Annotated in this window: 60 protein-coding genes and 1 pseudogene (1 of these 61 running past the window's edge); 50 read left to right on the top strand and 11 right to left on the bottom strand. The window is 74.8% G+C overall.

The features are described 5' to 3' along the window. Positions 1-485, top strand: partial view of a proline--tRNA ligase gene (locus O2W14_RS11465; protein ID WP_269176226.1) — the 3' portion only. Its footprint begins 1252 nt before the window's first position; the window shows 485 of its 1737 coding nt (coding positions 1253-1737); its start codon lies beyond the left edge, outside the window; its stop codon occupies positions 483-485. Then, positions 478-837: a ribonuclease E inhibitor RraB gene (locus tag O2W14_RS11460; RefSeq protein WP_269176225.1), complete on the top strand. Its 360-nt coding sequence runs from the start codon at positions 478-480 to the stop codon at positions 835-837. The genes O2W14_RS11465 and O2W14_RS11460 overlap by 8 nt, the downstream gene beginning before the upstream one ends. On the opposite strand, the gene O2W14_RS11455 is transcribed toward O2W14_RS11460, so the two are convergent. Beyond that, positions 780-1268, bottom strand: coding sequence for a VOC family protein (locus tag O2W14_RS11455; protein WP_269176224.1), 489 nt, complete (start codon positions 1266-1268; stop codon positions 780-782). The genes O2W14_RS11460 and O2W14_RS11455 overlap by 58 nt on opposite strands. 139 nt (positions 1269-1407) lie before the next feature. Between O2W14_RS11455 and rpsP the strand changes: the two genes are divergently transcribed. The 13 genes from rpsP (at position 1408) to dprA (ending at position 10967) form a co-directional block, all read left to right on the top strand. Then, complete coding sequence (rpsP, locus tag O2W14_RS11450) at positions 1408-1908, top strand: 30S ribosomal protein S16 (protein WP_269176223.1); 501 nt, start codon at positions 1408-1410, stop codon at positions 1906-1908. Positions 1909-1911: 3 nt separating this feature from the next. After that, entirely contained in the window at positions 1912-2148 is a 237-nt protein-coding gene (locus tag O2W14_RS11445) for an RNA-binding protein (protein ID WP_163612139.1), read from the top strand. Positions 2149-2192: 44 nt separating this feature from the next. Next, positions 2193-2708 carry a ribosome maturation factor RimM gene (gene rimM, locus O2W14_RS11440; protein ID WP_269176222.1) on the top strand — a complete coding sequence of 172 codons (516 nt, stop codon included), beginning with the start codon at positions 2193-2195 and terminating at the stop codon, positions 2706-2708. Then, positions 2705-3475: a tRNA (guanosine(37)-N1)-methyltransferase TrmD gene (trmD, locus tag O2W14_RS11435; protein ID WP_269176221.1), complete on the top strand. Its 771-nt coding sequence runs from the start codon at positions 2705-2707 to the stop codon at positions 3473-3475. Before rimM ends, trmD begins: the two co-directional genes overlap by 4 nt. Further along, entirely contained in the window at positions 3472-3969 is a 498-nt protein-coding gene (locus O2W14_RS11430) for an NUDIX hydrolase (RefSeq protein WP_269176220.1), read from the top strand. Before trmD ends, O2W14_RS11430 begins: the two co-directional genes overlap by 4 nt. A 159-nt stretch (positions 3970-4128) precedes the next feature. After that, a complete protein-coding gene (gene rplS / locus O2W14_RS11425) occupies positions 4129-4485 on the top strand; it encodes a 50S ribosomal protein L19 (RefSeq protein ID WP_269176219.1) in 357 nt (118 codons plus the stop codon). A 132-nt stretch (positions 4486-4617) separates the two neighbouring features. After that, positions 4618-5655, top strand: coding sequence for a signal peptidase I (gene lepB, locus O2W14_RS11420; protein ID WP_269176218.1), 1038 nt, complete (start codon positions 4618-4620; stop codon positions 5653-5655). 100 nt (positions 5656-5755) lie between these two features. Beyond that, positions 5756-6460 (top strand): LuxR C-terminal-related transcriptional regulator, encoded by a 705-nt coding sequence (locus O2W14_RS11415; protein ID WP_269176217.1) that lies wholly within the window; start codon positions 5756-5758, stop codon positions 6458-6460. Positions 6461-6621: 161 nt separating this feature from the next. Then, positions 6622-7416 carry a ribonuclease HII gene (locus O2W14_RS11410; protein WP_269176216.1) on the top strand — a complete coding sequence of 265 codons (795 nt, stop codon included), beginning with the start codon at positions 6622-6624 and terminating at the stop codon, positions 7414-7416. Further along, entirely contained in the window at positions 7413-7733 is a 321-nt protein-coding gene (locus O2W14_RS11405; protein WP_163612132.1) for a DUF2469 domain-containing protein, read from the top strand. Before O2W14_RS11410 ends, O2W14_RS11405 begins: the two co-directional genes overlap by 4 nt. Positions 7734-7864: 131 nt before the next feature. Further along, positions 7865-8248 (top strand): YraN family protein, encoded by a 384-nt coding sequence (locus O2W14_RS11400; protein ID WP_269176215.1) that lies wholly within the window; start codon positions 7865-7867, stop codon positions 8246-8248. Beyond that, complete coding sequence (locus O2W14_RS11395) at positions 8248-9768, top strand: YifB family Mg chelatase-like AAA ATPase (RefSeq protein ID WP_269176214.1); 1521 nt, start codon at positions 8248-8250, stop codon at positions 9766-9768. Before O2W14_RS11400 ends, O2W14_RS11395 begins: the two co-directional genes overlap by 1 nt. Further along, positions 9765-10967 carry a DNA-processing protein DprA gene (gene dprA, locus O2W14_RS11390; protein WP_269176213.1) on the top strand — a complete coding sequence of 401 codons (1203 nt, stop codon included), beginning with the start codon at positions 9765-9767 and terminating at the stop codon, positions 10965-10967. The genes O2W14_RS11395 and dprA overlap by 4 nt, the downstream gene beginning before the upstream one ends. A gap of 12 nt (positions 10968-10979) precedes the next feature. Here the strand turns inward: dprA and O2W14_RS11385 are convergent, their stop codons facing one another. Continuing rightward, the gene (locus O2W14_RS11385) at positions 10980-11387 is read right to left on the bottom strand and encodes a RidA family protein (protein WP_269176212.1); all 408 of its coding nucleotides are present in this window, start codon (positions 11385-11387) and stop codon (positions 10980-10982) included. Positions 11388-11631: 244 nt separating this feature from the next. Here O2W14_RS11385 and O2W14_RS11380 point away from each other — a divergent pair, with 244 nt between their 5' ends. Both O2W14_RS11380 and whiG read left to right on the top strand, forming a co-directional pair. Continuing rightward, the gene (locus O2W14_RS11380; protein ID WP_269176211.1) at positions 11632-12591 is read left to right on the top strand and encodes a tyrosine recombinase XerC; all 960 of its coding nucleotides are present in this window, start codon (positions 11632-11634) and stop codon (positions 12589-12591) included. Positions 12592-12639: 48 nt separating this feature from the next. Beyond that, positions 12640-13437, top strand: a complete 798-nt coding sequence (gene whiG / locus O2W14_RS11375; RefSeq protein WP_269176210.1) for an RNA polymerase sigma factor WhiG — start codon at positions 12640-12642, stop codon at positions 13435-13437. Between the two features lie 36 nt (positions 13438-13473). Here whiG and O2W14_RS11370 read toward each other — a convergent pair whose 3' ends face one another. Together O2W14_RS11370 and O2W14_RS11365 are read right to left on the bottom strand one after the other, a co-directional pair. After that, a complete protein-coding gene (locus O2W14_RS11370) occupies positions 13474-14031 on the bottom strand; it encodes a DUF4262 domain-containing protein (protein WP_269176209.1) in 558 nt (185 codons plus the stop codon). Positions 14032-14079: 48 nt separating this feature from the next. Beyond that, positions 14080-14577 carry a M23 family metallopeptidase gene (locus O2W14_RS11365; protein ID WP_269176208.1) on the bottom strand — a complete coding sequence of 166 codons (498 nt, stop codon included), beginning with the start codon at positions 14575-14577 and terminating at the stop codon, positions 14080-14082. A 321-nt stretch (positions 14578-14898) separates the two neighbouring features. Between O2W14_RS11365 and rpsB the strand changes: the two genes are divergently transcribed. From rpsB to O2W14_RS11340, 5 genes are all read left to right on the top strand, one after another. Beyond that, positions 14899-15840 carry a 30S ribosomal protein S2 gene (rpsB, locus tag O2W14_RS11360; RefSeq protein ID WP_269176207.1) on the top strand — a complete coding sequence of 314 codons (942 nt, stop codon included), beginning with the start codon at positions 14899-14901 and terminating at the stop codon, positions 15838-15840. 141 nt (positions 15841-15981) lie between these two features. Further along, positions 15982-16797 (top strand): translation elongation factor Ts, encoded by an 816-nt coding sequence (gene tsf / locus O2W14_RS11355; RefSeq protein ID WP_269176206.1) that lies wholly within the window; start codon positions 15982-15984, stop codon positions 16795-16797. Positions 16798-16984: 187 nt separating this feature from the next. After that, positions 16985-17773, top strand: a complete 789-nt coding sequence (gene pyrH / locus O2W14_RS11350) for a UMP kinase (RefSeq protein ID WP_269176205.1) — start codon at positions 16985-16987, stop codon at positions 17771-17773. Between the two features lie 121 nt (positions 17774-17894). Next, positions 17895-18452: a ribosome recycling factor gene (frr, locus tag O2W14_RS11345; protein WP_269176204.1), complete on the top strand. Its 558-nt coding sequence runs from the start codon at positions 17895-17897 to the stop codon at positions 18450-18452. 20 nt (positions 18453-18472) lie between these two features. Next, a complete protein-coding gene (locus tag O2W14_RS11340) occupies positions 18473-19705 on the top strand; it encodes a phosphatidate cytidylyltransferase (protein ID WP_269176203.1) in 1233 nt (410 codons plus the stop codon). 143 nt (positions 19706-19848) lie between these two features. Here the strand turns inward: O2W14_RS11340 and O2W14_RS11335 are convergent, their stop codons facing one another. Continuing rightward, positions 19849-20964: a GNAT family N-acetyltransferase gene (locus O2W14_RS11335; RefSeq protein WP_269176202.1), complete on the bottom strand. Its 1116-nt coding sequence runs from the start codon at positions 20962-20964 to the stop codon at positions 19849-19851. A gap of 41 nt (positions 20965-21005) precedes the next feature. Between O2W14_RS11335 and O2W14_RS11330 the strand changes: the two genes are divergently transcribed. The 4 genes from O2W14_RS11330 to O2W14_RS11315 all read left to right on the top strand — a co-directional run bounded on the left by O2W14_RS11330 (position 21006) and on the right by O2W14_RS11315 (position 25675). Then, positions 21006-21668, top strand: a complete 663-nt coding sequence (locus O2W14_RS11330) for a TrmH family RNA methyltransferase (protein ID WP_269176201.1) — start codon at positions 21006-21008, stop codon at positions 21666-21668. Positions 21669-21824: 156 nt separating this feature from the next. Further along, positions 21825-23684, top strand: a complete 1860-nt coding sequence (locus O2W14_RS11325; protein WP_269176200.1) for a hypothetical protein — start codon at positions 21825-21827, stop codon at positions 23682-23684. 90 nt (positions 23685-23774) lie between these two features. Continuing rightward, positions 23775-24950: a 23S rRNA (adenine(2503)-C(2))-methyltransferase RlmN gene (rlmN, locus tag O2W14_RS11320; RefSeq protein ID WP_269176199.1), complete on the top strand. Its 1176-nt coding sequence runs from the start codon at positions 23775-23777 to the stop codon at positions 24948-24950. After that, the gene (locus O2W14_RS11315) at positions 24947-25675 is read left to right on the top strand and encodes a VIT1/CCC1 transporter family protein (RefSeq protein ID WP_269176198.1); all 729 of its coding nucleotides are present in this window, start codon (positions 24947-24949) and stop codon (positions 25673-25675) included. The genes rlmN and O2W14_RS11315 overlap by 4 nt, the downstream gene beginning before the upstream one ends. Positions 25676-25679: 4 nt before the next feature. Here the strand turns inward: O2W14_RS11315 and O2W14_RS11310 are convergent, their stop codons facing one another. The 4 genes from O2W14_RS11310 to O2W14_RS11295 form a co-directional block, all read right to left on the bottom strand. Then, positions 25680-26663, bottom strand: coding sequence for an LCP family protein (locus tag O2W14_RS11310; protein ID WP_269176197.1), 984 nt, complete (start codon positions 26661-26663; stop codon positions 25680-25682). A gap of 2 nt (positions 26664-26665) precedes the next feature. Next, positions 26666-27652, bottom strand: a complete 987-nt coding sequence (locus tag O2W14_RS11305; RefSeq protein WP_269176196.1) for a hypothetical protein — start codon at positions 27650-27652, stop codon at positions 26666-26668. A gap of 505 nt (positions 27653-28157) precedes the next feature. Continuing rightward, positions 28158-29042 (bottom strand): hypothetical protein, encoded by an 885-nt coding sequence (locus tag O2W14_RS11300; protein WP_269176195.1) that lies wholly within the window; start codon positions 29040-29042, stop codon positions 28158-28160. A 194-nt stretch (positions 29043-29236) separates the two neighbouring features. After that, positions 29237-29557, bottom strand: coding sequence for a DUF2631 domain-containing protein (locus O2W14_RS11295; protein WP_269176194.1), 321 nt, complete (start codon positions 29555-29557; stop codon positions 29237-29239). A 201-nt stretch (positions 29558-29758) separates the two neighbouring features. Between O2W14_RS11295 and dxr the strand changes: the two genes are divergently transcribed. The 5 genes from dxr (at position 29759) to O2W14_RS11270 (ending at position 36590) form a co-directional block, all read left to right on the top strand. Further along, positions 29759-30958: a 1-deoxy-D-xylulose-5-phosphate reductoisomerase gene (gene dxr / locus O2W14_RS11290; RefSeq protein WP_269176193.1), complete on the top strand. Its 1200-nt coding sequence runs from the start codon at positions 29759-29761 to the stop codon at positions 30956-30958. Positions 30959-30971: 13 nt separating this feature from the next. After that, positions 30972-32297: a M50 family metallopeptidase gene (locus O2W14_RS11285; protein WP_269176606.1), complete on the top strand. Its 1326-nt coding sequence runs from the start codon at positions 30972-30974 to the stop codon at positions 32295-32297. 183 nt (positions 32298-32480) lie between these two features. Further along, entirely contained in the window at positions 32481-33647 is a 1167-nt protein-coding gene (gene ispG / locus O2W14_RS11280) for a flavodoxin-dependent (E)-4-hydroxy-3-methylbut-2-enyl-diphosphate synthase (RefSeq protein WP_442928836.1), read from the top strand. A 37-nt stretch (positions 33648-33684) separates the two neighbouring features. Beyond that, positions 33685-34536, top strand: a complete 852-nt coding sequence (locus O2W14_RS11275) for a GNAT family N-acetyltransferase (protein WP_269176192.1) — start codon at positions 33685-33687, stop codon at positions 34534-34536. A gap of 125 nt (positions 34537-34661) precedes the next feature. Next, a complete protein-coding gene (locus O2W14_RS11270) occupies positions 34662-36590 on the top strand; it encodes a penicillin-binding transpeptidase domain-containing protein (protein WP_269176191.1) in 1929 nt (642 codons plus the stop codon). Positions 36591-36644: 54 nt separating this feature from the next. Here O2W14_RS11270 and O2W14_RS11265 read toward each other — a convergent pair whose 3' ends face one another. Continuing rightward, positions 36645-37112 (bottom strand): ferritin-like domain-containing protein, encoded by a 468-nt coding sequence (locus tag O2W14_RS11265; protein WP_269176190.1) that lies wholly within the window; start codon positions 37110-37112, stop codon positions 36645-36647. A gap of 33 nt (positions 37113-37145) precedes the next feature. Then, a complete protein-coding gene (locus tag O2W14_RS11260; protein WP_269176189.1) occupies positions 37146-37670 on the bottom strand; it encodes a hypothetical protein in 525 nt (174 codons plus the stop codon). A 199-nt stretch (positions 37671-37869) separates the two neighbouring features. On the opposite strand from O2W14_RS11260, the gene rimP reads away from it, so the two are divergent. The 19 genes and pseudogenes from rimP (at position 37870) to dapB (ending at position 55947) form a co-directional block, all read left to right on the top strand. Then, positions 37870-38667 (top strand): ribosome maturation factor RimP, encoded by a 798-nt coding sequence (gene rimP / locus O2W14_RS11255; RefSeq protein ID WP_269176188.1) that lies wholly within the window; start codon positions 37870-37872, stop codon positions 38665-38667. Further along, a complete protein-coding gene (gene nusA, locus O2W14_RS11250; RefSeq protein ID WP_269176187.1) occupies positions 38664-39797 on the top strand; it encodes a transcription termination factor NusA in 1134 nt (377 codons plus the stop codon). Before rimP ends, nusA begins: the two co-directional genes overlap by 4 nt. Positions 39798-39805: 8 nt before the next feature. Then, positions 39806-40072: a YlxR family protein gene (locus tag O2W14_RS11245; RefSeq protein WP_269176186.1), complete on the top strand. Its 267-nt coding sequence runs from the start codon at positions 39806-39808 to the stop codon at positions 40070-40072. 186 nt (positions 40073-40258) lie between these two features. Beyond that, positions 40259-40399: pseudogene (locus tag O2W14_RS11240) on the top strand (translation initiation factor IF-2 N-terminal domain-containing protein); the annotation flags it as partial. 1080 nt (positions 40400-41479) lie between these two features. Then, positions 41480-43318 carry a translation initiation factor IF-2 gene (infB, locus tag O2W14_RS11235; RefSeq protein WP_269176604.1) on the top strand — a complete coding sequence of 613 codons (1839 nt, stop codon included), beginning with the start codon at positions 41480-41482 and terminating at the stop codon, positions 43316-43318. 131 nt (positions 43319-43449) lie between these two features. Continuing rightward, positions 43450-43746, top strand: coding sequence for a DUF503 domain-containing protein (locus tag O2W14_RS11230; RefSeq protein WP_269176185.1), 297 nt, complete (start codon positions 43450-43452; stop codon positions 43744-43746). A 44-nt stretch (positions 43747-43790) separates the two neighbouring features. After that, positions 43791-44339, top strand: a complete 549-nt coding sequence (gene rbfA / locus O2W14_RS11225) for a 30S ribosome-binding factor RbfA (RefSeq protein ID WP_269176184.1) — start codon at positions 43791-43793, stop codon at positions 44337-44339. Next, a complete protein-coding gene (locus O2W14_RS11220; protein WP_269176183.1) occupies positions 44336-44575 on the top strand; it encodes a hypothetical protein in 240 nt (79 codons plus the stop codon). The genes rbfA and O2W14_RS11220 overlap by 4 nt, the downstream gene beginning before the upstream one ends. Continuing rightward, positions 44572-45558, top strand: a complete 987-nt coding sequence (locus O2W14_RS11215; RefSeq protein ID WP_269176182.1) for a DHH family phosphoesterase — start codon at positions 44572-44574, stop codon at positions 45556-45558. The genes O2W14_RS11220 and O2W14_RS11215 overlap by 4 nt, the downstream gene beginning before the upstream one ends. Continuing rightward, a complete protein-coding gene (locus tag O2W14_RS11210; protein WP_269176603.1) occupies positions 45555-46856 on the top strand; it encodes an MATE family efflux transporter in 1302 nt (433 codons plus the stop codon). Before O2W14_RS11215 ends, O2W14_RS11210 begins: the two co-directional genes overlap by 4 nt. Beyond that, a complete protein-coding gene (gene truB / locus O2W14_RS11205; protein WP_269176181.1) occupies positions 46853-47773 on the top strand; it encodes a tRNA pseudouridine(55) synthase TruB in 921 nt (306 codons plus the stop codon). The genes O2W14_RS11210 and truB overlap by 4 nt, the downstream gene beginning before the upstream one ends. Positions 47774-47816: 43 nt before the next feature. Continuing rightward, positions 47817-48149: an antibiotic biosynthesis monooxygenase family protein gene (locus O2W14_RS11200; RefSeq protein WP_269176180.1), complete on the top strand. Its 333-nt coding sequence runs from the start codon at positions 47817-47819 to the stop codon at positions 48147-48149. Positions 48150-48249: 100 nt separating this feature from the next. Beyond that, a complete protein-coding gene (locus O2W14_RS11195) occupies positions 48250-49398 on the top strand; it encodes a branched-chain amino acid aminotransferase (protein WP_269176179.1) in 1149 nt (382 codons plus the stop codon). Between the two features lie 24 nt (positions 49399-49422). After that, complete coding sequence (locus O2W14_RS11190) at positions 49423-50394, top strand: bifunctional riboflavin kinase/FAD synthetase (protein WP_269176178.1); 972 nt, start codon at positions 49423-49425, stop codon at positions 50392-50394. A 163-nt stretch (positions 50395-50557) separates the two neighbouring features. Beyond that, positions 50558-50827: a 30S ribosomal protein S15 gene (gene rpsO / locus O2W14_RS11185; RefSeq protein WP_056287976.1), complete on the top strand. Its 270-nt coding sequence runs from the start codon at positions 50558-50560 to the stop codon at positions 50825-50827. 251 nt (positions 50828-51078) lie between these two features. Continuing rightward, positions 51079-53340, top strand: coding sequence for a polyribonucleotide nucleotidyltransferase (locus tag O2W14_RS11180; protein ID WP_269176177.1), 2262 nt, complete (start codon positions 51079-51081; stop codon positions 53338-53340). Beyond that, positions 53337-54713 (top strand): M16 family metallopeptidase, encoded by a 1377-nt coding sequence (locus O2W14_RS11175; protein ID WP_269176176.1) that lies wholly within the window; start codon positions 53337-53339, stop codon positions 54711-54713. Before O2W14_RS11180 ends, O2W14_RS11175 begins: the two co-directional genes overlap by 4 nt. A 4-nt stretch (positions 54714-54717) precedes the next feature. Then, the gene (locus O2W14_RS11170; RefSeq protein WP_269176175.1) at positions 54718-55080 is read left to right on the top strand and encodes a VanZ family protein; all 363 of its coding nucleotides are present in this window, start codon (positions 54718-54720) and stop codon (positions 55078-55080) included. Between the two features lie 54 nt (positions 55081-55134). Beyond that, entirely contained in the window at positions 55135-55947 is an 813-nt protein-coding gene (gene dapB, locus O2W14_RS11165; protein ID WP_269176174.1) for a 4-hydroxy-tetrahydrodipicolinate reductase, read from the top strand. The last annotated feature ends 380 nt before the right edge of the window (positions 55948-56327 follow it).

Raw genomic sequence — 56327 nt, 5'->3', positions numbered from 1 at the left:
AGATGGGCCACATCTTCCAGCTCGGCCGCAAGTACGCCGAGGCGCTGGACCTGAAGGTCCTCGACGAGAACGGCAAGCTGGTCACCGTCACCATGGGCTCCTACGGCGTCGGCGTCTCCCGGGCCGTGGCCGCCATCGCCGAGTCGATGCACGACGAGCTGGGCCTGGTCTGGCCGCGGTCGATCGCCCCAGCCGACGTGCACCTGGTCGCCACCGGCAAGGACGCCGCCGTCCTCGAGTTCGCCGAGACCCTGGCCGCCGACCTGGTCGCCGCCGGGCTGACCGTGCTCCTCGACGACCGGCCCAAGGTCAGCCCCGGGGTGAAGTTCAAGGACGCCGAGCTGCTGGGCATGCCGACGATCGTCACGGTGGGCCGCGGCCTGGCCGAGGGCGTCATCGAGGTCCGCGACCGGGCCACCGGTGAGCGGTCGGAGGTGCCGGTCGCCGAGGCCGCCACCGCCGTCCTCGCCGCCGTCCGTGGCTGACCGGTCGCTCGCCGGGCAGCTGCGGCGGACCGCCGAGACGGTCGAGGCGAACCTGGGCCACGGTGACCACGTGGCCGCGCCCCGCCCGATCGACCACACCGCCGCCTTCCGCACCCGGAGGGCGGCGGTGGCCGCGGGCGAGGAGCTCACCGCCGCCGGGTACCGCGTCGACGGGCTGTACCGCCGGCTGGCCACCGTGTGGCTGGAGTTCAGCGCGATGACCGCGGTCGACCACGCCACGGCCGCTGCGTTCACCCGCGAGGTCGTCGCGATCATCGGCCGGCACGGTGGCCGCTACGACGGCTGGGGTGGGTTCCTGGTCGCGCCCGAGGACACCAGCTCCACCTCGTAGCCGTCGGCGTCCTCGAGGTACGCGGCCCGGTGGTCGGGCCCGCCGGCGAACGGGTGCCGGTCGGGGAAGAGCAGGCTCCATCCGAACGCAGGAGCGTCGGCGACCAGGCCGTCGAGGTCGCCGTCGCACCAGAACGCCAGGTGGTTCAGCCCGGGGGAGCGGCGGTCGTGCCGCCCGCCGGTCAGCGCCGGGGACTGCTCGAGGACGACATAGGTGCCGCCACTGCGCCAGGAGCGGCCGTGCTCCCAGGACTGGAACGGCTCGGCGCCCAGCCGGGTGAGCAGCCAGCCCCAGGAGCGCTCCGCGCGGGCCAGGTCCGGGACCCACAGCTCGACGTGGTGCAGGAACCCGCCGCGTCCCGACGCCCGCCAGCCCGCGCCGGGCACCTCCAGGGGGTCCGCTCCGGCATCGGGTGTCGGCGAGGTCGTCACGTCTGGCATCATGGTCGGTCGAACACGGTGGTGGCGGCCCTCTCACCGTTCCCGCCCGTGTCCATCGCCCTGCCCCGGACGTATCCCCACGCGTCCGTAGGGCGGGCAACCACACACGCTCGAAAGGCACACCACACTCGTGGCCACCAAGATCAAGCTCATGCGCCTGGGCAAGATGCGCGCGCCGTACTACCGCATCGTCGTCGCCGACGCCCGCACCAAGCGTGACGGTCGTTCGATCGAGACGATCGGCAAGTACCACCCGAAGGAGGACCCGTCCTTCATCGAGGTCGACGGCGAGCGCGCCGCCTACTGGCTGGGTGTCGGCGCCCAGCCGACCGAGGCCGTGCGGGCCATCCTCCGGGTGACCGGCGACTGGCAGAAGTTCAAGGGCGAGCCGGCTCCGGCCCCCATGCGCGTCGCGGCCCCCAAGGCCGACAAGAAGGCCATCTACGAGGAGGCCGCCCGCGCCGCCATGGGTGAGCCGGCCGCCGACGCCACCACCCCGAAGAAGAAGGCCGCTCCCAAGGCCGACGCCGCCCCGGCTGCTGACGCCGCCCCGGCCGCCGAGGCCCCGGCTGCTGCCGCTGAGCCGGCTGCGGCCGAGCCGGCTGCCGCCGCCGAGACGCCCGCCGAGTAAGACGTGCTGGAAGAGGCGCTCGAGCACCTGGTCAAGGGCATCGTCGACAACCCCGACGACGTCGTGGTCGACCTGGTCAACGGCCGGCGCGGCAAGACCCTCGAGGTCCGGGTCCACCCCGAGGACCTCGGCAAGGTCATCGGCCGCGGCGGGCGCACCGCCAAGGCGCTGCGCCAGGTCATGACCGGTGTCGGTGGACGCGGCCTGCGGGTCGACGTCGTCGACACCGACGGGCGCTGAGCACTCCCGGCGCCCCTGGCGCCACCCCGCAGAACACCGACACCGTGGTGGTCGGCCGCATCGGCCGGCCCCACGGTGTCCGTGGTCAGGTGACCGTCGAGGTGCGCACCGACGACCCCGACCTGCGCTTCGCCCCCGGGACGGCGCTGCTCACCGACCCCGTCGCGCGCGGTCCGCTCACCGTCGAGGCCGCCCGCTGGCACAGCGGCACGCTGCTGCTGACGCTGGCCCTGCCCGACGGCACGGTCGTGTCCGACCGCGAGGCCGCCGACGCGCTGCGCAACACCCAGCTGCTGGTCCCCGTCGCGGAGCTGCCGCCGCTGGAGGACCCGGACTCCTTCTACGACCACCAGCTCGTGGGGCTGGCCGCCGTGCTGCCCGACGGCTCGCCGATCGGCGAGGTCACCGGTGTGCGCCACGAGGGCACCGAGCTGCTGGTGCTGGCCCGCACCGGCGGCGGCGAGCTGCTGGTGCCCTTCGTCAGCGCCATCGTCCCCACCGTGGACCTGGCGGCGGGGCGGTTGGTCGTCGACCCGCCCGAGGGGCTCCTGGACCTGTGAGTGCCGGACCCGCGGCGCCCTTCCGCGTCGACGTCCTGACGATCTTCCCCGAGTACCTCGCCCCGCTGGGCCAGTCGCTGCTGGGCAAGGCCGCCCAGCGCGGGCTGGTCGCCGTCGGTGTGCACGACCTGCGGCAGTGGACCGACGACGTGCACCGCTCCGTCGACGACTCCCCGTACGGCGGCGGTCCCGGGATGGTCATGCGCCCCGAGCCGTGGGGCCGGGCGCTGGAGGCGGTGCGCCCACCCGGCACCCGCCTCGTCGTCCCCACCCCGGCCGGCCGGCCGTTCACCCAGGCCGTGGCGGCGCAGTGGGCGACCGAGCCCGGGCTGGTCTTCGCCTGCGGCCGCTACGAGGGGATCGACCAGCGGGTCGCGGACTGGGCCGCTGGCTCCGGCCCGGTCTCGGAGGTCTCGATCGGTGACTACGTGCTGGCCGGTGGCGAGTCCGCGGTGCTGGTGATGGTCGAGGCGGTCACCCGGCTGATCCCCGGCGTCGTCGGCAACGCCGACTCCGTGGAGTTCGACTCGCACGCCGACGGCCTGCTCGAGGGCCCGTCCTACACGCGCCCCGCCACCTGGCAGGGACTGGAGGTCCCGCCGGTGCTGCTGTCCGGCGACCACGCCGCGATCGCCCGGTGGCGGCGCGGGCAGTCGCTGCGCCGTACCGCCGACCGCCGTCCCGACCTGCTGGCCGCGCTGCCCGAGGGCGCACTGGGCGCCGCCGACCGCGCCGCCCTCGACGCCGACCCGCCGGGCCGGGCGTGACCGCTGCGCCCTGGGTCCGCCCGGCCAGCCGCGTGCTGGTGATCGACCCGCAGCAGCGGGTGCTGCTGCTGGGCTCCCGCGGACCCGCCGCGCAGCCCGGTCAGCCGGTCCGGTTCTGGTACACCCCCGGTGGCGGCGTCGAGGACGGCGAGGACCTGCGCACCGCCGCCGTCCGCGAGCTGGCCGAGGAGCTGGGCCTGGTCGTCGACCCGGCCGCGCTCGAGGGCCCGGTCTGGCTGCGCCGGCACGTGTGGCCGTGGGGCGGGACCGTGGTCGACTCCCGGGAGACCTACTTCGCGCTGCGGGACGTCGTCCACACCGTCGACCCGAGCGGGCGCACCGCCGAGGAGCTGGCCGACGACCAGCCGCACCGCTGGTGGTCGGTCGCCGAGCTCGCCGCCAGCACGGAGTCCTTCGCGCCGCGGACCCTGGCCGGGTCGCTGGGCGAGGTGCTCGAGGGCCCGTGGGCAGGGCCGCCACGCATCGTCGACTGAAGATGTGGCACAGTAGAGAGCTGCTGCAGGCCGCCGGTTCGCCCCGGTGGTGGCTCCGCCCCCGTAGCGGGCGGTGGAGCGCAGCCACCCGGTACTGAGGCACCGGGACACCGCTGCCCGTACCACGACGACTTTCCGCTAGAACTGAGGACTGCTGCGATGAACACCCTGGACGCCCTCGACTCCGTGTCGCTGCGCGACGACATCCCCACCTTCCGGCCCGGCGACACCGTGAAGGTGCACGTGCGTGTCATCGAGGGCACCCGCTCCCGTGTGCAGGTCTTCCAGGGCGTGATCATCCGGCGTCAGGGTGGCGGCATCCGCGAGACCTTCACCGTCCGCAAGGTCAGCTTCGGTGTCGGCGTGGAGCGCACCTTCCCGGTGCACACCCCGGTGCTGGAGAAGATCGAGGTCCTGACCCGCGGTGACGTCCGCCGGGCCAAGCTGTACTACCTCCGCGAGCTGCGCGGCAAGAAGGCCAAGATCAAGGAGAAGCGCGAGATCGTCTCCCGCTGACCCACTGCACGTCCCGACCGGCCCGGCTGCGCTCCGCAGCCGGGCCGGTCGTGCGTCCGGGGCCCGGCGGGGGGCCGACCGGGTGGGCGGGTCGCCGGTGGCCCGGGTCGGCGGACCGTACGCTGGGCGGTGATGAGCACGCACGGGCCTGACGAGCCGGCCGACCCCCGTCCCGGCGAGCCCACCGACCCCGCCACGGGTCCGGCGGCGCGCGCGAGCGGCCGCGGTGGGCACGCGGCGGTGAAGAAGGGCTCGCTGCTGCGCGAGCTCCCCGTGCTGCTGGTCATCGCCTTCGTCCTGGCGCTGGTGGTCAAGACCTTCCTGGTGCAGGCGTTCTTCATCCCCTCGGGGTCGATGGAGCAGACGCTGCACGGCTGCACCGGCTGTACCGGTGACCGGGTGCTGGTCAACAAGGTGCCCTACTGGTTCGGCGAGCCCGAACCCGGCGACATCGTGGTCTTCCGCGGTCCCGACACCTGGTCCCCGGAGATCACCGTCGCCGAGCCGGCCAACTGGGTCTCCGGTGCGCTGCTGACCCTGGGCCGGGCGATCGGCGTCGCGCCGCCGAGCGAGGACGACTACGTCAAGCGCGTCATCGCCACCGCCGGGCAGACCGTCGAGTGCTGCGACCCGCAGGGCCGGGTGCTGGTCGACGGCCAGCCGCTGGACGAGCCCTACATCTACCAGGACTCCCCGCTGGGCACCGGCGGGCAGAGCGGGCGGGAGTTCAGCCCGGTCGTCGTCCCCGAGGGCCGCCTCTGGGTCATGGGCGACCACCGGTCGGCGTCCGCTGACTCCAAGGCCCACATGAGCGACCAGTACGCCGGCACGATCGGCGTGGACGACGTCATCGGCAAGGCCGCGCTGATCGTCTGGCCGCTGGACCGGTTCGGGGTGCTGCACGCCCCCGAGATCCAGCCGCAGCAGGCCCAGGGGCAGGCCGTCCCGGGCGTGCACGACGTCCAGCAGCCGGTGCAGGGCGCGGCAGCGCTCGCCGTGCCCTACGTGCTCGGGCTGGCCGGGGCGGTGCCCCTCACGGCCGCGCGCCGTCGGCTGCGGTCCCGGCGCGCGATGCTGACCGGGCCCTCCCGGCGTCCGCCGCGCACCGGGTGGCGGCGCGTCCGCCGGCCGGCCCAGACCCGGCCCGGCCGGGACACCGACCCCCGCTGACCCACACGTACGGGGCGGTCCACGGGGCAGTCGCTCAAGGACGGCGCACGGCCGTCCGATGCACGGGGTGAGTGTCCCGACCCCGAGCGGAGAGCCAGCTGTGTCCACCCCTGTGCCGAGCGCGCCCCGCGGCGTGACCCGCGTGCTGCTGCTCGCCGACGCGCCGGTCCTGCGCCGTGGCCTCACCGGCATGGTCGACGAGACCGCCGGCCTGCAGGTCGTGGGCGCGCCGGGAGAGCTGCGCCGCGCGGTCCCGCTGGCCGACGCGGCCCGGCCGGACGCCGTCGTGATCGAACTGGGCGCCGGGCGGGCGGCCACGCTCAGCGCCGTCCGTGACCTCCGGCGTCGCCACCCGCAGGTGGCGGTGGTGGCGCTGGCCACCTCCGACGAGCCCGGGGTGGTCAACGAGGCGCTGGCCGCCGGCGTCCGCGGCTACCTGCTGATGAACACCTCCCCGACGATGCTGGGCTGGGCCGTGCTGGCCGCCCGCGCCGGGCGCACCGTCGTCGACCCGCAGATCCGCCGTGGGGAGGCAGATGCCGGGCCGGTGTCCCGCGAGCTCGTCCTCGAGGCGCCGCTGACCCGCCGTGAGTCCGACGTCCTCGACGAGCTCGTCCAGGGGCAGACCAACCGGGTGATCGGCAAGAACCTGTTCATCTCCGAGGACACCGTGAAGTCCCACGTCAAGGCCATCCTGCGCAAGCTCGGTGCCCGCGACCGGGCGCACGCGGTCTCCCTGGTCCTGTCCGCCCGCGCCCCGGGCTGCACCTGCGGCGCCCACTCCCTGGACCCCGCGGGCGGCTGAGCCGTTGCCGCGGGCCCGGGTTTCCCGGGCGCGCCCCGGTCGGCGGGGACCCCCGTCACCGTCTCCCGGTCGGCGCCGAGCCGGCCGGTGTCCATCGTCCCGCTCCGGGTGTCCGACCGGACACTGACGGGCCGGGTGCGCCGACGTACTGTCGGCAGGCGATGGCCGCTCGACCTCTCCCCGCCGCAGCCCGTCCGCGCAGGACCGTCGCGGACGGCACCCGTGACGACCTCTGGGCGATGGAACGCTCGCTGCGCCGGCGTGGCTTCGCCGCCATCGCCGGGAGCGACGAGGCCGGTCGGGGCGCGTGCGCCGGGCCGCTGGTCGCGGCCGCGTGCGTGCTGCCCGCCGGGCGGCGCGGCAAGGTGCCCGGGCTGGCGGACTCCAAGCTGCTCAACCCCGTCACCCGCGAGGAGGTCTACGCCGAGGTGGTCGACCGGGCGCTCGCGTGGTCGGTGGTGTCGATCCCGGTGGGGGAGCTGGACGCCCGGGGGATGCACGTGACGAACATCGAGGCGCTGCGCCGCGCCGTCCGTGCGCTGGAGCCCGGCCCCGACTACGTGCTCAGCGACGGCTTCCCGGTCAGCGGTCTGTCCCAGCCCTCGCTGGCGGTCTGGAAGGGCGACCGGGTCGCCGCCTGCGTGGCCGCGGCCTCCGTGCTGGCCAAGGTGACCCGGGACCGGGTGATGGTCGACCTCGACAGCCGCTTCCCCGAGTACGGCTTCGCCGAGCACAAGGGCTACATCACCGACGTGCACAGCGCTGCCCTCGACCGCCACGGCCCCTGTGTGGAGCACCGGATGCGGTACGTCAACGTGGCCCGGGCCCGGGACGCGCACGCGGCACGCACGGGGGCGGTGTCGGCACCGGCCGCCATGCACGATGATGGGGGCGTGCCGCCCGGGTCCCCGGTCGCGGCACTGACGTCCCCGGCACCGATGGAGCACGCGCGATGAGCACCGAGGACCTCGAGAAGTACGAGACCGAGATGGAGCTGCAGCTCTATCGCGAGTACAAGGACATCGTCCGCCAGTTCTCCTACGTCGTGGAGACCGAGCGGCGCTTCTACCTGGCCAACAGCGTCGACCTCCAGGTCCGCGACGCCGGGGGAGAGGTGTTCTTCGAGCTGAAGCTCTCCGACGCCTGGGTGTGGGACATGTACCGCCCCGCCCGGTTCGTGAAGAACGTGCGGGTCGTGACGTTCAAGGACGTCAACGTCGAGGAGCTGGACAAGCCCGACCTCGAGCTGCCCGACAACCCGCGCCTGCCCTGACGTCTGCTCCACCGGGGCAGGCTGCCCGGTCCTGACCGGCACCGGCCGGTCGCCGTCCACAACGGCGGTCGCCGTCCACAGCTCGGGCCGGGCCCTGGCGGGACCCCCGGCGGACCGGCGACCGTCCTGGGGTGCCCACTCCCCAGAACCCCTCACCGCCCGGCTCCCGCGCCGCGCTCGGTGCCTACGGCGAGCGGGTGGCCGTCCGCGTGCTCACCGACGCCGGGCTGACGGTCCTCGACCGGAACTGGCGCTGCCGCGACGGTGAGCTGGACCTGGTCGCCCGGGACGGCGACGCGCTGGTCTTCTGCGAGGTCAAGACCAGGCGCGGCGGCGGGTTCGGCTCCCCGGCCGAGGCCGTCACCCGCGCGAAACGCCGCCGGCTGCGGGTGCTGGCCAGCGCCTGGCTGGCCGCCCACGACCACCACGCCCCCGACCTGCGCTTCGACGTGGTCGGGGTGCTCGTGCCCGCCACCGGCCTGCCGCGGGTGACGCACCTGCGGAACGCGTTCTGATGAGCCTCGCGCGGACGTGGTCGGTGGGCCTGGTCGGTGTGCAGGGGGCCGTGGTCGAGGTGGAGGTCGACCTGGCCGCCGGGGTGCCCACCGTGGTCCTGGTGGGGTTGCCCGACGCCGTGGTGCGCCAGTCGGTGGACCGGGTGCGTGCCGCCGTGGTCAACAGCGGCCACGAGTTCCCGCTGCGCCGGGTGACCATCGGGCTCTCCCCGGCGGCGATGCCCAAGCAGGGCAGTGGCTTCGACCTGGCTCTGGCCGTCGCCGTGCTCGCCGCGGCGCGCGTGCTGCCCGCGGCGCGCGTCGGGGACCTCGTGCTCCTGGGCGAACTCGGCCTGGACGGGTCGCTGCGCGCCGTCCGGGGGGTGCTGCCGGCTGTGCTCGCCGCCGCGGCGGCCGGGCACCGCCAGGTGGTGGTCCCGCTGGACAACGCCGACGAGGCCGCCCTGGTCCAGGGCGTCGACGTGCTCGCCGCCGGCAGCCTGGGTGAGGTCGTCGCCCACCTGGCCGGCCGCACGCCGCTGAGCCCGCACGAGCGGGGCGCGACCGACCCCGCGCCGCCGGGCCCCGACCTCGCCGACGTGGTCGGTCAGGCTGCCGGCCGGCGGGCGGTGGAGATCGCCGCGGCCGGCGGGCACCACCTCCTGCTCTCCGGTCCACCCGGCGCGGGCAAGACGATGCTGGCCGAGCGGCTGCCCGGTCTGCTGCCGCCGCTGGACGAGCGCGCGGCGCTGGAGGTGACCGCCATCGCCTCGATCGCCGGCACGCTGCCCCCGGGAGCGCCGCTGGTGACCCGACCGCCGTTCGAGGCACCGCACCACTCGGCGACGATGGCCGCGCTGGTCGGGGGTGGTTCCGGGCAGATCCGGCCCGGTGCGCTGTCCCGCGCCCACCTGGGCGTGCTGTTCATGGACGAGGCACCCGAGTTCGCGCGCACGGTGCTGGACACGATGCGGCAGCCGCTGGAGCGCGGGCAGGTGACCATCCACCGGGCCAACGGCTCGGCCACCTTCCCCTGTCGCACGCAGCTGGTGCTCGCGGCCAACCCCTGCCCGTGTGCGAGCGCGGCCGGGGACACCGCGTGCACCTGCAGCCCGCTGGAGCGGCGGCGCTACCAGTCCCGGTTGTCCGGGCCGCTGCTGGACCGGATCGACCTGCGGGTGACCCTCCCGCCGGTGACCCGCGCCGCCTGGCTGGACGGGACAGGCAGCCCCGAGAGCACCGCAGCGGTGGCCGAGCGGGTGCTCCGCGCCCGGGCGGCCGCCGCTGAGCGGATGGCCGGCACCGGGCTGTCGCTGAACAGCGAGGTGCCGGGCCGGCTGCTCCGTGAGCGGTGGGAACCCGCCCGTGGCTCGCTGGCACTGGCCGAGCGGGCACTGGAGCGGGGCTCGCTGTCGGTGCGCGGCTTCGACCGCGTGCTCCGGGTCGCCTGGACCCTCGCCGACCTGGCCGGGCTGGTCGTCCCGGGCCCCGACCAGGTCGCCGAGGCCCTGGGCATGCGGCTGCAGCGGGTGGCGGCATGACCGCCGACGGGGGAGGGGCCACGGCCGACGTCCGGCTGGCGCGGGCCTGGCTGTCCCGTGCGGTCGAGCCGGGCTCGGTCGCCATGTGGCAGTTCGTCACCGAGGCCGGGCCGGTCGTCGCGGCGGAGGCCCTGCGCGCCGGGCGTGCGCCGGCCGCGGTCCAGGCGCTGGTCGGTGCCCGCGCCCAGGAGGACGTGAGCCTGGACGACCTCGCCCGCGTGCAGCGCAGCGGTGGCCGGTTGGTCGTCCCCGAGGACGATGAGTGGCCGGCCGCGGCCCTGCACTGCCTCACGCTGGCCGCGCTCCGGCAGCAGACCGACGACGGGAGCCGGCCGCGGGACCGCACCACGTCGCTGGTGCCGCCACTGGCGCTGTGGGTGCGGGGCGACCGTCCGCTGGACGACCTGGTAGACCGTTCGGTGGCGCTGGTGGGCTCGCGGGCCTCGACCGCCTACGGCGAGCACGTCGCCGGCGAGCTGGCCCACGGGCTGGGCGAGCGGGGGTGGACCACGGTCTCCGGCGGGGCGTTCGGCATCGACGCGGCCGCGCACCGGGGCTCGCTGGCCGCGGGGGCGCCGACCGTCGTCGTCCTGGCCTGTGGAGTCGACCGGGCCTACCCCAGCGGGCACTCGGCGTTGTTCGCCCGGGTGCTGGAGGACGGGGCGCTGGTCAGCGAGTGGCCACCGGGCTGCGCGCCGCTGCGCCACCGCTTCCTGGTCCGCAACCGGCTCATCGCCGCGCTCACCCGGGGCACCGTGGTGGTCGAGGCGGCCGCGCGCTCCGGCGCGCAGGCCACCGCCCACCGGGCGCGGGACCTGGGCAGGTCGGTGATGGCCGTGCCCGGGCCGGTGACCAGTGCGAGGAGCGTCGGGTGCCACGAGCTGCTGCGGGACACCGAGCGGGGCGCCACGCTGGTCACCACGGCCGCCGACGTCGTGGAGACGGTGGGCCGGGTAGGGGAGGACCTCGCGGCACCGGCGGAGCGGCCGGCGTCCGCGCGTGACTCGCTGTCCGACGTCGCCCGCCGGGTGCTGGACGCCTGCCCGGTGCGGGCGGGGGTGTCCCCGGAGCGGCTGGCGACGGTCGCCGGGTGCGAGGTGCTCGACGTCCTGCGGGTCCTGCCGGCGCTGGAGCTGCACGGCCTGGTCGAGTGGACCGGCACGGGATGGCGGGTCACCCCTCCGTCCCGGCGGCAGTGACCTCCCCGGGCCTCAGGGCAGCACGGCGGTCGCGTCCACCTCCACCAGCAGGTCGGGCTCGCCGAGACCGGCCACGCTGATCAGGGTCACCGGCTTGGTGGGGTCGACCCCCAGCCGGGCCGCAGCCCGGCCGACCCCCTCGCCGAGGGCAGCCAGCTTGTCCGGCGTCCAGTCCACGACGTAGAGCGTCAGCTTCGCGACGTCGTCGAAGCTGCCGCCGACGGCCGCGAGGGCGGTCGCGACGTTGAGGTACGCCTGCTCCACCTGCGCGGCCAGGTCGCCGGCGCCGACCGGCTGCCCGGCGGCGTCCCGGGCCACCTGCCCGGACAGGTGGACGGTCCGGGTCCCGGTGGCCACGGACACCTGGGCGTAGAACTCCGGCACCGGCAGTCCGGCGGGGTTGACCAGCTCGACGGGCATGACGTCTCCTCGGCACGGGCCGGCCGACGACCGGCGCTGCGGCCAGTGCAGCGCACGGGTGCCCCCGCCCGCCAGCCCCTGCGCGCGCGGTACGACCCCGTCGGCCGGGCACTGCTGGTGCCCGGTCGGGTCGAGTGGACCGCCCGGACGGCGGGTCACCCCGGCGTCCTGTGATCGGTGGCGCACGACCGGTCCACCGGCGCGCCACGTTGACCCGCCGTGCCCACCGACGGACGCTCCCACCATGGCCACCGGATCCGCGCAGCTGCGGGCAGCACTGCCGCCCGCGCTGGCGGAGTCGCTGGACGGCTGGCAGGAGCACCTGAGCCTGCAGCGCGACCTCTCCCAGCACACCGTGCGGGGTTACGTCGGTGACGTCGTCTCGCTGCTGGACCACCTGGTCCGGCGCGGTGGGGCGACGGTCGCCGACCTCGACCTGGCGGCCCTGCGCAGCTGGCTGGCGCTCGGGCGCACGCGCGGGGACAGCCGTTCCACCACCGCACGCCGCGCCGCCTCGGCCCGCTCGTTCACCGCCCACCTGCGGCGCAGCGGGCAGACCGCCGAGGACGTCGGCCTGCGGCTGTCGAGCCCCAAGGCCCATCGCACGCTGCCCGGGGTGCTCGCCGCCGACCAGGCGCGGGCGGTGCTGGAGGAGGCCGCCCGCCCCCCGGCCGAGGACGAGGACGCCGCCGACACGGCGCTGCGGCTGCGCAACGTGCTGGTGGTCGAGCTGCTCTACGCCAGCGGCATCCGGGTCGGGGAGCTCGTGGGCCTGGACGTCGACGACGTCGACCGGGGGCGCCGGCTGCTGCGCGTGCTGGGCAAGGGCCGCAAGGAGCGCAGCGTGCCCTTCGGCGTCCCGGCCGCCGAGGCCCTGGAGGCGTGGCTGACCCGCGGGCGCCCGGCGCTGGCCACCGCGGTCAGCGGACCGGCGCTGCTGCTGGGTGTGCGCGGTGGCCGGCTGGACCCGCGTGAGGCGCGCCGGCTGGTGCACGCCGCCATCGCAGCGGCCCCGGGCACGCCGGACGTCGGTCCGCACGGGCTCCGGCACTCGGCGGCCACGCACGTCCTGGAGGGCGGCGCCGACCTCCGCAGCGTCCAGGAACTGCTGGGCCACGCTAGCCTCGCGACCACGCAGGTCTACACGCACGTGACGGTCGAGCGGCTCCGGGCGGTCCACGCCCGCGCCCATCCCCGAGCGTGAGGAACACAGCGGTGCACACAGCAGCAACGGTCGAGCGGGGGAGTACGGGTGTCTGAGGCAACGGTGCAGCAGGTCGAGCGGAGCGAGGACCCCGACGCCGGCATCGCGGAGCTCTGGGCGCGCTACGTCGTCGACCGGGAGACCGGGCTGCGGGACCGGCTGATCCTGCACTACGCCCCGCTGGTGAAGTACGTCGCCGGCCGGGTCGGCAGCGGTCTGCCCGCGCACGTGGAGCAAGCCGACCTGGTCTCCTACGGCACCTTCGGGCTCATCGACGCCATCACCCGGTTCGAGCCCTCCCGGGAGATCAAGTTCGAGAGCTACGCGATGGCGCGCATCCGCGGCGCGATCATCGACGAGCTCCGGTCGACGGACTGGATCCCGCGCTCGGTGCGGATGAAGGCCCGCCAGTTCGAGCGGACGGTGGCGGCGCTGGAGGCGAAGTTCCAGCGGAACCCCACCGAGGAGGAGATCGCCGAGGAGATGGAGATGGACGTCGAGGACGTCCGCAAGTTCCTCGGCCAGCTCTCCCTGGTCAACGTCGTGGCCCTCGACGAGCTGCTCGTGGACGACGACGGCTCGGCCCCGCGGCTGGTCGACACGCTCAAGGACACCAGCGCGCTGGACCCGCAGGCGATGGCCGAGCACGGGGAGGCCCGGCAGCTGCTGGCCCGCGCCGTGGAGCAGCTCCCCGAGCGGGAGAAGGTCGTCGTCAGCCTCTACTACTTCGAGGGGCTCACGCTGGCCGACATCGGCCGGGTCCTCGGGGTGACCGAGAGCCGGATCTGCCAGCTGCACACCAAGGCCGTCCTGCACCTGCGCACCAAGCTCGCCGACATCGCCTGACCCGGCGCCGCCCGCCCCGGTCCCGTCCGCGGGCGGTCAGTCCGCGGACGGCGGGTCGCCGGCGCCGGGCAGGCCGGTGGGCAGCGCACCGAGCAGCGGCTGGGACCCCGGTGGGTTGCGGTGGCCCTCCTCCCACGGCAGCTTGCCGGTGGAGTCCGGCCAGACCAGCTGCAGCACCTCGATCGAGCCGTGGAACTGCTCGGCCACCGAGGTCCGCGGGTCGTCGTCCACCTGCAGGAACACCACGGGGGACGTCTCGTCGGTCAGGGCGGTGGTCGTGACGCCGGGGGTGAACCGGGCACCGCCCCGCACGGCCTCGCCCACCAGGTTGAGGTACTTCTCGCCGGCCTCGAACGGCAGGCCGAGCACGATCACCTCGGGGTGGCCGAACGCGGTCAGGCCCACGGTGGTGGAGTACCGCGGGTCGCCGGGGTTGCCCCCACCGTGCAGCACCGCCCAGCCGAACCGGTCGATGACCCGCTGCAGGTCACGCCGCACCTGCTCGGCCACCTGGTCCTGCGCCTCGTCGGTCCCGGCATCGTCCGCGAGGGCGCTGGCCGCGGGGTCCGGCTTGGGCTTGCGTCGGAATCGCACCCCTGGACCGTAACGGGGCACCGGGTCGCCGTCGCCGGTCCCGGCGGATCAGTCCCACGGCAGCAGCCGGACGCGCGGCGGGCGGAGCAGCGACAGCGGGTCCAGGTAGGTCCCGCCCCGGCGCAGCCCCCAGTGCAGGCAGGCCCCGGCCGGGCAGCCGGCGTGTCCGGCGGTCAGCTCGCCCAGCGGTGTCCCGAGCGCGACGGCCTGGCCGGCGGCGACCGAGGGGGTCACCGGCTCGTACGTCGTCCGCAGCCCGCCGGGGTGGTCGACGCTGACCACCGGGCGTCCGGCCACCGTGCCGGCGAACGCGACCACGCCGGCACCGGCGGCGAGGACGGGCTGCCCGGGGACGGTGGCGAGGTCCACGCCCCGGTGCCCGGCGGCGTACGGGGACGGCGGCGGGACGAACGGCCGGGTCACCGGCGGGTTACCGGTGACCGGCCAGCCCCACAGCGCGGGGACGGGTGCGGCGGAGGCGGGCGACACCCCACCGAGCAGCACGAGGAGCGCGGCGACGAGCACCAGGACACGGGCGGGCGGCACGTCGGTCAGCCTCGCCGCAGGGGACCGGCCGGAGCGGGTCCGGGGCCGGGGTGTGGACGAGCGGGCGGGCTGGGGACGACCCGGTCGGGGGACCGCTGAGCACGGCGTATGCTCACCGGTGCGGTCCGCCCCCGGCGGATCGACTTCGCGTGTCCGCCTCCCGCTGCTCCAGCGGGCCGGTCGCCACCTCGGTCCCGTTCCCGGAACGGGTTCGGTGGCGCGGTGCGGGCACCAGGGCGGCGCACCACCACGGTGCCCGCGACAACCGAGCAGCGCGGACCGGCCCCGGTCGGCCGCGCACGAGAAGGAAGGCGGCGCCACGTGGCAGTCGTCAGCATGAAGAACCTGCTCGACAGCGGGGTCCACTTCGGGCACCAGACCCGTCGCTGGAACCCGAAGATGAAGCGCTTCATCTTCACCGAGCGCAACGGCATCTACATCATCGACATCCAGCAGACGCTGGGCTACATCGACCAGGCCTACGAGTTCGTGAAGCAGACCGTCGCCCACGGCGGTTCGATCATGTTCATCGGGACCAAGCGTCAGGCGCAGGAGGTCATCGCCGAGCAGGCGACCCGCGTCGGCATGCCCTACGTGAACCAGCGCTGGTTGGGCGGCATGCTCACCAACTTCCAGACCGTCTACAAGCGGCTGGAGCGCATGAAGGAGCTCGAGGAGCTCGAGCAGACCGGCGCGCTGGTCAGCCTGTCGAAGAAGGAGCAGCTGGTCCTCTCCCGTGAGCGGATCAAGCTCGAGCGCTCCCTCGGTGGCATCCGCGACATGAAGAAGGTGCCCAGCGCCGTCTGGATCGTGGACACCAAGAAGGAGCACATCGCCGTCGGCGAGGCGCGCAAGCTCAACATCCCCGTCGTCGCGATCCTGGACACCAACTGCGACCCCGACGAGGTCGACTACAAGATCCCGGGCAACGACGACGCCATCCGCAGCACCGCGCTGCTGACCCGCGTGATCGCCGACGCGGTCGCCGAGGGCCTGCAGGCCCGCTCGGCCGCGCAGGCCAACGCCGGTCGTGGCGAGGACGCCGCCGTCGTCCCGGCCGCCGAGCCGCTGGCCGACTGGGAGCGTGAGCTGCTGACCGGTGGCGACGCCGCGGCTGCCCCGGCCGCCGACGCCACCGCCACCCCGCTGCCCGAGACCCCGGCCGAGCCGGCCACCGTCACGGCCAGCGAGGTCGCCCCGGTCGAGGGTGTGCCGGCCACCGGCAGCACCGAGACCGGGACCCAGGGCGCCCAGAACGGCTGACCCATCGGCGCCGCTCCTCCCGCTCCGGCGGTGAGGGGCGGCGCCGCTGCATGCCCGGCCCGGCCGGGCGCCGCACCGCCGAGCCAGCACCTCCCAGGGGCGCCGAGCCCCGCACTCCACCACGAGATCAGAGGAAGTGACATGCCTGCCTTCACCGCAGCCGACGTGAAGCGTCTCCGTGACGCCACCGGCGCCGGCATGATGGACTCCAAGAAGGCCCTGACCGAGGCCGATGGCGACTACGACAAGGCCATCGAGTTCCTCCGCGTCAAGGGCGCCAAGGACGTCGGCAAGCGCCTGGAGCGCTCGACCACCAACGGCGTCGTCGTCAGCCGCGACGGCGCGCTGCTCGAGCTCGACTGCGAGACCGACTTCGTCGCCAAGAACGCCGACTTCGTTGCCCTGGCCGAGCGGCTGCTGGGCATCGCGCTGGAGACCAAGCCGGCCGACGCCGCGGCCCTGCTGGCCACCGAGGTGGACGGCCAGACCGTCGAGAAGCTCGTCGAGGGCGAGTCGGCCCGCATCGGCGAGAAGCTCGTGCTGTCCAAGGTCGCCCTGTTCGACGGCACCACCGCCGTCTACCTGCACAAGCGCGCCACCGACCTGCCCCCGGCCATCGGTGTCGCGGTGCAGTACTCCGGTGGCTCCGAGGACGCCGCCCGCTCGCTGGCGATGCACATCGCCGCCGCCCGGCCGCGTTACCTCAACCGCGAGGAGGTCCCGGCCGACGCCGTCGAGACCGAGCGCCGCGTCGCCGAGCAGACGGCGAAGGAGGAGGGCAAGCCCGAGCAGGCGATCGCCCGCATCGTCGAGGGCCGGGTCAACGCCTACTACAAGGACTTCGTCCTCCTCGAGCAGCCTTCGATCACCGAGCCGAAGCGCACCGTGCAGCAGGTCGTCGCCGACGCCGGCCTGACCGTCGACCGGTTCGTCCGGTTCGAGGTCGGCCAGGCCTGACGTAAGGACTTCTTCGAGGGCCCCACGCCACGCTCCGCGCGGCGCAGGGCCCTCGAAGGGGCCGCACCGGCCCCGTCCCTCCCCAGGGGCGGGGCCGGTGGCCTGTCCAGGTGAGTGCCCGGGACAGCCGGCGCGCTCATGCGGCACGATCGACCGACACCCCCACCGAACGACGACAAGGACCCACGTGACCGACTCGCGACCTGCCGGCAACCCCGAAGGGCTGCTCTTCGCGCCCGCCTCCTCCGCCCCCACCGACGGGCGCGGCTACCGGCGCGTGCTCCTCAAGCTCTCGGGTGAGGCCTTCGGCGGCGGCAGCGTCGGCGTCGACGGCGGCATCGTGCGCAACATCGCCGAGCAGCTCGCCGAGGTCGTGCACAGCGGCACCCAGGTGGCCGTCGTCGTCGGCGGTGGCAACTTCTTCCGCGGCGCGGAGCTGCAGAACACCGGCATCGACCGCCGGCACGCCGACTACATGGGCATGCTCGGCACGGTCATGAACGCCCTGGCCCTGCAGGGCTTCTGCGAGCAGGTGGGTCTGGAGACCCGGGTGCAGACCGCGATCACCATGGGCCAGGTCGCCGAGCCCTACATCCCGCGCAAGGCCGTGCGGCACATGGAGAAGGGCCGACTGGTCATCTTCGGTGCCGGCGCCGGCATGCCCTACTTCTCCACCGACACCGTGGCCGCTCAGCGCGCCCTGGAGATCGGCTGCCAGGTGCTGCTGATGGCCAAGAACGGCGTCGACGGCGTCTACGACGACGACCCGCGCACCAACCCGGCGGCCACCATGTACGAGGACCTGGACTACGCCACGGTGCTGGCCAAGCAGCTGAAGGTCGCCGACGCCACCGCCATCAGCCTGTCCATGGACAACAAGATGCCGATCGTCGTGTTCAACCTGCTGGAGGACGGCAACATCGCGCGTGCCTCGGCAGGTGAGAGGATCGGGACGCTGATCAGCGACCAGTCCTGACCGGTCGCTGCACGAGCGGGGCGGTGCACGCCGGACGCCGTCCCGCTCGGACACTGCACACCCGGACGAAGCACATCCCACGGCCAGCACGGCGGCTACGGCCGCAGGAGGAGAGAACCCCGTGATCGACGACACCCTGCTCGATGCCGAGGAGCGGATGGACAAGGCCCTGTCGGTCGCCCGCGAGGACCTCGGCTCCGTCCGCACCGGGCGCGCCGCCCCGTCGATGTTCAACAAGATCGTCGTGGAGTACTACGGCGCCATGACCCCGGTGCCCCAGATGGCCTCGATCACCGTGCCCGAGGCGCGGATGGCGGTCATCAAGCCCTACGACGCCTCCCAGCTCAACGCGATCGAGAAGTCGATCCGCAACTCCGACCTGGGCGTCAACCCCAGCAACGACGGCCAGCTGATCCGGGTCAACTTCCCGCAGCTGACCGAGGAGCGCCGCCGTGACCTGGTGAAGCAGGCCCGGGCCAAGGGCGAGGACGCCAAGATCGCCATCCGCAACGTGCGACGTCGCGCCAAGGAGGAGCTCGACCGCATCGCCAAGGACGGCGAGGCCGGCGAGGACGACGTGCGCCGCGCGGAGAAGGAGCTCGACGACCTCACCGCCGCCCACGTCGCCAGCATCGACGAGGCGATGAAGAACAAGGAGACCGAGCTCCTCGACGTCTGACCGGGTCCAGGAGTCCTCGCATGACCGCGCAGCCGCACCGCCGCGAGCAGCAGCCCGCCGAGCCCCCGGGCCCGGAGCGGGAGCCTGCCCGTCGGCGGGCGGGTCTGGCCGGCGGCCCGGCGACCACCGGCATCGGTCCGCTCCCGCTGCTCGGTGACGCCGCCGGGCCGACGGTGCGGACCGGTCAGCCCCCGAGGCCGCCGCTGCCCCCGCTCCCGCCGCGGCCGGTCGCGCGACCGGGGCAGGTCACCGGCCCCAACACGGTCGGGCTCCGCCTGGACGCCGAGGACGACGCCCCTGCCGTGCGGCCGGCCGGAACCACCGACGGGCACCGGGACGACGACCCGGACGGCGAGCCGCCGCTGACCGCCGTCCCCGACGCCCCGGGTCACGAGGTCACCGGGGAGGCGCCCGTCGACACCCCCAGCGGCGCTCCCCGGGTGACCGGGCGGGCCGGACGCGACATGGCCGCGGCCATCGGGGTCGGTCTGGCCCTGGGCGGCACGGTCATCGCCACCCTGCTGGTCTGGCGCCCGGCCTTCCTGCTGGTGCTCACCGTGGCCGTCGTCATCAGCATCATGGAGCTCACCGGGGCCCTGCGGAACGGTGGCCACCAGCCGCCGCGGACGCCGGTGGTCGTGGGTGCACTCGCGATGGTGGCGCTGGCCTGGACCCGCGGCCCCTCCGGGCTGGTCGTGGCCTTCTTGCTCACCGTCTTCGCCGTCCTGCTGTGGCGGCTGGGCGACGGCCCGCTGGGTTACCTGCGCGACGCCTCCGCCGGGGTGTTCGTCGCCCTGTACGTGCCGCTGCTGGCCGGGTTCGCCGTCCTGCTGCTCGTCCCCGACGACGGGGTCGCCCGGGTGCTGGCGTTCATCGCGACCGTGGTGTGCAGCGACGTCGGCGGGTTCGCCGCCGGGGTGCTGTTCGGCAGGCACCCCCTGGCCAAGTCGATCAGTCCGAAGAAGTCGTGGGAGGGGCTGGCCGGGTCGGTCACCGCCTGCGTGGTGATCGGCGTCGCGCTCGCCACGCTCACCTTCCACGTGCCCTGGTGGGGCGGGGCGTTGTTCGGGGTGTCCATCGCGCTCACCGCGACCCTCGGTGACCTGGGGGAGTCGCTGATCAAGCGCGACCTCGGCATCAAGGACATGGGCGACCTGCTGCCCGGCCACGGTGGCCTCATGGACCGGATGGACTCGCTGCTGCCCTCGGCCGCGGTCGCCTGGCTCGTCCTCTCCGCGGTCGCCCCGGTCTGAGGAAGGCGGGAGGACCCCGTCCTCCTCACGACTGGCACGCTCGCCGCGAGCCTCGGGACGGGGCCTGCCCCACCACTCGCAGGCTCGCGGTGGGCCCCTGAGAGGGGGCCAGGACCCAGGGCGGTCCCGTCGACGGGGTGGGCTCAGGGGCGGACGGCGTCCCAGGTGCGGCCGGCCTCGGTGAAGCCGTGGCGGGCGTACCAGTGGCGGGGCCAGTCGTCGGCCGCCGCGTCCAGGACCACGAGGTCGCAGCCGGCCGCCCCCGCGGTGGCCAGCGCCAGGTCCAGCACCGCGGTGCCCAGGCCGCGCCGCCGCACCGCCGGGTCGCTGCCCACCGACTCCAGCGAGGCCGTGGCGCCGTCGACCCGCAGCTGCGCGGCGGCGACCACCCCACCGCCCTCGCGGACGGCCACGTCGACCACCCTCACCACCCGGTCGTTGCGGTGCTCCCGGCCCACCAGCTGCCGCACGACCTCCTCGAGGTCCGGCGTGCCCGGCCCGAGTTCCGCCCGCCACGAGCGGTCCCACAGCGCATGGACCTCCGACTGCGGCACCACCTCGGCCGGCCCGTCGGCCGCGGCGGGGAAGGGCGCCCAGCGGGCCATCAACAGCGTCGTCGCGACGTCCCAGCCCCGCCTGCCCAGCTCGGCGGCCACCGGCCCCGCGTCGGGGTGCAGCAGCGTCACCGCCGGGGCGGTCCAGCCCAGCGCGGCCGCGCACTCCACGGCCTGCGCCTCGACCTCGTCGGCGGTCAGGGAGCCGGTGACCAGCAGCCGGTTGTCGTCGCGGGAGTGCGGGAACGCCGGGTCGGCGACGGCGTGCCCGCCGTGGACGTCGACCACCCGGGCCGCCCGGCGGGTGCGCAGGGCGACGTCCATCGCCCGGGCCCGGCCCAGCGCGTCGCTGGGGTCGGGCGGTACCGGGACCTCCCCCGGCCGCCAGGGGAGCACGGCGATCACCGCCGAGGTGGGCAGCGGGCCGTACAGGTGCGGGAAGCGCATGCTCGCCGGGTCACCGGGCACGCCCGGCTCCAGGCGCACCGGGTCGGTCAGCCGCGCCGGGTCGACCACCAGCAGGACGACGTCCCGGCGCCCGGCGAACAGCCGTTCCGCCGGCAGGTGCACCTGCTCCGGCGACGACAGGTGCACGAAGCCCACCTCGGCCAGCGACGGCGGGGTGACCGCGCCGGTCGCCAGAGCCGCCCGCCACTCGGGCGGTGTGGTCAGGTGCAGGAGGGGTCCCTCGGTCCCGGCGGTCACCCCGGGGACCTGCCCGCCCGACCGTGACACCATGCCCGGCGATGACGAGCCCGACCGCGCCGGACGACGAGGCAGCCGGACCGACCGAGTGGGGCGGCTCGGTCGGGGTCGGCCCGTGGCCCGGTCCCTGGCCCACCGACGCGCGCTACGACCGCGCGCTGCTCGCCGAGGGCGACCGGCGCAACGTGGCCGACCGCTACCGCTACTGGACCCTCGAGGCGATCGTCGCCGACCTCGACACCCGGCGGCACCCGTTCCACGTCGCGATCGAGAACTTCGCGCACGACCTGAACATCGGCACGGTGGTGCGCACCGCCAACGCCTTCCTCGCCGCCGAGGTGCACGTCGTCGGCCGCCGTCGCTGGAACCGGCGCGGGGCGATGGTCACCGACCGCTACCAGCACCTGCGGCACCACGCCGACGTCGGCGGGCTGCTGGACTCCGCCGCCGCCGAGGGGCTCGTCGTGGTCGCCGTCGACACCGGCCCCGGGGCGGTGCCGCTGGAGACCGCCGACCTGCCTCGGGCGGCGCTGCTGCTGTTCGGCCAGGAGGGCCCGGGCCTCACCCCCGAGGCCCGGGCCGGTGCGGCGCTCACCGTCTCCATCGCCCAGTTCGGTTCCACCCGCTCGCTCAACGCAGGTGTCGCCGCCGGGATCGCGATGCACGCGTGGATCCGGCAGCACGCCGGCCCGCCACCCCGCTGATCAACCGGCGGGCCCCAGCGGAGTGTGACCGACCAGTGACGCCGCGCCTACCGGATGGCGGCCGTCGTCTCCGGCACCATGGCCGGGCGGGTCCGTGTCCTGGGCCTGGCCGCACCGGTGGCCGGGAGGACGACGGGCCGGGGAGGAGCGGCCGTCGTGTCGGGAACGCAGCACGTCGGCCCGGCCCCGGACGAGGACCTCCCCGCAGCCGACGCCGCACCGCCGTCCGACCCGCAGGCCCCGGACGCCCAGCACACCCCGCAGGCCTCGGGGGAGCTGTGGGACGAGGCGTGGCTGCCGCGGTGGGCGCACCCGGCAGCGGAGGACGTCGCACCGCTCGAGGCCGTGGCAGCTGCATCCGACGTCCCGGCGCAGCGCCCGGAGGCGGCGCTGCTCTCGGCGTGGGAGGTCGAGGCCGCGGCCATCGCCGCCCTCATCGCCGAGCTCGACAGCGAGGCCGAGGCGCCCCTGGCCGTGACGCCGCCCTACATGACCCCGCCGTCCGTGACCGCGCCATCCGTGACTGCGCCGTCCCTGCCCCTGCCGTCCATCACCGCATCTCGAGCCACCCCGCCGCCCGTCGTGCGGACGCCGCCGGCCGCGGTGGTCCTGCCCGAGGCGCCGGCCGTCGAGGCCGTCGTCCACACGCCCGTGGTCCGTGCGCCCGAGCCCGGCTGGCCGCTGCTCGCCGCGCCGGTCGAGCCGCCTGCCGGGGGACCCGCCCCGCTGCCCGCCGCTCCGCCTGCGCCGCCGCTCGTCGCCGAGGCCGCCTCGGTCTCGGCCGACAGTGCCGACCCGCAAGAGTCAGCCGCCGCGCCACTGCCCGTCGTCTCGGTCTCGCCGACCTGGTCCGCGGTGTCCGGTCCGGTGGACCCGGTCGCCCCCGCGCTGCTGCCCGGCGCCGGCGTCGCGTCCTCCGGGTCCGCGGGCCGCGACCCGGACGAGCTCTCCGACCCGCGCCCGCCGCTCCGCGCAGACGACGCCGCGGAGGCCTGGTCCGACGACACCGACCCGGAGGAGCTCGCCGCTGCCCAACTGGCCGCCTGGAGTGCCGCGGAGGCCGACGCCCGCAGCACGGCCGACCGCGGGGACGCTCCCGCACCGGCCGACGAGCCGCGCAGCCGCCGGGCCCGCGTGCTCCTCCCGCTGGCGGTGCTCGCCGTCGCGGCGGTCATCGCGGGCTTCGTCGTCCCCGGTCAGTCCGGGAGTGAGCGGCCCGCCGAGGCCGCCGCGCAGCGCAGCCCCGCCGCATCGGCGGCCCCCAGCTCCCCGGCCCGCACCCCGGGGCCGGTGCCGACCAGGCCGGTCCCCGCGCCGTCCGCCACCCAGGAGCCACCGGCCCAGTCGGCGGCGGCGGCGACGGTCCTGCCGGCGGCCAGCCCGGTGGTGGCCCGACCGCCCGCCGTCGCACCCGTGCCGGCGCCCGTCCTCCCGTCGGCGGTCCCCAACCCGGACCCCGACCCGGTGTCGGCCGGCGCGCCCTCCGGTGCCCCGGACGGGACCCCGGTCACCGGACCCGCCCCGGACGGCGGCCCGGTGCCCGCCGACGGCTCCGCACCGGTCCCGGCGCCGCCCCCGGTCGGCTCCCCGGCTCCCGGCACCCCGTCCCCGGGCGAGACCCCCGTCCCCGGGGACACCCCGGTTCCGGGTGACAGCCCGGCTCCAGGTGACACCCCCGCGCCCGGTGACACCCCGGCCCCGGGTGACATCCCCGCTCCTGGCGACACCCCGCCGCCCGACGACGGCGTCCCGGGCACCTGCGATCCCGTCGTCGAGGACCCCGCCGCCGCGGCCGGCGACCCTGCCGGCCCCTGCCCGCCCGAGGTCGACCCGCCGGTGGTCGAGGAGCCGGGGCCGGTGACGCCCGCCCCGACGGACCCGACCCCGCCGGCGGAGCCGACCGGGCCCCCGACGGCGGGCCCGGAGCCCGCCCCGCCCGGCCCCGAGGGCACCCCCGCCCCGACCGTCGTCCCGGCCCCGACCGGGGTCCCGGAGCCGACCGCACTCCCCGGCTGACCCGGCCCGGACGACGTCGGGCCGGCCGGGAGGCATCTCACGCCCGGACCGGCTCCCCGGTGGCCCAGAGGGTGGGACCATGGAGTTGCCATGACTGTCCTGCCCCTGGTCTTCGACGCCCCCCGCCGCACCAAGCCGCCCCGGCACCTCGCCGACCTGACCCGCGAGGAGGCCCGCGCCGCGGTCACCGAGCTCGGTCAGCCCGCGTTCCGCGCCGACCAGCTGGCCCGGCACTTCTACGCGGGGGTGACCGACCCGGCGCTGATGACCGACCTGCCGGCTGCCGCCCGCGACGACCTCACCGCGGCACTGCTGCCCGGGCTGCTGACGCCGGTGCGGCACCAGTCCGCCGACGGCGGCCGCACCCGCAAGACGCTGTGGCGGCTGCACGACGGCGCCCTGGTGGAGAGCGTGCTCATGCGCTACCCCGAGCGCGCGACCGTGTGCATCTCCAGCCAGGCCGGCTGCGGCATGGCCTGCCCGTTCTGCGCGACCGGCCAGAGCGGCCTGACCCGCAACCTCTCCGCCGCCGAGATCATCGGCCAGGCGGTCGCCGCGGCCGCCGCCATGGCCAACGGTGAGATCCCCGGTGGGCCGGGCCGGCTGTCCAACGTCGTCTTCATGGGCATGGGCGAGCCGCTGGCCAACTACGCCCGGGTCCGCAAGACCCTCGACGCGCTGCTCACCCCCGCACCGCACGGGCTGGGTCTGGCGCAGCGCTCGGTGACCGTGTCGACGGTCGGCGTGGTCCCGGCGATCCGCAAGCTCACCGAGGAGGGTCTCAACGTCACCCTCGCGGTGAGCCTGCACGCCCCCGACGACGAGCTGCGCGACACCCTGGTGCCGATCAACACCCGGTGGAACGTCGAGGAGGTGCTCGGCGCCGCCGACGACTTCGCCCGTCGCACCGGGCGCCGGTACTCCATCGAGTACGCGCTGATCCGCGACATCAACGACCAGCCGTTCCGCGCCGACCTGCTCGGCCGCCTGCTGTCCAAGCGGCTGGCGCACGTCAACCTCATCCCGCTCAACCCCACCCCGGGCAGCAAGTGGGACGCCAGCCCGCTGCCGGCGCAGCAGGAGTTCGTGGCCCGCCTGCGCGCGGCCGGTGTGCCGACGACGGTGCGCGACACCCGCGGCTCGGACATCGACGGCGCCTGCGGCCAGCTCGCCGCCGCCGACCAGGTCGAGGGCATCCCGAGCATCGCCGTACCGGTGCCCGGCATCGAGGAAGGCGTCCCGCTCGGCGGCGAGTCCGACCAGTGACCACCGCGCCCGGGCCGGGGCTCCCGTCGGCCGAGGTCGAGCCGCACACCCACGCCGATGTGTCGGGCGGGTGGCTGCGCGCCGCGGTGTTCGGCGGTATGGACGGGCTGGTCACCAACACGGCGCTGGTCGCCGGTGTGGGTGGCGGTGGCGTCGGTGCGCACGCCGTCGTCCTGTCCGGGGTGGCCGGGCTCGCCGCCGGGGCGATCTCGATGGCGCTGGGTGAGTACACCTCGGTGAGCACGCAGAACGAGCAGCTGGACCTCGAGGTCGCCAAGGAGCGTCGCGAGCTGGCGACCAACCCGGTGGGGGAGCAGGCCGAGCTGGCCCAGCTGTGGGAGGAGCGCGGACTGGACCCCGAGCTGGCCGAGGCGGTCGCCGCGCAGCTCTCGCGCGACCCGGAGCAGGCGCTGCGGGTGCACACCCTCAACGAGCTGGGCCTGGACCCGGAGGACAAGCCCTCACCGATGACGGCGGCGGTGTCGTCGTTCCTCTGTTTCGCGGTGGGCGCGTTGATCCCGCTGCTGCCCTACCTGCTGGGTGCGCCGGTGCTCTGGTTGGCGCTGCTGTGCGGTGGCGTCGGGCTGGTCGCCGCCGGGGCGCTGTCGGCGCGGTTCACGCCGCGGCCGTGGTGGTCGGCGGGGCTGCGACAGCTGGTGTTCGGTGCGGTGGCCGCAGCGGCGACCTACCTGATCGGCTCGGCCATCGGGGTCGGCGCGGCCTGACCGGTCAGCCGGCGCAGGACAGGCCGGCGGCGCGGAGCGCCGTGTGAGTTTCCGGGATCGGCAGTCGGGCGATCGAGGCCCCCAGGGGAGGGCCGACCGGTAGCACCTGTACGGCTCCCAGGTCGGTCCTGGCGAGCGAGGCCAGCTCTGCCGTCGAGGTGCCGGGGTCGACCTGCACGGCGCCCGCCGCGGCCCAGGCGACCGACTGCAGGCGCCACGGCCGCAGCAGTGACCCGCGCACTTGGTCGAGCAGCTCGGTGAGGATGACGCCGGCCTCGGTGGCTCGGCCGTCCGGGTCGGCCGCAACGGGGGTCCACTGCCCGTCCACGAGGTGCTCGGGATGGCGAGAGCGGACCATCGCCAGAGCGGTGACCCCGTCGACGTGCTGGCGTCCGGGAGTGGTCAGCTCGAGGCCGCTGTAGCTGTCGCGCACGGGCTGGGGGACGTCGACGTCCAGGCCGCCCGCGGCGTCTACGACGGCGGCGAAGCCGCGGAGGTCCACGGTCACCAGGTGATCGGTCGGGATGCCGAGGTCACACAGCGCCTCGACCGTGCCCTGCGGGCCGTCCAGCCAGGCGAGCGCGAGCCGGTCGAAGCGGCGCTCGGTGTTGGTGACCACGTCCCGCGGGACGGAGAAGACGGTGGTCCCAGCATCGGTCTGGTGCACGACGACGACGACGTCGGTGCGAGTGCCCGGGACGTCGCCCACCGTGCCGAAGTGGCTGACCGGGGCGCCGTCGGGGAGGTCGGCGCGGGAGTCCAGTCCGACCAGGACCCAGGTGCGGCCGTCCGCATCACCGGCGCCACCGCTGAGGTCGACGTCGAGCCGGTCGACCCGGGCGCTCACCAGCGCCCCGTCGACGACGAGGGCGACCAGGACCAGTGTCAGGGCCAGCAGGGCCAGGCGGAGGCGGCGCCGGCGTCCCGGACGCGGCGAACGCCGGCCAGGGGGTCCCTGGCCGGCGTCCGCCGTGGTGCTGGAGGTCATGCTCAGGCCTGCGCAGCCCCGGTGGAGCGGCGGCGGCGGCCGACGACCATGGCGCCGGCGCCGGCGGCCAGGAGGACGCTGCCACCGATGAGCGGCATGGCGATGCTGGCACCGGTGTAGGCGAGGGCCTTGCCGTCGGCGGTCAGCTGCAGGGCCTCCTCGAAGTAGGTGCCCTGGTCGCCGGTGTAGGCGATGGTGTGGTTGCCCAGCGGGGTGCCGGCGGGGACGGTGAACTCGACGGTCACGACGCCGTTGGCGTCAGCGGTGAAGGCACCCAGGACGACCGGGTCCGAGTGCAGGACGACGGTGACCTTCTCGCCGGCCTTGAAGCCCTTGAGGACCTTGACGACCTTCTGGCCCGGGGCTGCCGCGGCACCGGTGGTCTTGTCGGTGGTGGTGCTGGAGACGCCGGGGGTGTTCGGCTTGGCGCCGGGCTTGAAGGCGGCGGCCGGGGTGGTCGCGGCGGGCGAGGCGGTGGGGCTGGCGGTCGGGGTGCCCGGGTTGTTGACCGGCTGGACGGCCGTCGGAGCGGTGACGAGGAGCGTGAAGGGCATGTACTCCTCGCCGCGGATCAGCTCGCCGCCGTTGTAGGACTTGATGCAGCCGAGCTCGATGGTGTACTCGCCAGCGGGCGTGTCCGCGGGGAAGAGGACCTCCGCAGTCCAGTTGCCGTCCATGTCGGACTCGGCGCCGAAGATGGTGTCGTCCGAGTCCTCCGCCTCGGGGGCGATGTCGATCAGCACGCCAGCAGGCAGCAGGTCGGCGTCGCCCGCGCTGTCGGGGTTGGTGTCGTACGTGCACTCGGTGCCGCTGAGCGTGAAGGTCGCCCCGGCCGAGACGGACTTGGGACCGGTCACGACACCGTTGGAGGCCTCGAACACGGGCTCGGTGGCGGCGAAGGCGGCGGGCGCGAGGAACATGCTGGCGGCGGTGGCGCCGAGGGTCAGACCGGCAGCGACAGCGGCGCGGGGGCGGGACATGCGGCTCATCGGATCCTCCGTGGAGTCTTAGCGGCTCGGGCGTCCCGGCCTGCTGTGACATGTCTATCGGCACGAAGCCGTCCGAACTCAACCTCTTCACAGCGACACGTGCAGGATCGCCACAACAGTTCACATGAGTCACACGCGCCTCAGGCCGCCCTGGGCAACTCTTGGACAAGGAGGCGTCCACCGCTCTAGAAGTTGCCAGAGGGCGCCCCTCAGGTGCAGTCGTCGATCGGGACATGACCGATCGGTGCGGTGGACATCTGCCAACGACCGCAACGTGCTGTGGGGGGTCCTGCCGGCCCGCGCCCAGCCAGGCGCAGTTCCGCTCGACGGCGCACAGGACAGGACGGGACCCGCGGTCGCCGTCCGTGCGTGCGGCGACCGGTGTCGCGGACCGTGCCCGGCGCCCGTGCCGGAGGTGGGCGACGTGGCCCGGGACGCCGAAACGCCGGCCCGGGCCCTCGGTCGGGGGTCCGGACCGGCGTCGAGGACCGGTCGTGCGGGCGGTTCAGGCCTTCAGCGGACCCGGTGTGCGGCGGCGACGGCGGCCCAGCAGCAGCGCGCCGGCCCCGAGGGCGACGAGCGCGGCGCCGCCCGCGAGCGGCTGGGTGACGTCCGCGCCGGTGTAGGCCAGGGCCGTGCCGTCGGCGGTGAGCGTGATCGTCTCCTCGAAGTGGCTGCCCCGGTCGCCGTCGTAGGCGAGGGTGTGCGTGCCCAGCGCACTGCCGGCGGGGACGGTGAAGCGCACGGTGACCACCCCCGCGGTGTCGGCCGTGAACTCGCCCAGCACGACGGGGGTCGAGTGCAGGACGACGGTGACCACCTCGTGCGGCTGGAAGCCCCGGAGCACTCGGAGGACCTCCTGGCCGGGAGCGGCCGCGACGGTCGTGCTGGCGGACGTGGTGCTCCCGATGCCCGGGGTGTTCGCGACGGCGCCGGGGGTGAACGCCGGGGCGGCCGTGGCGACCGCCGCTGCGGGGAGGGGCTTGCCGTCGGCGGTCACGGTGAGGGTGACGGGCGGGTAGTCCTGCACGCCGTTGTAGCCCGTGCAGATGGCGTTGATCGTGTACGTGCCGAGCGGAGCTGCTCGCTGGACCCGCTGAGGAAGGGACCCGGTGCCGTCGGGGTACGCCTCCGAGCCGTTGCCCAGGCCGATGAAGTGGCCCTGCTCGCCGGCGTCGGCGCCGACGCCGGGCAGCACGTCCGACCGGGTGTCGAAGCAGCCGGCGAGGTCGATCGAGTACGCCTGGCCCGGGGCCACGGTGCTGGGGATGACCACCGGGACGGGCAGGTCGGCGGCCCGGGCGGCGGAGGGGAGCAGGCCGAGCCCGCCACCGGCGACGAGCGTGAGCCCGGCGGTGACGGCGATCCGGCGGGGGAGCGTGCGCGACATCAGGACTCCGGGGTGTCGGGTGCCCCGAGGCGGTCCCGGAACAGCCCGGTCTTCCTACCGGCCGCGGCGTCCCGGCCAGGTGCTCAGCGTGACGACACGCAAACTGAGCGTCCACGACTGGTCGATCCGCCCCCGACATGACGAACGGGCCCGCTCCCCGTGGGGAGCGGACCCGTTCGTGGGTCGAGCAGGGGTCAGCGAGCGCGCCAGGCGTTCTTCCGGCGGCGCATGTCCCACAGCAGCGTGATGACCAGGGTGGCGGTGGCCAGCAGCAGGTAGATGTCCTCGACCCGGCCCTCGTGGTTGCCGATGAGCATGGTCAGCATGAAGAGGGCGAACAGCCAGCCGGCGATCCGGCCGGTCCTGCCGGCCTCGCCGTGCCAGCCCCAGTCCTCGGGCCGCTCGTGCATGACGGGGGTCTCGCCCGCCCGGACGATGCCCTCCTCGCGGTTGGACTGCTCGACCACCTTCGCGCTGGTCTGGTGGCCCTGTCCCCGGCCGGTCGCATCGCTCACTGGGCATCCTCGCTCGCGGTCGTGGCCGCGTTCGCGGCGTCACTGGTGTCTCGGTGCGCGGGCGGACCCACGCACCCGCCCATGATGACAGGCCGGGGTGGTGCGCACCTGACGGGCCGGGGGGCGGGTCTTGCGAGGATGGGGCCGCACCGAGGGCACGGCACCGGCGAACGCCGCCGACGAGGGCAGCGAGGAGTGCACATGAGCGAGCCGCGCGAGATCACCGTGCTGGGGTCGACGGGTTCCATCGGGCGTCAGGCGATCGCGGTCGCCCGGCAGAACCCCGGCCGGCTGCAGATCACCGGCCTGGCCGCCGGCGGTGGGGACGTCGCACTGCTGGCCGAGCAGGCGCTGTCCCTGGGCGTGCGCACCGTCGCCGTCGCCCGGGCCACCGCCGCGCAGGACCTGCAGCTGGCGTTCTACGCCGCCGCCCAGCAGCGCGGCTGGGCCCAGGGCAACTACGCGCTGCCGGAGATCCTGGCCGGTCCCCGCGCCGCCGAGGAGCTCGCGGCCCGCCCGGCCGACGTCGTCCTCAACGGGATCAGCGGCTCGATCGGGCTGCGCCCCACCCTGTCCGCGCTCGCGGCCGGGCGCACGGTCGCGCTGGCCAACAAGGAGTCGCTGGTGGCCGGGGGAGCGCTGGTCACCGCGGCGGCGGCCCCCGGACAGCTGGTGCCGGTCGATTCCGAGCACTCGGCCCTGGCCCAGTGCCTGCGCGGTGGCGCCCGCGGCGAGGTGGCCCGGCTGGTCCTCACCGCCAGCGGCGGGCCCTTCCGTGGCCGGACGGCCGACGAGCTGGCCGGGGTCACCCGCGAGCAGGCCCTGGCCCACCCCACCTGGGACATGGGGCCGGTGGTCACCATCAACTCCGCCACCCTGGTCAACAAGGGCCTGGAGCTGATCGAGGCGCACCTGCTCTTCGACGTCCCGTACGCCGACATCGACGTGGTCGTGCACCCGCAGTCGATCGTGCACTCGATGGTCACCTTCGCCGACGGGGCGACCATCGCCCAGGCCAGCCCGCCGGACATGCGGCTGCCCATCGCCCTGGCCCTGGCCTGGCCCGACCGGCTGCCGGAGGTCCAGCCCGCGCTGGACTGGACGACGGCGAGCACCTGGGAGTTCCAGCCGCTGGACTCCGAGGTCTTCCCGGCCGTGCGACTCGCCCGGGAGGCCGGTGAGGCCGGCGGCGTCGTCCCGGCGCTCTACAACGCGGCCAACGAGGAGGCGGTGGCCGCGTTCACCGCCGGACGCCTGTCGTTCCCAGGGATCGTGCAGGTCATCGCGCGTACCCTCGACGCCGCGCCGGACCTCGGCGCACCCACCTGCGTCGAGGACGTGCTGGCCGCCGAGAAGTGGGCCCGGGAGCACGCTCGCGCCGCCATCGCCGCGACGACCTGAGACGGAGTTCCAGCTGAGCGGGTTCCTCCTGACGGTCCTCGGGATCGTCGCCTTCGCTGTCGGCCTGCTCTTCAGCATCGGCTTCCACGAGTTCGGCCACTTCTACTGGGCGCGCCGCTTCGGCATGCGCGTGCCGCAGTTCTTCGTCGGCTTCGGCCCGACCGTGTTCTCCCGCCGGTACGGGGAGACCGAGTTCGGCATCAAGGCCGTGCCGATGGGCGGCTTCATCCGCATCGTCGGGATGATCCCGCCGGCCGAGCAGAACGAGAGCAAGCGCGCCACCCGGATGCGCAGCTTCATCGCCGAGGTGCGCGGTCAGGCCCTCAACGACGTGCTGCCCACCGACGGCGACCGGGTGTTCTACAAGAAGCCCTGGTGGCAGCGGGTCATCGTCATGGCCGCCGGCCCGGCGCACAACCTGGTCCTGGCGATCGTCCTGTTCCTCGTGCTGCTCGTCGGCATCGGCATCCCCGCGGTCAGCACGACCGTGGACCGGGTGCCCGCCTGCGTGCTGCCGGCCACCGCGCCGGTCGACGCCGGGTGCGAGACCCCGGTCGACGCCTCCGGGACGCTGCCGCCGGCGAGCCCGGCAGCGGCGGCCGGGCTGCAGCCCGGTGACCGGATCCTGGCCGTCGACGGCACGCCGATCGCCCAGGACCCCAACGACGGCGGCTGGGCGAGCCTCGTCGTGCGCGTCCAGGCCAGCGCGAACACCCCGCTGACCCTGACCATCGACCGGGACGGCGAGCAGCGGCAACTGACCGTGACGCCGATCGAGAACCAGGTCTACGACGCCGACGGTGAGATCGCCACCGCCGGTTACCTGGGCGTGCAGGCCGCGCAGGTCTACGCCCGCCAGCCGCTGAGCTCGCTCCCCGGCTACTTCGGCACCGTGATCAGCCAGTCGGTGCAGCGGCTGGTGCAGATCCCCGAGCGGGTGCCCCAGCTCTTCCGGGCCGCCTTCCTCGGTGAGGAGCGCGACCCCAACGGGCCCATCGGGGTCGTGGGCGTGGGGCGCCTGTCGGGCGAGGCCTTCGCCGACGAGGACTTCACCACCGTCCAGAAGCTCAGCTTCTTCGTCGGCCTGCTCGCCAGCGTCAACCTGGTGCTGTTCCTGTTCAACCTCGTGCCGATCTACCCGCTGGACGGCGGGCACGTGGCCGGGGCGCTGTACGAGAAGGCGCGCGCCACCGTCGCCCGGATGCGTGGCCGCCCCGACCCGGGCCCGTTCGACATCGCGCGGCTGATGCCGGTCGCCTATGTGGTCGCCGGCCTGTTCCTCCTGCTGTCCGGGCTCCTCGTGGTCGCCGACCTGGTCAACCCGATCACGCTGAACTGAGGAAGGACCCCCTCGCCCCCCCCATCGCTGGTCCCTCGCGGCGGGCCCCTGCGAGGGGGCCTGACCCTCGCCGCGCCGCCGGCACGCTCGCGGCGGGCCCGGCGAGGGGGGTGGACCGGCGTGTGGCGACGTCACAGCTGTGCCGCCACCACCTCCTCGCCGGAGCGGTAGATACTGGTCGGCATGGCGATCCCCGTCAGTCTCGGCATGCCGGCTGCGCCCCCTCCCGTCCTCGCTCCCCGTCGCAAGACCCGCCAGCTCGACGTGGGCGGTGTCGGCGTGGGCAGCGACTTCCCGGTGAGCGTGCAGTCGATGACGACCACCAAGACCGCCGACATCAACGCGACGCTGCAGCAGATCGCCGAGCTGACCGCGTCGGGCTGCCAGATCGTGCGGGTCGCCGTCCCGGACACCGACGACGTCGAGGCGCTGCCGATCATCGCCAAGAAGTCGCAGATCCCGGTCATCGCCGACATCCACTTCCAGCCGCGCTACGTCTTCGCCGCGATCGACGCCGGCTGTGCCGCCGTCCGGGTCAACCCGGGCAACATCAAGAAGTTCGACGACAAGGTCGGCGAGATCGCGCGGGCCGCCAAGTACGCCGGCACCCCGATCCGGATCGGCGTCAACGCCGGGTCGCTGGACAAGCGGCTGCTGGAGAAGTACGGCAAGGCCACCCCCGAGGCGCTGGTCGAGTCCGCGCTGTGGGAGGCCTCGCTGTTCGAGGAGCACGGCTTCCAGGACATCAAGATCTCGGTCAAGCACAACGACCCGGTGGTCATGGTCCGCGCCTACGAGCTGCTCGCCCAGCAGTGCGACTACCCGCTGCACCTGGGCGTCACCGAGGCAGGCCCCGCGTTCCAGGGCACGATCAAGTCCGCCGTCGCCTTCGGCGCGCTGCTGTCCCAGGGCATCGGCGACACGATCCGGGTCTCCCTCTCCGCCCCGCCGGCGGAGGAGGTCAAGGTCGGCAACCAGATCCTCGAGTCGCTCAACCTGCGCCAGCGCGGGCTGGAGATCGTCAGCTGCCCCTCGTGCGGCCGCGCCCAGGTCGACGTCTACACGCTGGCCAACGACGTCACCGCCGGCCTCGAGGGCATGGAGGTGCCGCTGCGCGTCGCCGTCATGGGCTGTGTCGTCAACGGCCCGGGGGAGGCCCGCGAGGCCGACCTCGGTGTCGCGTCGGGCAACGGCAAGGGCCAGATCTTCGTCAAGGGCGAGGTCGTCAAGACCGTGCCCGAGGAGCTGATCGTGGCCACGCTCATCGAGGAGGCCAACCGTCTGGCCGCCGCGATGACCGCCGACGAGCTGGCCACCGCCGGCGGCTCGCCGGTCGTCACCGTCTCCTGACCCGCACCTGCTGAGCCGGTCGAGGACGGGGACCCACGTGCTGCGTGCCGCGGCCGCCCGGGTGCTCGACGCCGACGACGAGCTCGCCGTCCGCGAGCTGCTGGACACCGACCCCGTCGGTGCCTGCATGCTCGCCGGCCGGATCGAGACCCACGGGACGGCGTCGTCGACGCTGGGCGCCCCGCTGTGGGGACTGTCCACCGGACGGCGACTGGACGCGGTCTGCCTGGCCGGTGCGAACCTGATCCCGTTCGCCCGGCCCGGCACCGAGCGCGCCGCGGCCGCCGCGTTCGCCGAGCGGGCGCGGCGGGCCGGCCGGCGCTGCTCCACCATCGTCGGCCCCGCCGCCTCGGTGCTGCCGCTGTGGGAGCTCCTCGAGCCCTCCTGGGGGCCGGCCCGCGAGGTCCGCGCCCGGCAGCCGCTGATGGCCATCGACGGACCGCCGACCGTCGCCGCCGAGCCCGCCGTCCGCCCGGTGCGGCCGGCCGAGATCGACCTGCTGTTCCCCGCCGCCATCGCGATGTTCACCGAGGAGGTCGGGGTCAGCCCGCTGCGCGTCGACGGCGGCGCCGGGTACCGGGCCCGGGTGGCCGAGCTGGTGCGCGCCGGGCAGTCGCTGGCCTGGATCCGGGACGGCGAGGTGCTCTTCAAGGCCGACGTCGGCGCCGTCTCCCGGTCCGCCTGCCAGGTGCAGGGCGTCTGGGTCTCCCCGCAGCACCGCGGCCAGGGCATCGGCCAGCGCGGTACCGCCGCCGTCGTCGAGTACGCCCGCACCACGATCGCCCCGGTCGTCAGCCTCTACGTCAACGACTACAACGCCGCCGCCCGGGCCGCCTACCAGCGGGTGGGCTTCACCCAGGTCGGCACCTTCGCCTCCGTCCTCTTCTAAGAGGACTCCGCTGCCCCCCACGCCACGCTCCGCGCGGCGCGGGACCCTGCAGCGGGGCCGGGGCGGCTGACCGGCACGGCGCGGGGTGCTCGGTCGTGGGAGCTGCGTCTGCCAGGGTGGGGTACGTGCGCAGCCGATCACGTTCCGAGTACAGGCGCGGGGCCACCCGCCGGGCGGCCACGGCGGGCGGTGCGGCCGTCCTGGTCCTGGCGCCCCTGCTGGCCGGCTGCTCCAGCGACCCCACCGCCGACGTCCGCGCCGCGGCGCAGGCCTTCCTCGACGACTGGGCGGCGAGCCGGACCGACGCCGCCGCCGGCCGCAGCACCGATCCCGCTGCGGTCGGCACGCTGCTGCAGCAGACCGCCACCGACCTCCCCGACGCCACCCTGACCCCCGCCCTCGGCGCGGTCACGGTCACCGACGAGACCGCCACCGTCGCCTGGCGGGCCACCTGGGACCTCCCCGCGGCCCCCGACTGGCAGTACGACGCCTCGCTGCAGCTGCGCGAGGCCGACGACGCCTGGCAGGTCGTGGCCGCACCGACCCTGGTCCACCCGGAGCTGGCCTCGGGGCAGCACCTGGAGCTGACCCGCCGGCTGCCCGACCGGGCCGCGATCACCGACGGCACCGGCGCCCCGCTGTTCGCCGTGACCGAGGTGGTCAACGTCGGCGTCGACAAGGCCCAGGTCACCGACCTGCCCGCGCTGGCCGCCGGGCTCGCCGCCGCCACCGGCGTCTCCGCGGAGGAGATCAACGCCGACGTGGAGGCCGCGCCGGACGGCCAGTTCGTCCCGGTCATCACCCTGCGCCGGCCGGACTTCGAGGAGATCCGCGCCCAGGTGTTCGACCTGCCCGGCGCGGTCTTCCCCACCAGCTCCCGGCTGCTGGCGCCCAGCTCCCGCTTCGGGCTGGCGCTGCTGGGCCGGGTCGGGGAGGCCACCGCCGACGTCCTGCAGGGCACCCTGGGCGAGGACGGCGAGCCGGTGTACGCCGCCGGTGACCAGCTGGGGCTGTCCGGTCTGCAGCTGGCCTACCAGCAGCAGCTGACCGGCACCGCCGGGTTCAGCGTCGCCGTCGCCGCCACCGACGAGACGCTGGAGGACGCCGGCCGGCAGATCGCCGCCGTGGAGCCCGTGCCCGGCACCCCCGTGCAGACGACGCTGCTGCCGGCCGTGCAGGACGCCGCGGACGCCGCGGTCGCCGCCCAGCCGCTGGCCACCCACATCGTGGTCGTGCGCCCGGGCACCGGGGAGGTCCTGGCCGTCAGCTCCAACGAGGCCGCCAACCCCACCAACGCGCTGTCCGGGCAGTTCCCGCCCGGGTCGAGCATGAAGGCCATGACGGCGACGGCGCTGCTGTCCGCCGGCACGCTCACCCCCGACTCCCCGGTGCCCTGCCCGGGGACGACGGTCGTCGAGGGCCGCGAGTTCGAGAACGAGGACCAGTTCGACCTGGGCACCGTGCCGCTGACCGAGGCCTTCGCCGAGTCCTGCAACACCACCTTCATCCAGCAGGGGATGGCCCTGCCCGACGACGCGCTCGCCGCGGCCGCCGCCTCCTACGGCGTCGGCAGCGACTGGCAGCTGCCGGTGGGCCTCTTCAGCGGTGACGTGCCCGCCGACGCGACCGGCACCACCAAGGCCGCCGACCAGATCGGTCAGGGGCAGGTCCTGATGAGCCCGGCGCAGCTCGCGCTGGTCGCGGCCGGCATCGCCAGCGGCACCCCGGCCGCCCCGGTGGAGGTCGTGGGCGCCGACCCGGCCGGGCCGGCGCCGGCCGGCCCCGGCCAGCAGGTCCTCGAGGCGCTGCGGCCGATGATGCGCCAGGTGGTGCTCACCGGGACCGCGACCGGGGTCGCCGACCGCGGCGAGGTGTTCGGCAAGACCGGGACGGCCGAGTTCGGCACCAACACCCCGCCGGACTCCCATGGGTGGTTCATGGGCTGGCAGGCGGGCGGGCCGCAGGGCGACCTCGCGTTCGCCGTCCTGGTCGAGGCCGGCCAGACCAGCAAGCTGGCCGTCGACGTCACCGACGCCTTCCTCGGCGGGCTCTGACGGCAGACCGCTCCGGTCCCGTCCCGCGCACGTCGCGGGCGGGACCGGCGGCGGTCAGTCCGGGAGGCCCGGGAACGGGGTGGTGACCGGGGTGCGGCCGGCGGCGGTCCGCCAGCCGATCGCCCGCAGCTCCGCAGCCCCGAGCTCGGCGACGCCGAGCTCCCGGGTGCCGGCCTCGGTGGCCTGGTCCAGGACCCAGGTCCACGCCGACGACGTCCCGTCCTCCAGGGTGACCGCCAGGACGGCGGCGTCCACCGCCGACAGCACCGGGAAGGGCAGCGCGTAGCCGCCCTCGGCACCGACCGGCTCGACCCCGCGGGAGGTGAGCAGCCCGGCCAGCCGGTCCCGGAGGTCGCGGTGCACCTGGCGGGCGACGGCCACCGGCTCGCGCTGCTCGAGCGGCAGGGCGGCGCCGACCACGGCGTACCCCCAGACGGCGGTGTGCGCGGCGGCCAGTGCGCTCTGCAGCGCCGCGTCCTCGGCGGCGGTGGGGGAGGGGGCGGTGCTCGGGGCGTCAGACACGGTGCTGGCCTCTCCGGGAGGGGACGGTGCCGGTCACGCCAGCTGCCCGGCCTGGCCCCGGAGCCCGGCGGAGACGCTGCCCAGCAGCGCGGCCCGGCCGCCGGTGAACGCCGGGCACGCCGCGGCGTGGGCGTCGGCGGCCGCGGTCACCCGGGTGCGCAGCCACTCGCGGGCGCCCGCGGCGTCCGGCGGGCCGTCGGTCGCGGTGGCGGCCGGGGTGCCGGGGGCCGGAGGAGCGCTGCTGGTGGCCCCGGCGCCCGGGGCGGCGGCCCGCAGCCGGTCGAGCTGGGCGCGGGCCTGGTCGGCGAGGCCGGCCGCGGTCGTGGCGAGCTCCGGGGCGGCGGTCAGGGCGCTGGCGTAGGCGGCCACCAGCGTCTCCTGCACCTGTACCTGGGCCGCGAGCTGGTCGACCTGGGCCGGGGTGACCGCGTCGGCGTCCTCCACCGGGTCGCCGGTGCACCCGGTCGCCAGCACGGCCGCGCCGGCGAGCGTGCCGAGCAGCAGGCTGCGGCGGCTGAAGGCGCCGGCGGCGGGGGAGGACGACAGCGGACCGGACATCGCCGTCCATCCTGGCAGCCCCGCCGGTGCGGTGTCGGGACGGTGGCGGCACAGGTCACGCCCGCGTGGCAGGTGGGACGGGAGGTGCGGGCGGTAACCTGGCACCTCACGCGCAGCGCGCCGGGGCAGGAGTGCCCCGGCGGGCACCGGGGAGTGCGTCCGGTGGGCTGTCGCGGTCCAACACAACAGGAGGCAACCGGTGTCCACGCGAGCTGCAGGCGCCGGTGACGAGGTGACCACCCGGCTCACGGGCTGGGTCGAGCCCGTCGTCGCCGCCGCCGGCTACGACCTCGAGGAGCTCGTCGTCCGCCCGGCCGGCCAGCGCTCGGTGGTCCGGGTCGTCGTCGACCGCGACGCAGGCGTCAGCCTCGACGATGTCGCCCAGGTCAGCCGTGCGCTCTCCGAGCGCCTGGACGCCGAGGACGAGGCGCTGGGCCGCTCGCCCTACGTCCTGGAGGTCACCAGCCCCGGCGTCGACCGGCCGCTGACCCTGCCCCGGCACTGGCGGCGCAACGTCGGCCGGCTGGTCACCGTCGCGGTCGGCCCGGAGAGGTCCCGCGAGCAGGTCACCTCCCGGGTGGTCCGTGTCGAGGACGACGGCGTGGTGCTGACCGTGGAGAAGGGCGGCACCAAGAAGGGCCAGGTGCGCCGCACCGTCGGGGAGCGCACCGTGCCCTGGGCGGAGCTCGGCGAGGCGCGGGTGCAGGTCGAGTTCACCCGTCCGGCCGGCCACCGCGACGCCGCGCTGGTCTACGAGGCCGACGAGCAGGAGTCCGACGAGCACGAGGACGACACGGACACCGACGACGAGTTCGACGACGACGAGCTGTCGGACGACGAGCTGTCCGACGACGAGCAGGACGGGCCCGCGGGCACCGACGACGACGAGCAGCACCCGACCGGGGTCGGCGCGGCCGGTGCAGCGGGAGGACCGGGCGACCGGGTCCCCGCCGCGCCCCGCGGGACGACCGGTCGCGACCAGGAGGAACAGAAGTGAAGATCGACCTGACCGCCCTCGCGGCGATCGAGCGGGACAAGGACATCCCCGCCGACACCGTGCTGCACGCGATCGAGAGCGCGCTGGTCACCGCCTACCGGCAGGCCGAGGGATCGGCCCAGCACGTGCGGGTGCGCATCGACCGGACGACCGGCGACGTCGCCGTCCTGGCCCAGGAGCTCGGGCCCGACGGCGAGGTCGTGCACGAGTTCGACGACACCCCGGGCGACTTCGGCCGGATCGCGGCCGGCACCGCCCGGCAGGTGATGGTGCAGGCGCTGCGGGCCGCGGAGAACGAGCAGACCTTCGGCGAGTACGCCGGCACCGAGGGCGACATCGTCAGCGGCGTCGTGCAGGCCGATGCCCGCCGCAACACCCAGGGCCTGGTGCTGGTCGACATCGGCAAGGTCGAGGCCCAGCTGCCGCAGGCCGAGCAGGTGCCCGGTGAGAGGTACGAGCACGGCAGCCGGGTGAAGGCCTACGTGGTCTCCGTCGCCCGCACCCCCCGTGGCCCGCAGGTCACCCTCTCCCGCACCCACCCGAACCTGGTCCGCAAGCTCTTCGCGCTCGAGGTCCCCGAGGTCGCCGACGGCAGCGTCGAGATCGTGGCGGTCGCCCGGGAGGCCGGGCACCGGTCGAAGGTCGCCGTCCGCACCTCCGTCCCGGGCCTGAACGCCAAGGGCGCCTGCATCGGCCCGATGGGCCAGCGGGTCCGCAACGTGATGAGCGAGCTGCACGACGAGAAGATCGACATCGTCGACTTCTCCGACGACGACGCGACGTTCGTCGCCTCCGCGCTCGCCCCGGCCCGGGTCACCAGCGCCCGCGTCGTGGACGCCGCGGCCCGCGCCGTGCAGGTGGTCGTCCCGGACTACCAGCTGTCGCTGGCGATCGGCAAGGAGGGGCAGAACGCCCGGCTCGCCGCCCGCCTCACCGGCTGCCGCATCGACATCCGCAGCGACGCCCAGCCCACCGACGGCGACGCCCCGGCGTCCCCGGGGGTCGGGCGTGCGCCGCTGCGGGCCAGCGGTCCCGGCGGCCCGACCGGACGGCCCACCGGCCGCGGCCCCCAGGGCGGTGCCCGCACTCCCGGGCGACGGGCGGAACACCCCGGCCCGTCGGCGCGCTAGACTCGGAGATGGCCGATCCGTCAATCCCGGTGCGCACCTGTGTGGGCTGCCGGAGACGTGCACCGGTCACCGAGCTGTTGCGTGTCGTCGTCCGCGGCGGGGGCCTGACCCCCGACCCGCGGCGGCGGCTCCCCGGCCGGGGTGCGTCCCTGCACCCCACCGCGGAGTGCCTGCAGGCAGCAGTCCGGCGCCGGGCCTTCCCGCGTGCGTTGCGCAGCAGCGCCACACTGGAGACCGGAGCGCTCGAGGAGCTCGTCTCCGGCAGGTCCACCTGACCGGCCGGGACGGCGCCCGGGCAGCACCACCGCGACAGAGAACACCGTCGGACCGGCACCCGGCCGGTCCACTACGAGAGCAGGACGACCTCGGATGAGCAACCCGTGAAGTCGCCACGATGACCATGCACCACCACTAGCAACGAGGTCGAGCGGGCCAGCCGCCGGCCTCACCAGAGGAGACCCGTGCCAGGCAAGGCCCGCGTACACGAGCTCGCGAAAGAGCTCGGTATCGACAGCAAGGCAGTGCTCGCCAAGCTCAAGGAGCAGGGCGAGTTCGTGAAGTCCGCGTCCTCCACCGTCGAGGCCCCCGTGGCCCGGCGGCTCCGTGAGGCGTTCCCCGGCGCCGGCTCGCCCACTGGCTCCGGCTCGACCGGCGCCCGTCCGGGCCCCGGCCCGCGCCCGGCCGCACCGCGCCCGTCCGCTCCGGTGGTCTCGGCCCCCGCAGCGCCGGTGACCCCGGTCGCGCCGTCCGCGCCCGCGGCCCCGGCCGTCCCCCAGGCCCCCGCGGCTGCCGCCCCGACCCCGGCCCCGGCCGCTGCGTCGGCCCCGGCTCCCGCACGTCCGGCGACGCCGGGCCCGCGTCCCGGCCCGCGGCCGGCGCCGCAGGTCCGTCCGGCCGCCCCGCAGGCCCCGGCCCCCCAGGCCCCGGCTGCACAGGCACCCGCGCCCCAGGCTCCGGCCGCCCAGGCTCCGGCCGCCCAGGCCCCCGCGGCCCAGGCCCCGGCCACCCCGGGTCCGCGTCCGGCCGGTGCCCCCGGTCAGGGCGGTGCCACCCCCGGTCCGCGTCCGGTCGGCTCCGGCCCGCGTCCGGGTCCCCGTCCGGCCCCGCGGCCGGGCAACAACCCGTTCAGCAGCGCCCCGCGTCCGGCTGCCGCCGGCCCGCGTCCGGCGCCGGCGCCCGGTGCGCCGAACCAGGCCGGTCCCGGCGGTCCCCGTCCGGCTCCGGGCGGTCCCCGTCCCGGCCCCGGCGCAGGCGGTCCCCGTCCCGCGTCCGGTCCTGGCGGCCCGCGTCCCTCCGCCGGTCCCGGCGGACCGCGTCCCAACCCCGGCATGATGCCGCAGCGTCCGAGCCCCGGCATGATGCCGCCCCGGCCCGCTGCCGGCGGTCGTCCGGGTGGTCCCGGCGGTGCCGGTGGCCCGGGTGCCGGTCGCGGTCGTCCCGGTGGCCCCGGTGGCGGCGGCGGTGGCGGTGGCTTCCGTCCCGGTGGCGGCGGTCCCGGTGGCCCCGGTGGCGGCGGCGGTGCTCCGGCCGGTGGCTTCCGCCCCGGCGGCGGTGGCGGCGGTCGTGGCCGTGGCCGCGGTGGCTCCGGTGCGGGCACCGCGGGTGCCTTCGGGCGTCCGGGTGGTCGCGGTCCGGTCCGCGGGCGCAAGAGCAAGAAGCAGCGGCGTCAGGAGTTCGACTCCATGGCGGCGCCGTCGATGGGTGGCGTCTCGCTGCCCCGTGGCAACGGACAGACCGTCCGGCTGCCGCGCGGCGCGTCCCTGACCGACCTGGCCGAGCGCATCAACGCCGAGCCCGCCGCGCTGGTCACCGCCCTGTTCCACCTGGGCGAGATGATCACCGCGACGCAGTCGGTCAACGACGAGACGCTGCAGCTGCTCGGCGCCGAGATCGGCTGGGTCATCCAGGTCGTCAGCCCGGAGGACGAGGACCGCGAGCTCCTCGACACCTTCGACCTCACCTTCGGCGACGAGGAGAGCGACGACGAGGACGACTGGGACATCCGTCCGCCGGTCGTCACCGTCATGGGTCACGTCGACCACGGCAAGACCAAGCTCCTCGACGCGCTCCGGCACGCCAACGTGGCGGGCAAGGAGGCCGGTGGGATCACCCAGCACATCGGCGCCTACCAGATCGTCACCGAGCTGGAGGGCAACGAGCGCCCGGTCACCTTCATCGACACCCCGGGTCACGAGTCGTTCACCGCGATGCGTGCCCGTGGCGCGAAGGTCACCGACATCGTCGTGCTGGTGGTCGCTGCCGACGACGGCGTCATGCCGCAGACGGTCGAGGCGCTCAACCACGCCCAGGCGGCCAACGTGCCGATCGTGGTCGCGGTGAACAAGATCGACAAGGAGGGGGCCAACCCCGCCAAGATCCGCCAGCAGCTCACCGAGTACGGGCTGGTGGCCGAGGAGTACGGCGGCGACACGATGTTCGTCGACGTCTCCGCGACCACCCGTCAGGGTCTCGACGACCTGCTCGCGGCGGTCCTGCTCACCGCCGACGCCTCGCTGGACCTGCGCGCCAACATCGGCCAGGACCCCCAGGGTGTCGTCATCGAGGGCAAGCTGGACAAGGGCCGTGGCCCCGTCGCCACGGTGCTCGTCCAGCGCGGCACGCTCCGCGTCGGCGACTCGATCGTGGCCGGTGACGCCTACGGTCGCGTCCGGTCGCTGCTCGACGAGCACGGCACGAAGCTCAAGGAGGCCCTGCCGGCCCGCCCGGTCCAGGTCGTCGGCCTGACCTCCGTGCCGCGCGCCGGTGACACCTTCCTCGTCGTCGAGGAGGACCGGATCGCCCGTCAGATCGCCGACCGCCGCCAGGCCCGGATCCGCAACGCGCAGAACGCGTCGATGCGGAAGCGGATCAGCCTGGAGGACCTGGACGCCGCGCTGAAGGAGAACCGTCAGCTCAACCTGATCATCAAGGGCGACAACTCGGGCACCGTCGAGGCGCTCGAAGAGGCGCTGATGAAGATCGAGGTGAGCGACGACATCTCGCTGCGGGTCATCCACCGCGGCGTCGGTGGCATCACCAAGAGCGACATCGACCTGGCGCTGGCCGACGACGTCATCGTCCTGGGCTTCAACGTCCGGGCCGAGGGCCAGGCCACCGAGCTCGCCAACCGCGAAGGCGTGGACGTCCGGTACTACACGGTCATCTACCAGGCCATCGAGGAGATCGAGTCCGCGCTCAAGGGCATGCTCAAGCCCGAGTACGAAGAGGTGCAGCTGGGCACCGCGGAGGTCCGCGAGGTCTTCCGGGTCCCGAAGATCGGCAACGTCGCCGGCTCGCTGGTCCGCAGCGGCACGATCGTCCGCAACTCCAAGGCCCGTCTCATCCGGGACGGCGCCGTGGTGGCGGACAACCTGACCGTCGAGTCGCTGCGTCGCTTCAAGGACGACGCGACCGAGGTCCGCGAGGGCTACGAGTGCGGCATCGGGCTGGGGTCGTTCAACGACATCAAGCCCGAGGACGTCATCCAGACCTTCGAGCTGCGCGAGAAGCCGCGTCTGTGACGGAGGAGCCCGCCCTCCCCGCCTGAGCTCGCTCGGGTGGGGAGGGCGGGCCCGCCCGTCGCCCCACCCCGGTTCGCCGGGGTGGGGCGGCGGGCAGGACACCGTCCGGCGGCAGGGAGGGGAGGGCACCGGTGTTCTCCGGCATGCTGAGCGCCGACCTGCTGCTGGGCGACGTCCACTCGCTCAAGGAGAAGCGCGCCGTGGTGAGGCCGATCGTGGCCGAGCTGCGGCGCCGCTTCGCGGTGGCCGCCGCGGAGGCCGGTGACCTGGACCTGCACCGCCGCGTGCAGATCGGGGTCGCCACCGTCGCCGGCGACGCCACCCAGGTGACCGACGTGCTCGACGCCTGCGAGCGCATGCTGGCCGAACGCCCCGAGGTGATGCTGCTGTCCACGCACCGCCAGTTGATCAGCGACACGGACGACTGAACCGGGCAGGCCCACGCCTGCCCAACTGTGAAGGAGCAGCTGAGATGGCCGATCCCGCCCGGGCACGCCGACTGGCGGTGCGCATCCGTCAGATCGTCTCCGCCACGATCGAGATGCAGATCAAGGACCCGCGGCTGGGGATGGTCACCATCACCGACGCGCGGGTGACCAGCGACCTCCGTGAGGCGACGGTGTTCTACACCGTCTACGGCAACGACAACGAGATCGAGGACTCCGCGCGGGCGCTGGCCAGCGCCACCGGGGTGCTCCGCTCCACGGTGGGGAAGCAGACCGGCATCAAGTTCGTGCCGACGCTGACCTTCGTCGCCGACATCGTGCCCGACACCGCCCGCGAGCTCGAGCAGGCGCTGGAGCGGGTCCGGCACGCCGACGCCGAGCTGGCCCGCGCCCGTGAGGGCGCCGAGTACGCCGGCGACGCCGACCCGTACCGCAAGCCCGCCGTCGACGAGGACGACGAGGACGCCGACCTCGAGGACGACGACGTGGACGTGCCCGCCGAGGCCGGTGCCGGTCGCACCGACGACTTCGCCGACGAGCGGCCCTCCGCCGCGGCCCAGCGGAGCGCGTCGTGACCGAGGCGTCGGACCCCGACCCGTTCGACCTGACCGGTGAGCACCAGGGCGTGACCCTGGGCGGCCGCGAGGAGCCCGGCACCGGCGACCCGACCGCCGGGGGCAAGCAGGGCCAGGTCGGCGAGGTGGACAGCATCGCCGCCGACGAGCCCGAGGACGGCTCGCACTACGCGGTCGGTGGCGGCAACACCGACCCGGAGCCGCAGCAGCCACCCACGGCGGACCCGCACCCGTGACCGTCGACGTCCAGGTGCCGACGGCCGTCGGGCTGCTGTCCGCAGCCGCGGCCGCCGGGGCCACCGTGGTGCTCTCCGGCCACGTGCAGCCCGACGCCGACGCGCTGGGCAGCACGCTCGCCCTGGCCGAGGGGCTGCGGCGCTGCGGTGCCCGGGTGGTCGCGACGTTCCCCGAGCCGTTCGTGCTGCCGCAGTCGCTGAGGTGGCTGCCCGGTGCCGACCGGCTCGTGCACCCGGGCACCGTGCCCGCCGATGCCGACCTGTTCGTCAGCCTCGACGCCGCCTCTCCCGGCCGGCTGGGTGCGCTGGCCGGTCTGCTGGAGTCCGCGGGCCGGTCGATCGTCGTCGACCACCACGCCAGCAACCCCGGGTTCGGCGACGTCCCGGTGGTCGACCCGCACGCCGCGGCGACCGTCGTCCTGGTCGCGGACCTGCTCGAGGGGCTGGGCGTCGACCTCGACGGGCAGCTGGCGACCTGCCTGTACGCGGGGCTCGCCGCCGACACCGGCTCCTTCCGCTTCGGCAACACCGATCCGGGCACGCACGAGCTCGCCGCCCGGCTGCTGCGCACCGGCATCGACCACGCCGCGATCAGCCAGCGGCTGTTCGACACCGCCCCCTTCGGCTGGCTCGGCCTGCTGTCGGCGGTCACCGGCCGGGCGGTGCTGGAGCCCGACGTGGGCGCCGGGCTGGTGCTGACCTGGTCCACCGCGGCCGAGGCGCGCGAGCACGGGCTGGCCCCCGACCAGCTCGAGGCCCTCGTCGACGTCGTCCGGGCGACCGCCGAGGCCGACGTCGCAGCGGTGCTCAAGGGCGCCGACGACGGCTCGTGGGTCGTCTCCATGCGCTCCCGGGGCGCGACCGACGTGGCCCGGGTGGCGATGGCCCTGGGTGGCGGCGGGCACCGGGCCGCCGCCGGCTACAGCTCCCGGCTGGACCGCGAGGGGACGATCGCCCAGCTGCGGGCGGAGCTCGCGCGCTGAGCCGGTCGATCCCCGCGCTGGCGGCACCGGCGCTCGTCGTCCTGGCCGCCGAGCCGCTGTACCTGCTCGTCGACACCGCCGTGGTCGGCAACCTGGGCACGACGGCGCTCGGCGGGCTGGCCGTGGGCGGCGGACTGCTGGCCTACGTCGCCGCCCTGCTCAACTTCCTCGCCTACGGCACCACCGCCCGGGCCGCCCGCCGTACCGGCGCCGGTGACCGCCCCGGTGCGGTCGCCGAGGGCGTACAGGCGACCTGGCTGGCCGTGGGGCTCGGCGTGGGCATCGCCGCGCTGTTCCAGGTGCTCGCCGGTCCGCTGACCCGGCTGATGGCCGGCGGACCCGGGCCGGTGGCCGAGGCCGCGGAGCAGTGGCTGCGGGTGGGGAGCCTCGGGCTGCCGCTGCTGCTGGTGGCGCTGGCCGGCAACGGCTGGCTGCGCGGGGTGCAGGAGCTGCGCCGCCCGATGGTGTTCGTGCTCGCCGGGAGCCTGGTCAGCCTGGTGCTCTGCCCGCTGCTGGTGCACACCGCAGGGCTCGGGCTGGTCGGCTCGGCGGTGGCCAACGTGGCCGGGCAGGCGCTCTCGGCGAGCCTGTTCGTCCGCACGCTGGTCCGGGAGCTCGCCGGCTCGGACGTCTCCTGGCACCCCCGGCTGCCGGCCCTGCGCGCCCAGCTCGTGCTCGGCCGCGACCTGCTGCTGCGGGCCGCGGTCCTCCAGGTCGCCTTCGCCGTGGCCGCCGCCGTGGTCGCCCGCTCCAGCACCGCCCAGCTGGGCGCCCACCAGGTCGCGCTGCAGCTGTGGCTGTTCCTCGCCCTGGTGCTCGACGCCTACGCGATCGCCGCGCAGACCCTGGTCGGCACCGCCCTCGGTGCCCGGCGCCCGCAGGAGGCCCGGCACACCGCCGTCCGGGTGGTGCGCTGGGGGCTGGGCACCGGTGTCGTCGTCGCGGTCGTCCTGCTGGTGCTGCGGCCGGTGCTGCCGGGGCTGTTCACCGACGACCCGGCGGTGCTGGCCCAGGCCGGTGTCGTCTGGTGGTTCCTGGCCCTCATGCAGCCCCTCGCCGGGGTGGTCTTCGCCCTCGACGGGGTGCTGATGGGCGCCGGGGACGTCGCGTACCTGCGGACCGTGACCCTGGGCGCCGCCCTGCTGGGCTTCCTGCCGCTGTCGCTGCTGTCGGGCTGGCTGGACTGGGGCCTGCCCGGGGTGTGGACCGGGCTGACCCTGTTCATCGTGCTGCGGCTGGTCGCGGTCGGACAGCGGGTGCGGGGGAGTGCCTGGCTGGGTGAGAGCGTGACCCCGTGAGTCCGAAGAAGCCCGACGCCGACGTCCCGCCGTCCCTGCTGCTGGTCGACAAGGCCGGCGGCATGACCTCCCACGACGTCGTCGCGATCGCCCGGCGGGTGATGGGCGTCCGCAAGGTCGGCCACGCCGGCACCCTCGACCCGATGGCCACCGGCCTGCTGGTGCTCGGGGTCGGCGCGGCCACCCGGCTGCTCGGGCACCTCTCCGGCTCGGACAAGACCTACGAGGCGACGATCCGGCTGGGCCAGACCACCGTCACCGACGACCGGGAGGGCGAGGTCACCGCCACGTCGTCGGCCGCCGACGTGAACGAGGACGCCGTCCGGGCCGCCCTGGCCGCGCAGGTCGGGCCGCTGCAGCAGGTGCCCTCGTCGGTGAGCGCGGTCAAGGTCGACGGGAAGCGCTCCTACGACCGGGTGCGGGCCGGTGAGGAGTTCGAGCTGGCCGCCCGTTCGGTCACCGTGCACGCGATCGACGTCCACCGCGTCGTCCGGCCCATGCCGGACCTCGTCGACGTCGACGTCACCGTCTCCTGCAGCACCGGCACCTACATCCGGGCCATCGCCCGGGACGCCGGGGCGGCGCTGGGCGTCGGCGGGCACCTCACCGCGCTGCGCCGCACGTCCTCCGGTCCGTTCGACACCACGCTGGCCCGCCCGGTGGAGGACGCCGCCGGTGCGCTGGCCGGCCCCGGCAGCGGCCCGGGCGTGGTGGCCCTGACCGACGCCGCCCGCGCGGTCTTCCCGGCCCGGGAGCTCACCGAGAGCGAGGCCGTCGCCCTCGGGTACGGCCAGCGGGTGCCGGCCACGGGTGCGCCGGGCCTGCACGCCGCGGTCGCACCGGACGGCCGGCTGGTCGCCCTGGTCGAGGACGCCGGCCCGCAGGCCTTGGTCGTCGTGGGGTTCCCGCCCGGCTGAACCCGGCCGTGTCACCGGCGCCCTCGCTGGGCAGGGAGGGCCCATGAGCGTCGTGAAGATCAACTCAGTGACCGTGCCGGAGGACAAGCGCGAGCGGTTCGAGGAGCGGTTCCGTGGCCGCGCCGGGGCCGTGGAGACCACCCCGGGCTTCGAGTGGTTCGAGCTGCTGCGCCCTGCCGAGGGCACCGACCGCTACCTCGTCTACACCCGCTGGGAGAGCCAGGAGGCCTACGAGGCCTGGCAGACCAGCCAGGACTTCGACCGGGCGCACGACGGCGGCGGCGACACCCTGGCGCCGGCGGCCGAGCGCTCGCAGAACCACCTGGAGAGCTACGAGGTCGTGCAGTCCGCCGGCCCGCACGGCGAGAAGAGCTGACCTCCCGCCCGCGCCCGGGTCCCGCCCCGGGCGCGGGCTAGGGTTGCGGGGCGGCACGGCACCCGCCGGACCGCCAGCACCAGCACCTCAGGTGGGAGCCATGACCGACACGCTCAACGACAGCCGCACCTCCTCCCGGATGTTCGTCGAGGGCGTGCCGCTGGTCGTGGAGGACGTGCCGCGCCGGTCCGCCGCAGAGCGCGCCCAGCAGCTCGAGGACCCGGGCTTCGGCCGCTACTTCACCGACTCGATGTTCATCGCCCGGTACCGCGCCGGCGAGGGCTGGGTCGACGCCCGGCTCACCCGCTACGCGCCGCTGCAGATGGACCCGAGCGCGGCCGCGCTGCACTACGCGCAGTCGATCTTCGAGGGCCTCAAGGCCTACGCCCAGCCCGACGGCAGCGTGGCCACCTTCCGCCCGGAGGCCAACGCCGCCCGCTTCGCCCGCGGTGCGCGGCGGCTGGCCATGCCGCCGGTGCCCGAGGACGCGTTCCTCACCGCCGTCGACGCGCTCGTCGACGCCGACCGCGACTGGGTCCCCACCGGTCCGGACCAGACGCTGTACATCCGGCCCTACCAGCTGGCGGTCGAGCCGTTCCTGGGCGTGCGCCCGGCCCACGAGTACCTCTTCGTGGTCATCGCCAGCCCGGCCGGTGCCTACTTCCCGCGCGGCGTGCACCCGGTGTCGGTCTACCTGTCCGAGGACTACATCCGAGCGGCCCCCGGCGGCACCGGCGACGTCAAGTGCGCCGGCAACTACGCCGCCAGCCTGCTGGCCCAGGAGCAGGCCATCGCGGCCGGCTGCGACCAGGTGGTCTGGCTCGACGCGGTGGAGAAGAAGTACGTCGAGGAGATGGGCGGGATGAACCTGTTCTTCGTCCTCGGCTCCGGCGAGGACGCCGAGCTGGTCACCCCCGAGCTCACCGGCACGCTCCTGCCCGGCATCACCCGCGACTCGCTGATCACCGCGGCCCGCGAGCTGGGGCACCGGGTGACGGAGCGGAAGTTCAGCGTCGAGGAGTGGCGGGCGGGCGTCGCCGACGGCACGGTCACCGAGACCTTCGCCTGCGGCACCGCTGCCGTCATCACCCCGGTCGGTGCGGTCAAGGCCCGCACCGGCGACTTCGTCGTCGGCGACGGCGAGCCCGGTCCGCTGACGATGCAGCTGCGCGCGCACCTGCTCGACGTCCAGCACGGGCGGGTGGCCGACCCGCACGGCTGGCTGCACCGCGTCGTCCCGGCCGCCTGAGCCGACGGTCGGCAGGGGAGTCGAGTGCTGCGCTGGCGTGGGTTGGACGCCGCCCCGGGTGACCTCGGGCGGGCGGTCGTCACCATCGGCATGTACGACGGGGTCCACCGCGGCCACCAGCACCTGATCGGTGCCGCGGTGGCCCGCGCCCGGGCGATGAACCGGCCGGCGCTGCTGCTGACCTTCGACCCGCACCCGGCCGAGGTGGTCCGCCCGGGGTCCCACCCGGCGATCCTCACCGCCGCGGACCGCAAGGCCGAGCTGGTCGCCGCCCTCGGCGTGGACGCCATGTGCGTGCTGCCGTTCACCTCGGCGTTCAGCCGGCTCACCCCCGGGGAGTTCACCCACACCGTCCTGGTCGAGCACCTGCACGCCGCCCAGGTCGTCGTGGGGCGCAACTTCACCTACGGGCACCGCGCGGAGGGCGACGTGGAGACCCTGACGGCCGAGGGTCGCCGCTTCGGCTTCGGCGTCGAGGGCGTCGACCTCACCAGCGTCGGCTCGGCCCCCGACCTCACCGGCGACGGCGAGGTCACCATCTCCTCGACCTACATCCGCGCCTGCGTGGCCGCCGGTGACATGGCGTCGGCGGCGCTGGCCCTGGGCCGCCCGCACCGGGTCGACGGCATCGTGGTGCGCGGTGACCGGCGCGGCCGCGAGCTCGGCTACCCGACGGCGAACGTGGAGAGCCCGCGGTACACCGCCGTCCCCGCCGACGGCGTCTACGCCGGTCACCTGGTGCTGCGCGACCACCACGGCGCCACCCGCAGCCGGCACCCGGCGGCGATCTCGGTCGGCAGCAACCCCACCTTCTCCGGCGCCCGGCGCACGGTCGAGGCGTTCCTGCTCGACTTCGAGGGCGACCTCTACGGCGAGCACGTGGGCGTGGAGTTCGTCGAGCGGCTGCGGCCGATGACCACCTTCGCCGGCATCCCCGAACTGCTCGTCGCCATGGCCGACGACGTCTCCCGCACCCGCACCCTGCTCGAGCTCTGACGGACCCCTCCCAGGGCGGGGACCCGGCGGCGGGGGACCGCGGCACACCGGGGGCTTGCCGGGCCCGTGTAATCTCGGGCGTGACGTCGGGTGACCGACGTGTGTGCCTGCTGCCCCCGTGACACAGACCGGGGGCCACACGTGACCTGCCCTGGAGGCAAAGATGGCGCTCGAGAGCGCGACGAAGAAGCAGATCATGACCGAGTACGCGACGGTCGAGGGCGACACCGGTTCCCCCGAGGTGCAGGTCGCGATGCTGACCCGACGGATCAGTGACCTGACCGAGCACCTCAAGATGCACAAGCACGACCACCACAGCCGGCGGGGCCTGCTCCTGCTGGTCGGTCGTCGTCGCCGCCTGCTGAACTACCTGGCCAAGACCGACATCAACCGGTACCGCTCGCTCATCGAGCGGCTCGGCCTGCGCCGCTAGCACCACCGAGGGGACCGCTCCGGCACGCCGGGCCGGTCCCCTCACTCGTGCGGCACCCGCCGCACGGGACCACCGGCCGATGCGTCGCCCGCCCCGCGTGGGCCGGTCCTCGGTGGTGGCCCCCGGGACAGCGAGCCGGACACCGGCACCCGCGCCCCGAGGGCTTCGATCGAGCACCGGTCGCCCCGGACGCCGACGGCGCACCCGCCGCGAAGAGGACGTCGCCGCATGCGACGTAGGAAGAGGACACGATGTCTTCACCCAGCACCGACACCACCGACTTCGACGCCGAGGACGGCGTCTTCACCGCCACCGCGGTGATCGACAACGGGGCCCTCGGGACCCGCACCGTCACCTTCGAGACCGGCCGCCTCGCCAAGCAGGCCGCGGGCTCCGTCGTCGCCACCATGGGCGACACCACGCTGCTGTCGGCCACCACGGCCGGCCGCCAGCCCAAGGACCAGTTCGACTTCTTCCCGCTGACGGTGGACGTCGAGGAGCGGATGTACGCGATCGGGAAGATCCCCGGTTCGTTCTTCCGCCGTGAGGGCCGCCCCTCCGAGGACGCGATCCTCACCTGCCGCCTGATCGACCGCCCGCTGCGCCCGACCTTCGCCAAGGGCCTGCGCAACGAGGTCCAGGTCGTCATCACCGTCCTGTCGCTGGACCCCGACCACGTCTACGACGTGCTCGCGATCAACGCCGCGTCGGCCTCCACCCAGCTGTCGGGCCTGCCGTTCTCCGGCCCCGTCGGCGGCACCCGCGTCGCGCTGATCAACAACCAGTGGGTCGGCTTCCCGACCCACGCCGAGCTCGAGGACGCCGTCTTCGACATGGTCGTGGCCGGCCGGGTCCTGCCCGACGGCGACGTCGCGATCATGATGGTCGAGGCCGAGGCCACCGAGAAGACCATCGAGCTCATCGCCGGTGGCGCCACCGCCCCGACGGAGGAGGTCGTCTCCGCCGGTCTCGAGGCCGCCAAGCCCTTCATCAAGGCGCTGTGCCAGGCGCAGGCCGAGCTGGCCGGCAAGGCCGCCAAGCCCGAGGCGCACTTCCCCCGCTTCCTGGACTACCAGGACGACGTCTACGCCGCCGTCGAGGCCCACGCCACGGAGAAGCTCACCGTCGCGCAGGCCATCGCCGGCAAGCAGGACCGCGAGGAGGCGACCGACGCCGTCAAGGACGAGGTCAAGGCTGCTCTCGCCGGCCAGTTCGAGGGCCGCGAGAAGGAGATCTCCGGTGCCTTCCGCGCGGTGACCAAGAAGGTCGTCCGCCAGCGCATCCTCCGCGACAAGATCCGCATCGACGGCCGTGGCCTGACCGACATCCGGCCGCTGTCGGCCGAGGTCGAGGTCCTGCCCCGGGTGCACGGCTCGGCGCTGTTCGAGCGCGGCGAGACCCAGATCATGGGCGTCACCACGCTGAACATGCTCCGCATGGAGCAGCAGCTGGACACGCTGAACCCGGTCACCCGCAAGCGCTACATGCACAACTACAACTTCCCGCCCTACTCCACCGGTGAGACCGGCCGCGTGGGTTCGCCCAAGCGCCGCGAGATCGGCCACGGCGCGCTCGCCGAGCGGGCGCTGCTGCCGGTGCTGCCGGACCGCGAGGAGTTCCCCTACGCGATCCGCCAGGTCTCCGAGGCCCTCGGCTCCAACGGCTCCACCTCGATGGGCTCGGTCTGCGCCTCGACGCTGGCCCTGCTCAACGCCGGTGTGCCGCTGAAGGCGCCGGTCGCCGGCATCGCCATGGGCCTGGTCTCCGACGAGGTCGACGGCAAGACCCAGTACGTGGCGCTGACCGACATCCTCGGTGCCGAGGACGCGTTCGGTGACATGGACTTCAAGGTCGCCGGCACCAAGGACTTCGTCACGGCCCTCCAGCTGGACACGAAGCTCGACGGCATCCCCTCCGACGTCCTCGCCGGTGCGCTGACCCAGGCCCGCGCGGCCCGGCTGCACATCCTCGACGTCATGCTCGAGGCGATCGACGGCCCCGACGAGATGAGCCCGTTCGCCCCCCGGGTGACCACGGTGCGCATCCCGGTCGACAAGATCGGCGCGGTCATCGGCCCGAAGGGGCAGATGATCAACGCGATCCAGGACGAGACCGGCGCCGACATCACCATCGAGGACGACGGCACGATCTACGTCGGCGCCGCCGACGGCCCCTCGGCCCAGGCGGCCGTGGACCGGATCAACGCCATCGCCAACCCGACGCTGCCCAAGGTCGGCGAGCGGTTCCTCGGCACCGTGGTGAAGACGACGGCCTTCGGTGCCTTCGTCTCGCTGCTGCCCGGCCGTGACGGCCTGGTGCACATCAGCAAGCTGGGCAACGGCAAGCGGATCGCCAAGGTCGAGGACGTCGCCAACGTCGGCGACAAGCTGCAGGTCGAGATCACCGACATCGACGCCCGCGGCAAGATCAGCCTGGTGCCCGTGGTCGAGGGCGAGGCCGCCGCTGCCGGCGACGCCGCCCCGGCCGAGGCCACCGCTCCCGCGGAGGCGTGACCACGTCGTACGGCCTGACCGGGGCCGGGACGGGCGCTGCGGCGTCCGTCCCGGCCCCGGTCGGCACCACGGCGGTGCTCGACGTCGACGAGGTCGGCGGTCGGGTGGAGCGCACCGAGCTGCCCGGCGGCCTGCGCGTGATCACCGAGACGATGCCCGGGGTGCTGTCGGCGACGCTGGGCATCTGGGTCGGCGTCGGCTCCCGGGACGAGAGCCCGGCGGTGGGCGGCTCCTCGCACTTCCTGGAGCACCTGCTGTTCAAGGGGACGCGCAGCCGGACGGCACTGGAGATCGCCACCGCGATGGACGCCGTGGGCGGTGAGATGAACGCCTTCACCGCCAAGGAGCACACCTGCTACTACGCCAACGTGCTCGCCAGCGACCTGCCGCTGGCGGTGACGCTCCTGGGTGACCTGGTCACCGAGGCGCTGAACACCGCACCGGACCTGGAGTCCGAGCGCACGGTGGTGCTCGAGGAGATCGCCATGCGCGACGACGAGCCCGCCGACGCCGTGCACGACCTCTACGCCGAGACCCTGTTCGGGGACACCCCGCTGGGCCGGTCGGTGCTGGGCACGGTGGAGTCGATCGAGGCCCTCACCCGGGACGACGTCGACGGCTGGTACCGCCAGCGCTACGCGGTGCCCTCCATCGTGGTCTCCGCCGCCGGCCGGGTCGATCACCAGCAGGTGCTCGACCTGGTCACCGCCGCCTTCGGCGACCGGCTGTCCGGCGACGCCCGTCCCGACCCGCTGCGGTCGGGGGAGGACGTCGCCCTCGCCGTCCCGGCACGCCCCGGTGGGCTGATCCGCCGGACGACGGAGCAGACCCACCTGCTGCTGGGCAGTCTGGGGATGGGCCGGCTCGACGATCGCCGGTACGCCGCCGCCGTGCTCGACGCCGCCGTCGGCGGGGGCATGAGCTCGCGGTTGTTCCAGGAGATCCGGGAGAAGCGGGGCCTGGTCTACAGCGTGGGGTCCTCGCTGACCCACTACGCCGGCGCGGGCAGCTTCTCGGTCTACGCCGGGTGCTCGCCCAAGCGGGTGCCGGAGGTGCTGCGCCTGGTCCGGGCGTGCCTGGCCGAGGTCGCCGGGACGGGGCTCACCGCCGAGGAGGTGGCCCGCGCCCAGGGCCAGCTCAAGGGCGGGCTCGTCCTCGGGCTGGAGGACACCGGCTCACGGATGAGCCGGCTGGGCAAGAGCGAGCTGTCGTTCGGGGAGTACCTGCCCGTGCGCGCGGTGCTCGACCGGCTCGACGGGGTCGACGAGGAGCAGGTGCGCGCCGTCGCGGCCGACCTGTTCACCCGGCCCACCTGCCTGGCGGTCGTCGGTCCCTACCGGGAGCGCGACCTCGACCGGCTCCTGGCTGCCTGACCGCGTGAGGTCTCGGCTCGCCCAGCACGGTGCCCTGGCCCGCGGCGCTTTCGCGGTCGCGGTGCTCCTGTCCCTGGCCGTGCTGTTCGCCCCGCCCTCGGACGTGCCCTCGGCACCACCGGGGGTGGACAAGGTGGTCCACCTGTCGCTCTTCCTGGTCCTGGCGCTCACCGCCCGGTGGGCCGGGGTCGGGCGGCAGGTGACCGCCGTGTCCCTGGTGCTGTACGCCGCGGTGAGCGAGGTCGTCCAGGGCACCGACCTGGTGCGCCGGGACGCCGAGCTTCTCGACCTCGTCGCCGACACGGTCGGGGTCCTCCTCGGGCTCGCCCTGTGGGCCGTGGCCACCCGGCGCCGCGCGACCGGCTGACCCGCCCCGGGGGTCTGCCTTGCGTCGGCCCCCGTCGTTGGTGAGCATCGCGGCATGACCACCAGCTCGACGACCGTCGTCCCCGCTCCCGCGCCCGCCCCCACCGGGGACTCACCGCTCCTGTCCGTGGGTGTGCTCGGCGCCCGCGGCCGGATGGGTGCGGAGGTGTGCCGCGCGGTCGACGCCGCCGACGACCTCGAGCTCGTCGCGATGGTCGACGAGCGGGACTGGCTGTTCAACGTCGCGGACGCCGGCGCCCAGGTGGTCGTCGACTTCACCCGGCCGGACTCCGTCATGGAGAACATCCGCTTCTGCATCGACCAGAACATCCACTGCGTCGTGGGGACGACGGGCTTCGACGAGGAGCGCCTGGCCACCATCGCCCAGTGGCTGGAGCCCAAGCCCGAGGTCGGCGTGCTCATCGCCCCGAACTTCGGTATCGGCGCCGTCCTGCTGATGCGCTTCGCCCAGGAGGCTGCGCGCTTCTTCCCCTCGGTCGAGATCGTCGAGCTCCACCACCCGCAGAAGGTCGACGCCCCGTCGGGGACGGCGGCCCGCACGGCCCGCCTCGTCGCGGACGCCCGCCGGGCAGCCGGTGTGCCCGCTGCCCCGGACGCCACCCGTGAGCAGGACTCGCTGCCGGGTGCTCGGGGAGCCGACGTGGACGGGGTGCCCGTGCACGCCGTCCGGCTCAGCGGACTGGTCGCCCACCAGGAGGTCCTCATGGGAGCAGCGGGGGAGACCCTCACCCTGCGGCACGACTCCTACGACCGCGCGTCCTTCATGCCGGGTGTGCTGCTCGCCGTGCGGGAGATCAGCCGGCGTCCGGGCCTGACCCTGGGCATCGAGGGGCTGCTCGGCCTCTGAGCGTGTGACAGGTGGGGCTGGTGTGACTGGTGAGGCGTCCGGACACCCGCCATTCACGTGACCTGCGCCGCAATTTCGTAGGCGCCGGACCGTCCTGACCTGCGGTTTCGTGTCCGGGAGGGGGCTCTGAGGGTCGAAACCGGTCCTCGGAGCCCCCGACCGGCTTGACGGCCCGTTCGCCGCCGCGTAACTTCCTCTTTGCGCCGAGCGAGACCGGGCCGGAAGGGCCGGGAGCCGCGAGGTCAGACCCCCAGGGTGTGACAGCGAGCCGTGCTCGGCGTACTGTGGGACAAGCCGCCGCGGAGAACGGCCGAGCAATCGGTCGGGGAACGTGCGCGTCCGCTCCTTGAGAACTCAACAGCGTGCCGAAAGTCAGTGCC

Origin of the sequence: Modestobacter sp. VKM Ac-2986 (assembly GCF_026967795.1) — a bacterium.
Taxonomy (GTDB): domain Bacteria; phylum Actinomycetota; class Actinomycetes; order Mycobacteriales; family Geodermatophilaceae; genus Modestobacter.
Note: the sequence above shows the minus strand (reverse complement) of the source record. Positions and strands in the feature narration are given on the sequence as shown.

What these genes read in the sequence shown, in the direction of transcription:
- rplS (WP_269176219.1), top strand. Translation starts at nt 4,129, where the DNA reads ATGAACACCCTGGACGCCCTCGACTCCGTGTCGCTGCGCGACGACATC.
- lepB (WP_269176218.1), top strand. Translation starts at nt 4,618, where the DNA reads ATGAGCACGCACGGGCCTGACGAGCCGGCCGACCCCCGTCCCGGCGAG.
- O2W14_RS11410 (WP_269176216.1), top strand. Translation starts at nt 6,622, where the DNA reads ATGGCCGCTCGACCTCTCCCCGCCGCAGCCCGTCCGCGCAGGACCGTC.
- O2W14_RS11405 (WP_163612132.1), top strand. Translation starts at nt 7,413, where the DNA reads ATGAGCACCGAGGACCTCGAGAAGTACGAGACCGAGATGGAGCTGCAG.
- O2W14_RS11395 (WP_269176214.1), top strand. Translation starts at nt 8,248, where the DNA reads ATGAGCCTCGCGCGGACGTGGTCGGTGGGCCTGGTCGGTGTGCAGGGG.
- dprA (WP_269176213.1), top strand. Translation starts at nt 9,765, where the DNA reads ATGACCGCCGACGGGGGAGGGGCCACGGCCGACGTCCGGCTGGCGCGG.
- O2W14_RS11385 (WP_269176212.1), bottom strand. Translation starts at nt 11,387, where the DNA reads ATGCCCGTCGAGCTGGTCAACCCCGCCGGACTGCCGGTGCCGGAGTTC.
- O2W14_RS11380 (WP_269176211.1), top strand. Translation starts at nt 11,632, where the DNA reads ATGGCCACCGGATCCGCGCAGCTGCGGGCAGCACTGCCGCCCGCGCTG.
- tsf (WP_269176206.1), top strand. Translation starts at nt 15,982, where the DNA reads ATGCCTGCCTTCACCGCAGCCGACGTGAAGCGTCTCCGTGACGCCACC.
- O2W14_RS11340 (WP_269176203.1), top strand. Translation starts at nt 18,473, where the DNA reads ATGACCGCGCAGCCGCACCGCCGCGAGCAGCAGCCCGCCGAGCCCCCG.
- O2W14_RS11330 (WP_269176201.1), top strand. Translation starts at nt 21,006, where the DNA reads ATGACGAGCCCGACCGCGCCGGACGACGAGGCAGCCGGACCGACCGAG.
- rlmN (WP_269176199.1), top strand. Translation starts at nt 23,775, where the DNA reads ATGACTGTCCTGCCCCTGGTCTTCGACGCCCCCCGCCGCACCAAGCCG.
- O2W14_RS11310 (WP_269176197.1), bottom strand. Translation starts at nt 26,663, where the DNA reads ATGACCTCCAGCACCACGGCGGACGCCGGCCAGGGACCCCCTGGCCGG.
- O2W14_RS11305 (WP_269176196.1), bottom strand. Translation starts at nt 27,652, where the DNA reads ATGAGCCGCATGTCCCGCCCCCGCGCCGCTGTCGCTGCCGGTCTGACC.
- O2W14_RS11300 (WP_269176195.1), bottom strand. Translation starts at nt 29,042, where the DNA reads ATGTCGCGCACGCTCCCCCGCCGGATCGCCGTCACCGCCGGGCTCACG.
- dxr (WP_269176193.1), top strand. Translation starts at nt 29,759, where the DNA reads ATGAGCGAGCCGCGCGAGATCACCGTGCTGGGGTCGACGGGTTCCATC.
- ispG (WP_442928836.1), top strand. Translation starts at nt 32,481, where the DNA reads ATGGCGATCCCCGTCAGTCTCGGCATGCCGGCTGCGCCCCCTCCCGTC.
- O2W14_RS11260 (WP_269176189.1), bottom strand. Translation starts at nt 37,670, where the DNA reads ATGTCCGGTCCGCTGTCGTCCTCCCCCGCCGCCGGCGCCTTCAGCCGC.
- O2W14_RS11245 (WP_269176186.1), top strand. Translation starts at nt 39,806, where the DNA reads ATGGCCGATCCGTCAATCCCGGTGCGCACCTGTGTGGGCTGCCGGAGA.
- infB (WP_269176604.1), top strand. Translation starts at nt 41,480, where the DNA reads ATGGCGGCGCCGTCGATGGGTGGCGTCTCGCTGCCCCGTGGCAACGGA.
- rbfA (WP_269176184.1), top strand. Translation starts at nt 43,791, where the DNA reads ATGGCCGATCCCGCCCGGGCACGCCGACTGGCGGTGCGCATCCGTCAG.
- O2W14_RS11200 (WP_269176180.1), top strand. Translation starts at nt 47,817, where the DNA reads ATGAGCGTCGTGAAGATCAACTCAGTGACCGTGCCGGAGGACAAGCGC.
- O2W14_RS11195 (WP_269176179.1), top strand. Translation starts at nt 48,250, where the DNA reads ATGACCGACACGCTCAACGACAGCCGCACCTCCTCCCGGATGTTCGTC.
- rpsO (WP_056287976.1), top strand. Translation starts at nt 50,558, where the DNA reads ATGGCGCTCGAGAGCGCGACGAAGAAGCAGATCATGACCGAGTACGCG.
- O2W14_RS11180 (WP_269176177.1), top strand. Translation starts at nt 51,079, where the DNA reads ATGTCTTCACCCAGCACCGACACCACCGACTTCGACGCCGAGGACGGC.
- dapB (WP_269176174.1), top strand. Translation starts at nt 55,135, where the DNA reads ATGACCACCAGCTCGACGACCGTCGTCCCCGCTCCCGCGCCCGCCCCC.